We start from the raw sequence: 57,671 nt of genomic DNA on the forward strand, positions 1-57,671 counted from the left end.
AGATGAATGTAAACGGCCGATAATGATTGTGGCATAATGGATGTAGAATGCCCGGTTTTACGAAATTGTGAATCCAATTCTCGCCCTGAAAAACACCAACGGTGTTTTGACCTCCACCTAGGGATGGCTCACCAAGGAAGCAGGGTGGTGAGTCAACCCTAGGTAATGCCCCGTTCCCCATCAACTCCAACGGAGTTGTGGCACGTAGTGAACACGGTATCCATGCTTTGGCCTCAACTCCGTTGGAGTTGATACGCCCCTAACCCCTAACCTAGGGTAGCCCCGTGAGATTATCTCTGACGCGGTGAGGGTCTAGTCCATGTTCTGGTGACCTGCCCTGGGTTCGTTTTGTTTTTCGGTGATTATCTCACGGGGCAACCCTAGGCTGAAGGCCACAACACCTTCGGTGTATGCCAAAACGCATCACGGCACGCGCCGAGGAGGCTCAAATCCATGGGTGTATCTCGGAATTCCAATTCCCACCCTAAAAACGCCAAAGGTGTTTTGTCCTTCAGCCTAGGGTTGACTCACCAGGGAAACAGGGTGGTGAGTCAACCCTAGCTGCTACTCAGTTCTTGCCAATGCGCCAAGCCGCCATTCGTGTCGGCTAATGACATCGCACAACCCGTCTGAGCCTGCCGTTAGTCTCCGCGAAGGACCTGCTTTTGGGGCTCAATGGCGGCGCAGGTCTTCATGAAATCACTGTCAATGAAGTCCTTCAGGGCTGGCAGAAACTGTTCAAGCAGCTTGGGAACGCCCTCCAATTGTTGCTTGAATGACGAACGGGCCGGTTTCAAAAGCTGTTGGCGAAAGTGTTCGAGTTTTTCAAGCAGAGCCAGGTCAGAAGCAGAAAGCAGCCGTTTGCCCTTGAGGCTTCCGGGAAGACGCTCTTTAATGATGTTTGTAATTTCCTCGTTTGCCTGCCGCAGCAACGCAACCTGTTCTTCAAACCGGCCATGCGCCTCCAAATCGTCCGTTTCAACGCGACTGCCGGTTAGGATTGAAACGCACTGGGCAAGCAATCCCTCCAGAATCTGGCACCCTCGGTAAAAAATCCCCATGCGCAGCGTTGGGGGTTGCGCCTTCAGTGGTTCCCATGCCTTCAACTTGGATTTTGCCCACTTTTGAATCTCCGCCAGCGATTCACCGGCGGGAAGTGTGGAAGTGCGTGGCGGCATTTTCTCCTGCGGCAGCATGGCCGCAAGGGTCTTGGGGTCTAGGACATGGGGATCAAAACCTGCCTTTCTGCCTTCTTCCACGTCAATGTAATAGCCGCGTTTTTTCGTGTCATAAAAGATCGGCCAGTTGAGGGAATCCCGAAGGCATTGAAGGTCCCTGAACACCGTTCGCCGATCATGCCTGAATTCCCGAACATCCAGCTCATCCACCAGTTTATCCATGGACGGGTATTTCATGCTTTTGACCAAGTCCAGGACAGCAACGATGCGAACGAGCATCGCTCTAGTGTTGATGGCCTGCGGTTTCGTTAGGCTCTTTTTCATGTAGTCTTGATGTTGGTCGGCTACCCGATGTCAGCAGTTATCTTGCCAGAAATATTCACGCCGCCGCAACCAGGTGTAAAAAGCTGGAAGATCTTCGTGCGCCAACTCCGCGCCATTCACTGTAATCCGGCTGGCTTGGACCCTTTGCGTCCCCAGGCGCACGCGCAACCCAAAGCCCGGCGCCAAAGCGATCGTCCAAGCCTCAGACGGAGACTGCACCGCGCACTCGATCAAAAAACGAATGTCGGAAATTTCAGGCAAGTGATGGAGGCGCAGATTGATTCCAGTAAATTCAAATCCCACCAATTGGCTGCATTTTTCCAGGCAAAGCTGGTGCGTGGGGTCCCAGAGCGCCCGGCAGATGGACTTCCGTTTACCGCGTCCGGTGGAATAAACCAGCCGCTCGATGGTCCTTACCAGCCCGCAAATAATTTTGCCATGGTTTACCTGCGCTGTTTCAGCTATCGGATTTAGTTTGCGCCGTGCGGCAATTGCAGCGTGCTCGCCGGAGCAGGTGTGCCACCGGCGGCAGGCTTTAGTTCGGCGTGGTGGGGTTACCCATCCAGGCAGCGGCATACCGTGCCGCATAAAATCCCAAATTTGCCACACCGTGCCAGCACAACTTGTGGGAACGTGTCCTGTGGCCACCGCGCTCTCAATAATCAACCACAGGCTGCGAAGTTCAGCATGGGATTGCCACGGCTTCGTTTCGATCCTCGCCCGGCCTGCATAGACTTCGCCAGTCATGCCGTCAATGGTCAGCCAATCCCCTTCATGCACTGGCTCAAACCCTCGAATCCGCAACCGCCGTTCCTCCACCTCGAACGTTGCGTTTCGCCAACCAGCAACGCAGGGTGTGCCGTCAGCTTGGCAACGCAGCGCTCCGTGGCTGGCAAAATTCCCGGCCAATTCCAGCACCCCGGCGCACGCCCGGGAAACCTGCTCGTGGACTTTGTGGTGATAGTAGTCAACGACCAGAATTTTGGGAAATCGGGACGCTTTCAACCTTGCAGGTGAAGTGGTCGCAAACACCACTTTGCCAGAAATCGCCCCGCCGCTCCCGGCCACACCTGTTCCGAGCAACGTCAGGTTCGTTTTATCAGTGATCTCCGGGCGCAAAAGAGCGGCGACTTCCACACATCGCGTCCGTTCTAAAAATTCCTCGGGCGTGATGATCCCTTCCGTCAATAATTGTAGCCGTGTCCGGATACTTGCCTGGAACGAAATGAATGCCGGTCTGACACTGTCGACAAAGAGCACCCCGTTCACAATCGTGAACTCAATATCAGCCACATCCCGCAGATGGTGTTCTGCGATTTCACCCACCTGCACCAAGTCCCGGTAAACCGACGGCCAATGTGACTGGAGCGACATAAATCGCCAGCCAGCCTAACCAAGTCGCTGCAATTTTCAAGCGAAACCAACCCGCAGATTTGTACGCCGCATAGTCTTGTCAGTTAAAAGCGTTGCCTGGCTTGGCGCTTCCAAACTCGGCAAATCGCAGCCACCGCTATTTTGGACCGCTCAGTCCCTGCACTGCAATGAATGAGTACCGGCTTAGGCAAGCTTGCGAACGCGGTCTTTACCCTGTCAAGCAGCACATGGCTGGGCACGGCGACACCCAGGTCTTCCTGAGCCACCTGGCGCACCGCCAAGCCAGCATCGGTATAGTAGTGAGCAAGCGGCTGGCCAAGCTGGCGGTAATACACGGTCATTTCATCGTCGGACAGCAGGTTGATGACGGAGCGAATGCGCTGCCGTCGGACCTCCTCCAGCCAGCGGTCAACGGCGGTTGGTTTGACCGTAATTCCGGGGTAGCCGGGCCGCTCGCTGGTGGCCAGCACACCAGGGATAATCCAGTGTATCTCCCCTTCGCTCTTGTCGTGATCGCGCTTCATATTCTGCGGTCAGGGTATCTCCTGCCAGTGACAACGCCGATCATCGTGCCAACGATCGGTCACAAAAGCAATCCACGTAATTTTGCGGGAGTGACAGCGTTTGTCATGGGGACTGTGTTATGCTGCACTCATATGAAAAATTTTGATATTGATCTGGATGAACTGTTGGTAGAACTCGAAGAAGAAATGACAAAACCGACGGCACGGCAGGTCCTCACCGTGCCGGAATGCGACTGTTCGCGGGAACTTGATAGCTTCCTGGACGAGCTGACCACGGCGTTGGCGGCGGTCCCACCCGCCCTGACCCTGAGGTTTGTCGGGGTCCATAACATGAATCCCGACCCCGCGCTGGCGGTCTATGACCTGCTCAGTCGCAAACCGCCCGGCACCAAGCTCATTACGGAGGCTGTCTCGCCCCTGATCTGCGGCAGCGTGCTGGTTTGGCTGGCGGGTGACTGCCGACGCATACGCTCCACCGCGTGGATTTATTTGCGACACCCCGATGCCCGGCGCCACCGCTTCCCGCCTTGGGAAATGGGGGAAGAATGGCAGGCTGACCGTGAGGCGGAGCCGGACTTGCCGTTGCGGGATTACCGGACGGTGTTGCGGTTAATCGGCGGCTATTTCCCAGTCAAAGATTTTGTCGGCAAACAGGTTGCCGCCGCTTGCTTGGACGAGTTTTGCCTGCTGGAGGAAAATGTCTCCCCGGAGCCAGCGGCCCTAACCGCCAAACCGAGCCGCCAGCACAAGCGCGCTTCTGGAAAACCCAACCCCAAGCGGTTTTGGTTCATCGAACGGGGTGCGCAAGGCGGTTATACACTCAAAGGCGGTTGGCCAATCAAACTGCTGAAAAAAGACCCCACCCTGCGCCAGACGGACCTGGGCCACAACTTCGCAACCAAAGAGGAACTGTTAAAGCACTTGGACACCCTCAATTTTTGCCAGGAAAACAATGCGGTCATTGTGGATGGGGAAGAGATTGTGCGCCGGTAAGCCGCTCGCCCCACTTTTTGCTGCTTTTTGCATTGCTAATGTCGTACGGACTGCGGCAGCATCATTACCATGACCTTAGAACATCTATTTTATGCCCGGTCAAGTTGCCATTAAAAACGCCAAACCCGATGCGCTCGCGGTATTTACCGACCGGACCGAGCAACAACAAGTGCTCCGGAAAGTCCTTGGTCCCGCACCCGGATCAGTGCTTGGCAAATCCTGGCTGGTCACCCAGTTTTACGGCGTGGGCGGGGTGGGCAAATCTACACTTTGTCGGCGGGCGTGTGAAATCGCGGCCACCGAGTTCAAGGAGGATGTGGTCGTGGCGGTCACCAGCTTTGATGACGACCGTTGGCGGGAAGGATCGGTTTTCACCGAAGTTTGCGCTGAATTATGCCGCTGCCTTGTGGAACGAAAGGTCATGCCACAGTTGACGGTGGGGATCTTAATGCTGCACGGCCAGCAGACTGGCCGGAATGGCGATCCGGCTGGCGGATTGGACGCGGGCTGGGCCAGGGCGTTTGTTGCCATGGACCGGGGCGTCAATGCGGCCAATATCCCCGGTTTGAGCCTGGTGGTGGATGGGCTCAAGTGGTGGCGTGAACACTCTCACCGGCAGACCTTGCAGGAGCGGCTCAAATCTCTCGGCCTCTGGCCGGAGGAACAATACGGCAAACTGAACATCCCTGACCTTGAAAAAAAACTCTCGCAGGCGCTGTATTATGATGTCATTGACTGGCTCAAGGATAATCCGAAGTTTCATTTGCGGCTGATTCTCGACGGTTTCGAGCGCTTGCAAAGCCGTGAACGGCGTGAAGACAGCCAAAAACGGATTCAGGAGTTTATCGGCTATTTTGCCGGCACCCTCGAACCCGAAGCTTGCGGGCGGTTCCGCGCGCTGCTGTTCGGACGCGAAAAACTGCGCTGGGACGAACTCTACCAGGACCCCGGCTGGAATGACTATTGGACCCAGCATTTGCTCGGCGGCTTGGCGGAAAAAGATGCCAAAGATTTTCTTGGGAAGACCCAGACCTGGTTGCGCTCGCACGGTCAGGGGCCGCTCGCGGATGCCCTGGCCCGCAATGAGAGAGAAATCCTCGACGCCTCGGACGAGAATGTGCATGGCCAGCGGGTTTTCTACCCGTTTTACCTGAATCTCGCCGTGGAACTGGTCGAGCGCGCCCGGCAGCAGGGCAACGATCCAGACCTTGGCCGCGCCCCGGCGGAACTGCAGGACCGGTTTTTCCGTTACTTGGATAAGCGTGAATTGCGGGCGCTAAAAATCCTCGCTCTATCAGAAGTGTTTGACGAATCGCTCTATGACTGGCTGGCCAAGGAGCGCTTGATAGATTATCCAGTCCACAGTTTTCACACCGACCTGCGCCAGGAACACTCCTATTTTCAGCAAGTGGAAGGCCGTCCCGGAGACTGGCGATTTCATCGGTTGTTCGAAGACGCATTGCACGCCCACTGGCAAAGCAACGAAGCAGAGCGGGTGGAGGGAAGGCAGGTGATAACCAGTCTTTTGGATTACTACGGCACTCCACTGAAACAAAAGCCCGAGCGTGACTGGACAGAAGCGGTCGCGGAATCATGGCGGCGTGGGATGGAAATTATTGTCACACAGGGGCCGGAACTGGGATTGCTACAGCTTGAAGAATGGAAAACCCTGTTGCGAGCAGAGCCGTGGTCGATTGAGCACTTCTGCGATTTGGAGATGCGGGAGAATTTCACACGAAGAATCCTCAACGAGAGCAAGCGCATTCTTGGCAATAAGCACCCGTTTACCTTGAATGTCATAGGTACTCTTGCATGGTTGCTCAATGAAAATGCTAAATACGATGAAGCGGAGGAACAGTTTCGGCAACACCTGGAGGGTTGGGAACAACTTGTTGGCCCCGATCATCAGGTAACACTTAATTGTGCGAGTCACCTTGGTTTATTTCTTCACTACAAAAAGGCCGATTACAATGGTGCAGAGCCATTGCTTTGTCGTGTTGTGCTAGGGCGCAAGAAACTTTTAGGCCTAGAACATCTGGACACCTTAGACAGTATCAAAAACCTTGCGTCACTGCTAAGAGACAAAGCAGACTATGCAGGGGCAGTAGCACTGTATCAGCAAGTTATTGAGAGCCAGGAGAAAACGCTTGGTTCAGAGCATCCGGAAACGCGCAAGAGCTGCCGCGATCTTGGGCTTACATATAAAATGATGGGAGATTGCAAGAAAGCAGAAGCGCTTTATCGGCGAGCTGGGAAAACCATGCAAGACATCTGGCAACGTGATTTGGAAGATGCAGAAAAAACTCTCGGGCCATACCATCCAAGCGCTCTTTACAGTGCACATCTACTTGGACTCTTTCTTTATGGAAATGGAGATAATGAGGGTGCTGGAAGGTTACTTCGCCGAGCTTTGGTCGGCTTCGAGAAAACCCTCGGCCCAGAGCATCCATCGACGCTTGGCGTTGCGCAGAGTGTTGGCGTTCTATTACACACAATGGGGGACAATGAAGCTGCCGAGGTGCTGCTTCGTCGATCTTTAGCTGGGTTCGACAAAATCCTTGGCTTTGAACATCCTGACAGTTTAAGGAGTGTCGAGCATCTCGCATCATTGCTTGAAGACAAAACTGATTACAACGGTGCCGAGGTGCTGCGCCGACGGGCACTAGCAGACTCGGATAAAGCCTTTGGTCCGGAGCATCCGGATACACTTAACAGAGTCACAAACCTGGCGCATGTGCTCAGTGATAAAGGCGACTACGAAGGTGCGGAAGCACTGTTTCGCCGAGCATTGGCCGGATACGAAAGAGTCCTTGGTCATGAGCACCCGGACACGCTCTATGGTTGTTGTTTCCTGGGAAAACTGCTATCTGTAAACTGCGACTACACAGGAGCAGAATATCTGTATCGCCAGGCTTTGTTGGGAAGAGAGAAGACTTTAGGGCCAGAGGATCCGGTCACACTCAAGACCGTCATCTGTCTGGGTATAGTGTTACACAATCAGGGAAACCATGATGCTGCCGAACCACTTTATCGGCGGGCTTTGGTAAGCTATGAGAAACTGCTTGGTCCTGAGCACTCGGACACGCTAGCGTGTGTTGATGGCTTGGCATACGTTTTGAAGGCAAAAGGTAACTTTCAAAGCGGATTGGCATTATTGAAAAGATATTCTGCTTCAGAACAAGGCCGAACGGTATTGCGTTATACCACCGCCTGCTTAGAAGCATTAATCGGCAATATGGAGGGAGCCAAGTGCTTGATTGCCGAGGAAATCGCCGCCAGGCCCGCCGCCCACGAGCAGGCTCTGAAAGACGACGACCTGAAACCCATTCATGATTTCATTCAAAAAACGCTACCAACTTAAAATAGTGATTCCCTCACAAAATAGAAAGAATAATTATGAACGAGATAAAAGAAGTTCAAAACAAATTCGATGCAGTATTTGACAGCGTCATGAGCCTTGCTAGGCAAAAAGTTTTGACTGGCGATGCGCTCAGCGAACTCCAAACCCGACTTGGTACGCTCCAGCAGGCAATCAACGACCTGAAGAAAACCTGCCAGGCACCATCCGTGTCGCATAAAACTTGATTGAAATAGCAAGTTTATGAGTGATGAATTCGTTTTCACCGATAAAAAGGGCCGTTTAATCCGCATCGAGTGTTGTGATCCGACGATTTACGCCTACCACGGTATGGTGAAGATCGGGGAGTTGGATTTTCAAGACTTCGACGACGATGGCCTTATTATGTCCTTCATTGAGGTCAAAGACGGATATAGACGTGCAGGAATCGCTGTCGAGATGATAAGGTTCGCTAAAGAGCGTGTGGGTGACTTTATTCTTCCTGGGTTGGGTTGGAACGCAAGAAGGGACGATCAGCTTCACACGACACAAGACGGACGGGCCTTGCTGAATTACTGCTTTAAGCACGGCATCCTCTCGCCAAAGGATTGCGCAGACTACAAGGAAAGGGCCGAAGACCAAGATTCTGGAGAACCACCCAACGAGGAAACCTTGACCAAATGACGCCGTCTGAATACACGAATAGCGTAGGGCAACGAGCCGAGCAGGCCGTGAAATCCTTTTTGGAAGGCGACGGTTACAAAGTTATTCCGTACGGAGTCGAATATACACTAAAGGATGTCGCTGCTCTAAGCACTGAAGCCTATTCAGCGCTTCATCTTTCCGATGTCATTACGAGCGCCCCGGACTTTTTCGTTTTGTCGCCATCGAAACAGGGCTGGTGGCTTTTGGAGGTGAAATACCGCAAGTGCTGGTGCGACCTTGCGCGAGACGGTTTGAAAAAGAAGCTGGAGATGCAGGCTCGGTGCTGGAAAAGAGTCGTTGTTCTGATCGCAGTCAAACATCCCGTCGGCCCAGACAAGTTGTCGACCAGTTACATTCGCGCGTGCCAGTTGTGCATGGACAGTGGCAGATTGATGGCCTATAGAACGAACTCAACCGAAGGCAGGGAATGGGATGCTATCGAGTGGGATTTTCTTGATCCAATCGAGGCAGTATTTGGCGCTTGCTGTCAAAATATGGCAGGAATGAAGCGCCTGAATAAACTCGTCGAAACCATCAAAAAAATGCCGGAAGACTCAAGCGACAAGAATATGATTGATAAGAATTTGCTGCGAAAAGCTTGAGATAAAACACATCCGAGCAAACCAACTCCTGAACACCAATGAATCTTTTTGCCGATTGCCGACCGCAAGAGTTTGATCGGGACGATGTGATGGTGTACCATGAACTGGGCCATATGGTCACATGGTTTAGTTACGGGAGGGAAATTGGCGCGATAAGCTTTAAGCGTTCACGAGAAGGCCGTCTGTCGGAGGCAAAAGCGGCAAACGTCAATCCACCGAGTCTGGCATGCAAACAAGATGCCGAGCAATTTGCTGAGCGCATACTCGCCGGTGAATCAGCCGCCCGCCGCAAATTAGGCAATATTACACGCGATCAGATTTCGACGATGGAAATCGAGATTACACCCAACACTAATATCCTCGCCCTCGTGCATGTTGCGCACACAAAAGAAAGAGCGGCACAGTTAATTTTTGAGGAATATTCTAAAGGAAAACAAGATTGGTGCAACTCAGCACGCTTTCGGCTCGGAGGAGACATTCCACCAATAAAGCTCGAAATTACTGCCAAGACCGAAATTCCTGCGCTCCTGCTTGTGGGGCACAAAGATGACGATACAATGCGGGCCATTTGGGTAGCATACGAGACGGCGAAGCCGAAATGCTATGAGAGGTTGCTTGTTCGACTGGGGGCGAAACCGAGGTGGTATAAATGGTTGCGAGTTCGACTGAATCGAGCCATCGCTGTTATTGATACGCATTGGGACGCGATTGAAAACATCGCAAAAGAACTAATAACACGACTTCCGGCACAAGGCCGCACGGAAATCTTCTCGAAAGATGAACTCATTTTACTGCTTGAAAGGGAAATGAAGAAAAAGGCGGAGCGACAGTAAAATGAACAGAAAGAAAAACTATGAGTGAACCTAAAAAAGAAAAATGTGATTGCTGTGGACGTAAGATCGTACTGGTCAAGTCCGGCTGGAAATTCGGCGAATGCGAACTGTGCGGCTACACGACTTGTGAGGAGTGTCTCCCCGAATACAGCGGCGGGCGGACCTGCTGCCAATGTCCACACTGTGGCCATTTCACGGGATTTGCTCAAAAAAGCAAATATTGAGCTATGCCTGATTCGTTGGATGCCCACAATCCGCCGGGGGGCAGGCCCGTGAGCAAGGCACCGGCAGGATTGCCACATGAACTTTTTTCCGAAGGGGATCTGGCGGATTTCCTGCTTGACCGTTGGAAACTTGCCTCGGCGGAGTTGCATGCCGCCAGGCTGGCTGGCACAACGAACAAAGAAAAATTGAACGACACTGCGATCATTGATCGGTACCGTTTGGCAACACCTTCGCTTTTGACTGGATTTAAAATCATCAAGCATGGCTGGGAGGAGACCCCGTCCGCAGACCTGGCCCCGTCCAGGCCGGGACCTCAGGAAGATTTTGACAGCCACGAAGATTTTCTCCAGGCACAAATTGATTACTTGGAAGCCCGCCTGAAACGCGCCTCTTTGCGTCGAAGTTACATCATTGTCAGTATTCCGTTCGAGGGAGACGGCGATCTCCTGCGCTTTCGCCCGCCTGAATGTCCCGGAGTGCCTCCCCAGGGTGTGGTTAGCGGACCAGCCATTCAGATGAAGTTCGAGAGGGCTGAGCCAGAGGACGCAGCTTGGAAAGATGCGTTTCGGGAGGACTTGCAAATGATTGATCGCTTTCTCACGGCCACCCGCGCAGCGGTTCACGGATTTAACCTTCAACTCGCCAGCTTATGAACCCCATCGAAATATACGCCAACGGCCAGAAGGTTTCCACGCTGGCACTGGAGGCGACCATCGGACGCGCGCATTTATCCCGCGCGCATGCCGACGCCAGGTTCTTTGCCAACGAACAATTCAGGCTCAAGCCGACGGCGAGTGGCTGGACTATTTCACCCGTGCCCGGCACGGTCAACCCCACACTCCTGAACAATGCGCTGCTGCTCGGACCTCAGCCTGTTGCCAGTGGCATGACCGTAAAAGTTCGTGGTGCGAATGGCTTGGTATTGGAACTCCGTATCCCAAGTACACCAGCAACCCATTCCGCCCCTGTTCCGGCTTCCCCCGTCTCGTTCCCAACTCCTGCCGCCCGGATTCCGGATGCCCCGCCGAGACCAGCCGTTATGCCACATGGCAATTTAGCCTCCACAATTTTTACCCTGCAAGACATCCTGAACCGGATTGAGGCCAACAGCGGCCAGGCCCAGCAGCACAGGTCAAACGCCACCTTAGCCAATGCGGGTGCGGCGATCACCTATCTCCTGACCAGCGGTTCCAAGAGAAGAACGGTCCGGACCGTGGGCGGGATAGCCGCACTCGGGGGAGTGCTTTACGGCAGCAGCCAAAGTAACCAGGCGGCCAACTTGGATGCGCAGAATAACACGCTCATGGATTCCGGATTGAGCGTCATTGAACTGGAAGGGCTTTCAAACCTGAGGTCGGAAACAAATCCTGATGCGGTGCATAGATTTCTGGAACTGGTGCTCCGGCTTGGCGCTCAAGTGGATGACGTGATCAAACGCCAAGGCAGCCGGATGAAAAACATGAGCTTGCTCGGGCGCAGCAAACAGCAACTGCTCCTGGACGCGTTGCATATTGATATTATCGCCAACAAACTCCGATTGCATCGGATTTACAACCAGATCGATAGGACAAAGACTTTTCCCGATTATGCCGGCGAGTTTACGCGAAAAGTTTCCGGCATTAACGCCGCGAAACTCCAAAAAGAGGGGCTTTATGCCAGGATAATCATTGGTGTCCTTGTTGTCCTTGGAATTATCCTGACGAATGCGAGCCCAGCCGCCGCCGCACTCCTTTTGGTCGGCTTGGGATTTTGGGGATTTAACCACTTTTTCCCGGTTTTCCCGGAGACAAAAAAACTTAGAAACGCCCTGAACACCCTGATTGACGGCTTGCAAAATCAACCGACCATCCACTCGTTGACCGTCACCTGACCCAACGCGCAGGTCTTTTCATCACCAGTATATGTTGCCATGAATACGGTTGAAATTTTTGAAAACGGCCAGAAGCTGATGGTCCGGCATCACCACAACCGAGGGTGGCAGGATGGCGGTGCCTGCAAGTGCTGTCCATCGGTGTCTGGTGTGCAGATTAATTTGGGTTTTGGAGAGAAAAGGAGCTTGCTTTATGGCGGTTTCTTGTGGAGTTTCATTCAGTTGCACAAGTTTGATTTGATAGTTTTAAATAAAAACGAATTATGGCAGACAATAAAATCAAAGGCGTAGTGGACATCGTTGTCCTCCTCGATGTCACCGGCAGCATGCAGGAATGCATTGATGCCGTGAAAAACAGCATCTCCACCTTCATTAGCGGTCTCGCCGTTAAAGATGCCAACAACGAAGCGCCGATCAAGGACTGGCGCATGAAAATCTGCGGCTTCCGTGACCACCAGGCAAACGAAAGCAATTGGTTCGTGGATAATCCGTTCGTTCGCGACGTGGCGGCGGTTCAAACCCAGCTAGCCGCTCCAACCATGCAGGCTTCCGGCGGTGGAGACGAACCCGAATCTCTTCTCGATGCCCTTTTTAAGTTGGCCAAAATGGAGCAGGCTGGTGTTCAGGATGCCGAAGACCCCAACAAGTGGCGGGCGCGAGGAACCGCTGCTCGTGCCATCATCTTCTTTACCGATGCAACGTTCAAAACCCCGATGACGATTCCCGAGGCCGCGGGCGGCGGCGTGCCGGATGTTATCACAGCCATTATTGCCAACCGCATCATTCTCTGCGGATTCTGTCCGGAATGGCAAGGGTATCTCGACCTCGCCTCGGCGGACCGTGCTGAGTTCGAGTTTGTCGCCACCGTCGCTGATACCCCTGCCTTGGCCGGTCTCGGCAAGCCCGGCGATGAAGGGCATGCGGCAATGGTGGCCGCTGTCAATGCGCTCAAGGCCAAGGCGTCCAACAGTGCCGCCTTTACCAAGGTAATGCAGCAACTGGCTAAAACGATTTCAAAATCTGTCGCAGTTGAAGTGGCAGCTTGCTGATGCTTTGCCCTATGTCCACAGAATATAGCAGTGGCGTTAAATTCAAAGAGGGCGATAAAATAAAAGGGTATCAAATCGTCAAAGCCTTCGATCCGGGAGGGTTTGCCTTTGCCGGAAAAGCCAGGGCGCCAACCGGACGTTCGGTGTTCTTCAAAAAATATAAACGTCCAGGGGGATCCTCGCCTTGGTTAACGGGTTTTATCGCCTACCAGACTGAGCTTAAGCGTCGAATTCAAGCCGATCCAGCCGCAAAGGCACTTTGCTACGAGTTCATTGAGTTCTTCGAGATGAACAAGCCGGGTGGGACAGTTCCTCTGCGGGCCTTCTATCAGGTCTTTGAATGGGTGGAAGGTGGAAAAGACCTCAGCAAAGTTCTGGAGGAAATCAAAACCAATCCTGCCAGTTACGATTGGAACCAGCGCGTGATCTTCGCACGGGTCATGATGGCTGGCATCAATGCCATCCACAAAGCAGGGGTCATCCATACGGACATCAAACCCGAAAACTTCTACCTCCTGCCGGAGCCAGCTATTGCCGCCAAATACAAACTTCGGGTCATTGATATGGATTTCTCGCTGTTGGACGGCAAGCAAGCGCCTTGGCATGGACATGAGGGTTATGTTGGGACACCCGGGTACCTTTCCCCCGAGCATCTCGCGGGAAAGGTTCCACTTAAGGCGTCCGACGTTTTCACACTCGGCCTGATAATCGGCCAAGTGCTGGGGGGAGGACATCCAGCCGCACCGGCACTCGATACCTATGAGGATCAGGTGAACAATGGCCGGCTGAAACCAGTCACTGTCCAAAAAACGATTGAGAATGTTGCCGACTTGGATTTCCTGAACCATGTAATCAACGGCTGTTTACGCCAAGAGGCGAACAAACGGCCCACGGCGGAGCAAGTGCTTATGGCGTTGAATGGTCGGCTCGCGGAATGGGATGGCAAGCGGCCAAACACTGCCACCCCAGCGATTATTCCTTCGATTCCGCGTCCAACATCCGCACCAACTGTCAAGCCCACGCCGAAACCACCGGTTCCAGTACCGGCGGTGTCACCGATGCCGCCGCCATCAGCTCCAGCGCCGGTGTTGCCACCTCGTCCCTCCCCACCAGCGCCTACACCCGCAACTTCATCCCCGGCAGCATCCGCTGGCGTCGAATTGATTGGCCCTGCTGGCCAGAAACTCAAGGCGAACATTCCAACAAAATTCGGGCGTGATGCGTTTAAAGCCTGGGGCGAGGATTATCAAAAATTCATCAGTCCGGAACAGTTTCGGCTGTACAAGGACGCCTCTGGTCAATGGCTTTTGGAGCATTGTACCGAGGCAAAGAACGCTACCAACGCCAATGGCTGTTTAGTCGCTGCCCCAGTTTCGGTGCAACCAGGGATGATCATTACGCTGGGTAAGACTGGAAAGTGTCCAATAACGTTGAATTTGGGTTAACCCTATGCCTTGGAAATGCCCACAGTGCGGAAATGACAACGCCGATTCGGCAGTAACCTGCGTATTCGGCTGCGGTTATGTGAAGTTTCCACCCGGCGTGGTTTTTGTTTCCGACGTCACTGGCAAGGAAATCCAGGCGCGTATCCCCACGACCTTCGGCGCAACCGCCCTTAAAACACTGGGAGACTCCGAAATCAAATACGTATCCAGCGAGCAGTTCAAGTTGGAAAAGCGCATAGACCAGGGCGGTTGGGCTATCATAAATACTTCCTGGGCAACGAATCCACTTTTTCTAAACGGATCTCCTATCCCGCCCGAGGGAATCATCCTGAAACATGGCGATAAACTGTCCATCAAGGACAAGTTCTTTCGGCTAACCATTCGCTTGATCAGCTAATCACCGATACTGCGAAACCCATGAGCAACGAAATGCCAAAATCCGCGTTCCTCAACGAACTTGGAGTTAAAATTGGCCAGGTAATTTTCGGCACTGATACACAAGTGGATGATTTAAAACATGTTCCGGAATCAAATAAAATGGATGTTGCTATCCCTGCAAGCGAAGTTAAGAAAAATCAAGCTGAGCTCTTAGCACCTCCCGCCAACGCAGTCCCCGCTGACTACATTTCTGCTACCGATGCCCTAAAACGTATCCGGGCAGGAATGGCGGCTATCTTCCAACGCGCTGCTGCCAAGGTTGATTCTGGCGAATTCCCACTTATAGGCTGGGGATTAGCCCTCCCCCGAGTGCAAAAGCTGGATCCTGAACAGGCAGGTAAGCCATGGTTTTTTATCGGGGACATCCACGGAGATTTTCTTGCTTGGCATCGGTTGTTTGAGCGGGTGCGTCAAGAAAAGGATTTTCGCCTGTGTTTCCTGGGCGACCTTGTGGATCGCGGGCCACTGGATATTGAATGCCTTGCCGCTTTGTTGGAGGCAGTGGAAAAGCATCCCAACCAGATCCTTTGGATTCTTGGTAACCATGACGAGGGGTTGCGGTTCAACCCGAAAGCGGAGAAACGGTTTTCGTCCAGTGTAGAGCCTGCTGAGTTTGCGGATTATCTGAATGAAGCCCATGCAGGTATCGCACCCCAACAGTTGGAGGAATGGGGCAGGCTTTTCATCAACATTTGCCGGCGACTGCCAAGAGCGATGCTTTTCCCTGATGGGCTGCTGGCTACCCATGGCGGAGTGCCGCTTCAGGACCGATGGGAAACGCTCAAGACCTTGGAGGCGTTCCACCATGAAAGGGTCTTGGGTGATTTTACCTGGACGCGAGCGACAAACTATCCGACGAAACAAGGTTGGAAATATGATCCTGCCAAACGTGCAACTTCCTCGGCGTTTGAGTTCGGCTACAAAGACCTTGAAGGCTTCTGCAAGGCCGTCGAAACAGTGTTTCCGGTAAAACGGGTTGTGCGCGGGCATGACCATGTGGAGAACGGCTTTGAAGTGCCAGATAAATACAAGAGTATCCCTTTGCTGACCCTCAACGGTTTTGGATTCAACTGCCTTAACAGTTCCGTAGCCGACTATCGCCCCAAACTGGTGCTGGGCGTGGGCGTCCCTGGCGAATTGCCCCGGGTCGAAGAAGTTTCCCATCTTCCTGAAGAGCATGCGGGGGTCTATCTCCTTGCCATAAAATGAAACCACAAAATGTTGACCTCGTATTGCTGGTGGATTCCAGCGAGAGTATGCGTCCGTGCTTCAACCAATTGCGTGAGCACCTGAAAGACCTGCTCTACCCATTACAACAAGCGAACTTCAGAGTGCGCTGCGGTGTGGTGGCCTATGCCGCCGCGCCTGGTCCCGCTGGCCCGATCTACGACCATACGTTCATAGGCGGCAGTGGGCCTGATATGATTCAGAAGCTCTACAGGCCACAGGTCAGCGCCAACGACTTTTTCACCAGCGATCCTGCCGTGATAGCCAGGGTGTTGAGTGGTTTGGAAGCCCAAGGCAACGAAGACACCCTCCTCGCCTTGGACATTGCCGCAGATTTCCCGTTCGGCCCTCCGGATTCCACTCGTCGCGTAATTGCCGTTTTCACCGACGAACCACTGGAAGCAGGAGTGTCGGAGGCTCAGCCGGTGGCGAAAATTCCTGAACTAATCCAGAAGCTGATGTCGCGCCGTATCCAGTTGTTCGTCTCCGCCCCCTTCAGTGGGGCCTTGGAACAACTAGGTTCATTGGACCGTGCGGAAATCGAGGCGGTGGACGGTGGCGATGGATTGAAGTCGGTTGACTTCAAGAAACTGCTGGCGCAAATGGGCAAGAGCATCAGCGTTTCGTCAATGCAGATGGGAGCCGAGCCAGCGTGGAAAAAAGCTATCTTCGGGCAGGACCGCTGGACGGCCAATCGTGCCATTACAGACGCCAATCGGCGCGTGGTCCTGTCTGTGGGCGAATCGGCCCGGCTCAACACCTCGCGCCCCATCACCAAGATCAATGTACGTTTGCAGTGGACAGCATCCGTGGACTTGGATTTGCACGCGTTTTGCCGGACAAGGGGCGGGCAGGATGAGCATGTGTATTTCGCGAATGATTCTGAGTCTGACATTAGTTTGGATAACGATGCGGGTATAGGTGACAGGGGAGGGCAAAACGAAGAAAATATTACCATCACCTCCCTAGACGGTTTTGAGGAAATTCTCTTCGCCACCAAGATTTTCACCAAGGGCGGAAGTTATGCGGATTATGACGGGCGGGTGGCTGTTCAAACCAACAATGGCGATGACATCGTCGTGCCATTGACCTCGCGTGAGCGAGCAGACTGGTGTGTCATTACCAAGATCACCAATGGGGCAAACGGACCTTCGGTTACTAACGTAAACCGAGTGACCGATGACAAACCAACTGTCGATCGTTTCTGAGCGGACTTAGCGCGCTCGCCACTGGTTCTTGCTTGTGTCACCGTTCCCAGAAGCAGCACTGATTGAAGCGGGGTTTCTCCGGCAGCGCTGTCGTGAGCCAATCGAGTATTATTGCCCGGATTGTGGTACTCCGATTTCGGATTCAGATGCCACTGGGCCTTCTTCTTTAGTGGATCTAAATTCAGCAAGTCTTGGGGAGCTTAAAGGCTTGCCTCGTGTTGGGGATGTGCTGGCGGTTCGAATTACCATTCATCGTCCTTACAAGTCCGTCGAGGATTTGAGAAATATCAAGGGCATTACAGAGTTGTTATTCAATAAATTGCAGCCACTGGTTACAGTGCGAGGCAAGGGTGAAAGCGAAGCAATGTTATGCCCGGCTTGCATGAAGCCTGTTGTTTCACCTTGCTTAAAATGTAAACTTTGCAAGGAATCCCTGCCTGTCCGAACTGGGAGTGGAGAGCGTGATTGCCTGTCGGCTGAGGCCTATCGGCGCGGCGATTGTGCCCCGTCTTTCGCGCCAGAGGAACCACTTTGGGCCTTCAAGAAGGGGGAATCAAGTCCGCTGGAAGTGGCAGCCGAATCGGAGTTGCGACGACAATTTGCATCGAGTGAATTGGACGGTTCTGCACTGGTTCGAGGAGCATTTCAGAACGATTTTATTAATGCGGATGCGTGTCCGGAATTTCGGGATGTTGCCAAACCACGTCCCGAGCCAGAACCCATTGATCCCTTATGGGAGTTCAAGAAATTCTCAAGCTCGGTGACGCAGACAGCCAAGCAAAGCGAATTGATTCAGCAGTTTTTGGATGGGCGTCTGGATGCGGAGACTTTGGTGCGGAAAAGTAGGCGAGGCAGATTCGTCCCGGCGGGCCAGCACACCCTGTTCGCCTCCATTGCGAGGCCAAGGGCGGTTCCGCCGCCTCTCCCTTCAGCGCCACGCCCGACAGCCGCCCCACCACCAACGCTAGCTCCGATCCCTTTGCCAGAACCCACTCCCGCACCGCCACGAGCAGAAAGCTTCATGTGGCGTCCTGCAGCTGTTGGCGTGGGCAGCTTCCCTGTGTCCTGCCTGGTCGGTGTGGCTTTGGACCAAATTAAATTTCTGGGATCTAAAGTGGACAACATGGCGGCGACTTTCATTTCTGCAGCACTTATTTCGTTCTTTTTCTATTGTTTGGTGAGCGGTGCCTGTGGAAGGTCTCGAATGTTTGTGCGGGCCGCTGTTGTGGGGGGGCTGTTGTGGCTAGCCGTTGGTAGCCCTATGGTTAGCCTGGTAATTGATCCAAGCATGCACTCAAAGGTCTTGGTTCATATCTTTCCTTTGAATTGGTGCGCTGGGCTGCCGGAGGATGACTGGAAAACCCTGCTGATGGGAAGCATACTGGTCATGCCGTTTATCGCGGGGTTTGTCGGAAGCAGCTTGGCGGCATTCGGTGCGCGTTATCCAAGGACTGCAAGGTCACTGTTAACACTTTACTTGGCTGCGATAATCACGGGCTTCGCAATTGCGATCCTGTGCTGGAAGACCGGTTTCGCCGTTTCAGGAGATCACACTCCTGGTTTGGCACAGTTGCGTCAGCGTACCATTCCTGCTGGGCATCGCCAGTCAATCAAGACAATCGCCATTAGTCCTCAAGGAAACACGCTTCTATCGGCTAGCGGAGACGGAACGATTAACCTTGGAATAGAAAATTGGAGCAGGGAGGCATTCATATTATTGGGATAAGCTTAAAATAGGTATTGTGAAAATAAATGGAGCGTATTACCATACTGGAGTGACAACGATATCGCTCAAATTACCGAAGCACCTACTGGCACGGCTGGAGAAAGAAACACAGACGAGACATACCACCAAATCGGCGCTGGTTCGTGATTGCCTCGAACGCGGTTTAGACACGCCCGTCTCCGCTGGCGAGAGTTCATGCTACGATTTGGCGCGTGATCTCGCTGGATCAATCAAAGGTCTGCCTAAAGATTTGGCTGTTAATCCGAAATACCTGGAAGGCTTTGGCCAATGAATGGACCGGTGTTATTGGATACCGGACCGCTGGTAACTTTCCTTGCCGACGGACTATCGCACCATGACTGGGCATGCGAACATTGGAAGCGGCTCCGACCACCCCTGCTAACGTGTGAACCGGTATTGACTGAGGCGGCTTTTCTACTCAAACGAGAGGACCATGAAGCCGATGCTATCTTTGCCTTGCTTGAGCGAGGCGTCTTGCGGGTGGCTTTGCGCATGGATGAACATCAAGCGGATCTTCGGAATTTGATGCATCGTTACCGTGATCGTCCCATGTCCCTGGCGGATGCTTGTCTGGTTCGTATGGCGGAATTACACTCCCACAGTGTCATCTTTACTTTGGATAACGACTTCCGGATTTACCGACGCCATGGAAATAAAATGCTATCCCTGCTTATTCCGGACCGATAGTTGATAGGAATTTGTTTTTCAGCACTGTTCGTACTTTCACTTGTCGCGTTGCGGTAAATATACCGCCTCATCCAGCAATCCGTGACCACTCACCCCTACCGTTAAACCCGAAATCCGAGGTTGGAACAGATGGGGTTGCGAAGAGGTTGGATGGCCAAGGCTTTGCGCCGACGCCGCCGTTATCAGAACCCGATACCGGCAAGGAGGCTCAAAGCCTTGGGCGCCAACCCGCTGAAACAAGACCGCCGTGAGCTACTTCGGATTTCGGGTTAAATCCTCCCTTCCTCCTGGCCGCCCTATTCTCTGCGTCTCTTCTACGGCGATTCTTTCCCCATTTTTCTGCCATCCAATTTTTCTGCAAAATCCGCCTTCCCGGCATTCTTATCCTGGTTCGCTATTTGCCTGGTCGTCACCCATCCCGCACGCTGCTTTGAATTCATCCATTCCCATCTTTTCAATCAGGCTCCCCAGCCTTTCCCTGGCCTTGCCCTTGGCGGCATAGACACGGACAATTCGCTCAACCAGCGCGATCACCTGCGCTTCATCGAGTTGGTCCATGAGCTTTTGGGCGATGCGCGGTTTCGCGCCCGCCGCGCCTCCCACATACACCGAGTAACCGCCGGGAGTGGCCACGATCCCGATATCCTTGACCAAAGGCTCCGCGCAATTCCGTCCGCATCCCGACACGGCAATGATCAGTTTGGACGGCGTGGGTTTGTTGGAAAAAAGCCGGTCCAATTTCAAACCCAGGGCAAACGAGTCCTGCAGATTGTTTTCGCAAAGGTAGCCCCCGGAGCAGATCTTGACTGGCCGTATCGAGGCCCCGGAAACACTATAGGTCGGCAGCCCCATGAGATTCCGGCCTGCCTCATTCCGCTCCGGGTCGGTTATGCCGCCAATGACCAGGTCGCCGCTGAGCTTGAGCCTGGCTTCGGGATACTTCTCGCAAAGGTCCGCCATCTTCCGGAGGGCATCCGGGGTCATGACCCCACCGGGAAAGTGGGGGGCGATCATCGTCGTAACTGGTTTATTCATATTGTGACAGTGCGCTGGTACTGTAGCGGCCAAGTCCCGGCAAGTATTTGACTTGAATCAAGCTTCTTGCGGTTCAACGATGCGTGTCCACTGCCCATATGCTGGACCAGCTATCTCCATTGTGGGAACGTCCCTCTCCATTCTCCCAAACCCCTGTCAAATATTTTTTGCAAAAAAATATGTCGCGTATTGTCATGGTGTGGCGCGAATAGTGTATTCATTGTCCAATATAAATACGCGCCCAGAGCAAACCGGCAGTGTCGCCAAAAAATCCGGGTGTATAGGTAGCGGTGCAAAAAACGATGCACGACATGGATACCAATAGTCAGACTGGAACCAGAACTGGGGAAGGCGGCAGCCCCGACCGGCGATATCAACGCCGGTCAGGTAATCCCATGCTGGTGCCAGGAATTGCACCGTTTCTGCCTCGTTTTTGCGCCATGCCTCCAGATTGCAGCCGCACGCGTCAAAACCAGGGTGACAAAAAGTGCAAAACTCCCTCCGCATCCCTCCCGGCGGTAGCTTTTCCCTCATTTTTATGCCCGTCAATTTTTCTGCAAAATTTGAGGTCTGCATGCGGTCAGAAATCGGTCAACAACGTACCGATTCCGTTCAGTTTTGTTCAGAAACGTACCGGTTTTGTACCGATTTTAATCCCAAAAATTCTCCACCGTAGGACCTCGCTCATCTCCCGAAAATATCCTCAAACCAGGCTTGAAGCTGCTGATTGTAAGCAAGTTAAAGCATATCCTGAATCGCTAAAGCCGCGCTTGAATCGCCCGGTTCCAGAACACCGTTCGGTCAAAAACGAAAACCGTACCGATTTTGTTCAGTTTTGTACTAATGTTATCCCCGCACCAACCTCACCCGGCAATGTTTCTGCATGGTTGGTTTTTCATTTTTATGCCAATAAATATTTTTGCCATGTTCCTGTTCTCAATTTTTCTACAAAATTTTCATTTCCGGTGTTCTCTGGTGCTCGCGGGTGCTTTCCAGTGCTTTGCCGCCCGCCGGGTGGCGGTGATAACCGCCCACCAAAACTTGAAGTTTCATCACCCTGGGAACGTCAAAAACACACGAACATGAATAAGCTCACCGCCCTTGCGTTGGCCGCCCTGTTGCTCCTTATTCCCGCAGGAGGCGTCGCCGCCAATCTCACCATCACTCCGGATCATGCCGATGGTTGCTACGCGGTGAGTGAGTCTGTGACTTGGACTGTTACGGGTGGCACGGCCGAGACCGCTCTTCCCTATACTGTTCGAGCAGGCGGACTCACCGAGGTTGCCAAGGGGACACTAAGCTTTACCGACGGCAAGACGAAGGTGACCGCCAAGCTCGACCGGCCAGGCGCGCTCCTGTTGACGGTGGCTCTGGATGAGAAAAAGAAGGTTCGCGGTGGCGCGGCCGTCGCCTGGCCGGAGATCAAACCATCCGCGCCGGAACCGGCCGACTTTGACTCATTCTGGAAAGAGAAATTAAAGGAACTTGCCGCCATACCGACGAACCCGCTCCTCGAGGAGGTGGATTCGGGTGTGCCTGAGATCCGACTCTGGAAAATCACTATGGACAACATCCGGGGCACCAAAATCCACGGTTATCTGGCGCGGTCGAAGGGAGAATCTCCGCTCCCGGCGATGCTGCAGGTGCAATACGCCGGGGTATATGCGCTGCAGAAGGATTGGGTGCTCGGCCCGGCAAAGAACGGATGGCTGGCCCTGAACATCATGGCTCATGATCTTCCGGTGGATCGCGAAAAATCGTTTTATGAAGCGCAGAGTAATGGCCCGTTGAAGGATTATACGACCCAGGGTGCCGATGATCGGGATAAGAGCTATTTTCTGCGCATGTATCTGTCCTGTTATCGGGCGGTGGATTATCTGGCTGGCCGCAGCGATTGGAACAAGTCCACCCTGGTGGTTCAGGGGGGCAGCCAGGGAGGAATGCAGGGCTTGATCACCGCTGGCCTCCAACCGGCTGTGACTGTCGTGACGGTGGATGTCCCGGCGGGCTGCGATCAGACCGGAGGGCTCGTCGGGCGGGCCATTGGATTTCCCTGGTGGACTGGCAATGCGGCGAGGACCAAAACCTCCGGCTATTATGATCCGGTTAACTTTGCCAAGCGAATCCGTTGCCCGGCGCTGGTTGGCATGGGGCTGTGCGACACCATCTGTCCCCCGGAAGGCGTGTTTGCGATGTATAATCAGATCACCGCGCCCAAGCGCCTGGTGATCATGCCGGCGGCGGAGCACGTGGGCTGGCATGCCGCCTATGACACCGTCAGAAACTCGTGGTGGAAGGCGGCCGCCTCGGGCACATCTTTGCCGATGAAATAGAAAACCTGAATCATTAAGCCATTTTGTGAAATTAACTCTCACACTCGTTCTTGCCCTGCTGCTCCTTGTGCCCGGAGTGGGCTTTGCCGCCGATGCCCCCAAGCCCTTGGACTCGTTGCCAGCGTTCCAAGCGAAGCTGCAGACGACCTTGAGTCGGCATCTGAACCTGTTGCTTGGCGATGATGGCTCGGTCGCCATGCTCAAAGGGAAATCACTCCAATGAAATACATTCTCGCCCTAACCGCTCTGTTACTGGCTTCGCTGGCCGGGCTTAATGCCGCCAGTACGCTGGTGGTCGAAAAACTCGATGGGCCGGTCACCGCCACGGAGATTCAGGCGTTTAAGAATTACCTGCGCGAAGTGCCGGTGCCGACGAATAACCTTCACAACGCGATGGTCTATGGTAGTGGCGGGACCACCGCTGAAGCCCTGGGCCGCATGTTTGAGATTTGCGGCGATCAGGAATTGCTCGATCGGATGCTCACGTTCACGGACCGGATGCTGGCCGCGCGCAACCACCCAAAGCAGGGCGCGGTCATCTGGACTGGGCAACGGGAACTGGTCTGGCCCAACACCGAGGTCACCGACGGCAAACCCGTTTACTCCGCAGCGGAGAACGGTGACGTAGTGGGCCATGTCGCCAATGCTGCCAGGCTCATCTTGCAGCGCCAGAACCTTTGGGAGTTGAAAGTCCCCGATGGTGACCCCTTTGGCTTTGGTGCAACCTATCGCAAACGCGCTCTGCACTACGTGCGTGAGCTGGACCGGACCATTGACAGTTTTATCCTCAAATGGCTCGTGCACCCTGGCTCATTGCGTTTTCACTTTCCTGACTCGCCACTTTACGAAGCGGTCACCAAATCCGGCACCGCTGGACGTCCGGTACCCTGGAATCAGCAGATGATGCTCAATCACGGTTTTCAGCGTCTTGCCGAATGTCACGCCTTGCTGGGCGATGATGCTGACCGTGTGACGCGATACGATGCAATTGTGAAGGCCTCGGTGGACTGGTTCTTCTCCCAGGTGCAACGCGTCACCGTCAAAGGCCACCTCTGCTATAAATGGGCTTATGTCGCCGAAGAACCGCTGCGCCACATCGAAGATGCTGGCCACGGCGGGGAAGACATCGCCGGACTCTACCGCGCCTACCTCAGCCGCCGTTACGGCATCACCGCCGCCATGATGGAACCGTTCGCCAACACTGTTCTTTACGTGATGCGACAGCCCGATGGGAAGTTCATCCCGCGCGTGGACGGCACCCTCACTCCAGGCAGCCATCCCCCCGGCGGTCTGCGCAGTCCATGGCTGGATCTCTGCGAGTTTGCCCCCGAGTTGTTCCCCATGCTCCACGAGCTCAATCGCGGTCGGATCAAATCCAGTCCCGATCTCACGGCGAGCCTTCTCTGGCACAAACACCGTCGTTTAACGCTGCCCAAGAGCCAAGTTGCGCCATGAAATTCGCCCTTACTCTCGCTGTCCCGTTGCTCCTCGCGTCCGGAACGGGGTTTGCCACCGATTCCGATTTGCGCAATCCCGTCCGGATTGAGTGGGGACTGGTGGAAGGCGTGGCCAATCAGGAAGATAATGTGGTTATTTTCAAAGGCATTCCCTATGCCGCACCACCGGTGGGCAACCTGCGCTGGCGGGAACCCCAACCACCCGCCAAGTGGGAGGGAATACGCAAAGCCGACCAGTTTGGCGCGCAATGTCCCCAGCCGAAAGGCAACGCCGACACGCTGCCGTGGAGCATAAAAACTCCAAAAAACTCAGTACCACGGTCATTCAGCGAAGATTGTCTGTACCTGAATGTCTGGACCCCCGCAAAATCAGCGGCGGATAAACTGGCCGTCCTGTTTTATATTGCTCCCGGATCTTTTCCCGGGGAAGGGTTGGCGAAGAAGGGTATCCTGGTGGTCACGCTCAATCACCGCCTGGGAATTATCGGCGGGATGGGCCATCCGGAACTGACCAAAGAATCGCCACTTCATCTCTCCGGCAATTATGGCATGTTGGACATGATCGCCGCGTTGCGGTGGGTGCATGATAACATTGCCGCCTTTGGCGGTGATCCGGATAAAGTGACCTTGGCCGGCTACTCGGTCGGCAGTACGACCGTGCATTATCTGACCACCAGCCCGGTGGCCAAAGGATTGTTTCGCGGGGCGATCTGCATGAGTTTTCCGTACGATTACTTGATGGCGCCGCATAAAGTCGGCGGCGTATGGCAAAAGGAACAGGAAGGGCTGAAGTTTGCGGCCGTCAAAAAGGCCAAAACCATCGCCGAGCTGCGCCAGATGCCCGCCGGGGATCTCATCGCCAATGATCCTGCGGTAAACGGTTTCACCCGGGCGGTGCTGGGAAGCGCCTTCTGTCTGGATGGCTGGGCTTTGCCATCAGAGTATCCCGTGGCACTGGATAAAGGACTGGCCAGCGATGTGCCAACTTTGACCGGCCTGACGGCGGATGATTCCCCGGGATGTCCGCCGGTCAATTACTTAAAAACCACCGTAGCTACTTTTCCTAGAGAATTGGTCAACGTATTCGGGGAGAAACGCGAGGCGTTTACCACCAAGCAAGCTGCCTATCTGGCCTTTTGTCCCTTGTCCACTGACCAGGAGGCGCGTGAACTGGTCAAGCGGGCGCAGCTTGAATACCGGATGTCCACCGTGTTTTATTGGGCTACACGGAGAGCCCGGAAAAACCAGGCTCCGGTTTACACCTATCTCTTTGAACAAGCCATTCCGTGCAAAGAGCATCCTGAGTTTGGCGCATTTCATACCTCGGATCTGGTTTACGAATTCAATAACCTGAATACGCTGGATCATCCCTGGACCGAGGCGGATCGCCGGGTGGCGGATCAGGTATCCTCCTATTGGGTAAACTTTGTAAAAACCGGGAATCCCAACGGCGAAAACCTGCCGGCGTGGAAGGCCTTTGACCCCAACCAGCCTGCCACCATGGCGCTCGGCGCAAAACCCGGTCCCCGCCCGATCGCCGGAAAAGAAAGGTTGGGGTTCTATCGGGACTTGCTTGAGCGATAGACGGCAGACCATGGCGTCACGACAGGTAAACGTGTCATCCATAAACAGGTTAGGCCTTGCGCGACGCAACTTGTGTGGCACGTTATCGCGCGTCAGGAACATCAATAAAATCAGATTATGAATGACGATACCAAATCTTCGCCAGGAGCGGTGGAATCACCGTTGCATTTAAACAAATTTGCGCACCGATCAGCGGGTGAAACCGATCCGGTGGTACCGGGAAGCGAAAGCCAGACCATCTTCATTAAGAAAACCGCGGAGGAATCGGCGGCACACCTGCCGCAAGCCGCTCCGGGAGAGGATGACGCGTTTGGACTCCCCATCAAAGACATGCTGGGAGTAATCACGTACTGCTACGTCCGGGGCGTTTTCAGCTCGAAGGAGATCGCCGAAAAACTGAAACAGGACCCGGAGTTGCGCAAAAGCTTCGGCAAACACTTGCCGGACGAAGCGGATATCAAGGCCTTTCGCCGGAGTTATGCGGCGGAGATCGAGGACCTGCTTGAAACCGTATTCCGGGCTTTCCCGCCCAACGCCTCGAAAACAGACGGAGCGCAAGGCGTTGGCCAAACCGAAATCGTGCATCGCGAGGCGGTTGATCGGTTGCACGACGCCAACTGGGAAGACTCCATGCGCCGACATTTGCACTGATGAGCCTGAAAAGCCCCGCCCGCCAGACGGGGCATTTAATTTGGCGGGTTGCGGCAAACCAGTGCCAAGGTTTTAGCCTCGAATTACACGGTGGCGCGCGTTTAATTCGCAACGAACTGCATGATCCGCATGGCGTGGCCGGCGCTCTTGGTTTCGCCAGCCATGCGCAGGGTCAACGTATGTTTGCCACCGGTCAACTCGGAACCGAGCAGCACCGTGCGCGGATAATGCAAGCCTTTGCTATAGGCATGGAACAGATCCACCGGACGGAACGGCCCGCCATCAACGCTCGCTTCCGCAATTCCCGCATCCGGTCCGGCGACGATGAATGCGCCGATGGCCGTACCTTCAAACTCAAGTGATAATTCGGCTCCCGCCACGGTGGCGCAAAGCATGGGGATGGTTTTAAAGCGCGCGCGTTTTCCACCCGCGAGCGAATTCCAGTCAGGGATGCCCGTGGACCATCCATTTTTGATTTTGGCGAGTTTCGGGTCAATAAAGCGACCCGCACTGTAGTTGAGGGGATCAAGCGGCTGGGGCAACGGATGCGCGACGAGGGCGGCGGTTTTGGTGAGCGGCTCTTGCCACGCGCGGTTGAAGGCTTCATCAATCATCCGGGCGCAGATGGCGTTTCCAAACGGCGCGGGGTGTACGCCCCCGTATTGTTTCCAGGTCAACATGCCAGCGGTGATTTCCTCAGCGGCCTCCTTGGCAAGGTTGATGGTGGTGATGGCATAGTGTTTCGCGACAGCCTCGTGCGCCTCGATGGTGAGCGGCGTAACGCCCGACTGGAGGGCCTTGAGCATGCCTTCGTTCACGAAGAACGTGATGATAATGTCCGTGTTCGGGTTATTCTGCCTGGCATGACGAATGATCCCTTCGAGCCCACGGATGCACTCGGCACGCGTATGATGTCCATCCTGGTCGTCGTTCACCGCAAACTCGATGAAGAACAAATCCACGGGCCCGCCGCCAAGCACGTCCCGATCCAGACGAAACGCGCCGCTGGTCGAGCACGTGGAGGAGATCCCGGCATCAATAAAGGTGAACTCCGTTTCTGGGAATCGCTTTTTCAAAGCGTCGCACACCATGGGACGGTAGCCATCCATCTCGGTAATCGAGCCGCCCATGAAGGCGACGCGCCCTTTCTTGTGAACGGTAAATTGGAGACGCGCGTTATTGAGGCTGCCGCGGAATTGGACATTTTCGCCAAAAGGCGGCTTCGTCTCGGCAGCGCGCGTGTCAGACGATTGGGCGAGGCCCATGAGAGTCAAAAGCAGAGTGGTGGCAAGCAACGGTTTCATAAAACAGATGGCGGTTAAAATCGGTAAACAAAATTCATCATATCGCCGCCAACCATAGCGAGGTCCGGCACAACGACCAACGAAAAAATAGCACCCAGTGCTTTAACTCGGTCAACACATGCAGCCAAAACTTGGCCCCCTCACTCGCAGCGGCCCACATCCCCAGCACCTCCTTCTGCCCGGTGATCGTGATCCCCAGCGCGAGGTAAACAGCCACCTTCGTCACCTGGCCATTGTCCCGCACTTTGCCCCACAGCGCGTCAAAATACACGATCGGGTACACTTCCTCCAACGGTCGGTTCTGCCAGACCAGCACTTCCGCGCACACGGCGTCGGTCACTTGCGAGACTAACGACGGCGACACTTCCACCCCGTAAATCGGGGGTGAACTTGGTTTTGTGGGTGGTGGTATGTGATCTTCACAGTCAAGGAACCGGCAGCGAAGAACTGAAGTGCGGGAACGGGCGCGTATTAAACGTTATCCGTACTTGACCTTCAGTGAAGCCGGTGCCATATTACACGTGCAAACTCTGAGTGTGGGGGCGTACTGGTTTCGACCTGAGATACACGCCGGAGGTGGCATGCCGAGGATGATCCGTGGGCCTCGTAAATCATCGGGTCAAAAAATAACAGCCAACACTGAATTGGCCCTCGCAGCCTAGTGCTGCGGCGTTCACTGCCGAACACCTGCTACGGTGGATGAACGATGCAGCAGGTATGGGTGATGCCGGAGACAGCGCGGCAAAAGCCCGAGAAAAATTCATGCTGACTATGCGCACGGATTCTTGCCGAAAGGTTATCCGGACGTAGAAACTCTCTTTCGGCTAAGCATGTAGTCACGGCCGGTTTGCTTGTCAGGGACGGGGGTTCAACTCCCCCCGCCTCCACCATCCGCTGAGTCTCGATACCTCACCTACTCATGCCGACTCTGGTATGACGCCAATAAACCCCAATGCACCGGAATGGGTGCCCATCCAAAGGAAGGGTTTTGCCGTTCTATTCCAAATGCACCCGGATGGCACCGTTGGAAGTTCGAATTTCAGACACCCCGCCGGAATCCGTCAGCACGATCTGCTTTTGTTCCTTTTCGCCGGTAACGGAAATCGGTTTGCGCGGTCCATCCACCTGGATGTTGCCGAAGGAGGTCGCGGCTTTGATGGTGCCCTTGGCGCTCGATGGCAAATAGACCGTCACCGCGCCAAAGGTGGCCGTCAACTGGAAGGTATTCTCATTGCCTTTGGCGGGCGCGTACGTGAGCGTGCCATTGAGGCTGGAAAGATCGGCGGCACCCGTGACCTCCCGGGCCTCGACAGAACCAAAGGAGGTGCTGGCCGTGACGTCGCCGCGGATTTTCTCGATTTTGATCGCGCCGTTCGAGTTGCGAACGGCCGTTTTGCCGGCCACATCCCGGATCGTCACCGTGCCAAACGCCGTGGTCGCTTGCACCGCATCGCCCGCCTTGACCACTTCGATGCCGCCATTGCTGGTGGTGGCGTCCACCTTGCCCTCCACGTCGCGCGCCGTGATATGCCCAAACGAGGTGTTGGCTTTGACAGAGCCCGCGATCTGCTCGGCGGAAATCGCGCCATTGGAAGAACGCAGGGTGACCGGACCGCGCTGCTTCCTCACGGTCACGCTCCCAAAGCTGGTTTCGGCATCCACCGCGCCGCCCAGGCCCTGCAAATGAATCGCGCCGTTGGAGGTTCTGGCTTTGATCCCTTTGGCCTCCGGCACGCGCACCTCGAACGAGCAACCGGCACCGAAGCGCGAGAGCTTCGGGGCTTCCATCCAGATGGCCAGCACCTGTTCGGAACGACGCTCGGTTTTGACCAGAACGCGCGACAGGTTGGTTTTGGCTTCTTCCAAAGTCTCCCCGCCAGCATTGATTTTGGCGATGATCTCCACGTTCGTCACGCCGGAATCGGCCACCACCGAGATGCCACCGAAGGCCGTCCGCACCTCCAAACCGCTGCCCGCCACCGGCGGCACACTCAGGCGCCGATCCTCGCTGGCTTGTTGGAAATTTACGTTAAGGCGGCAATTGATTACCCCCAGCGCCCACAACAACCCCAAGCCGACAAGTAAAAGACAGGTACGAAGTGTCATAGTCAACAGGTGTGGAAGGTTGTTAACGGCGTTCCCTCATCACGGCACCCAGCGCAGCCGATAAAATTGACGCGATTGGATATCACCATCCGGCACCACAATATCCACCGTGCCGGATTCGTTGTTCACCCCCGACAGGTTCACCCAGTCAATGAGGTTGGTGCTGCCATCCAGGTAATACGTACAACCGGGAATGCCCGTCAGGGTGAATTGGATCCCGGTGGCGGGATCATGAGCGGTGACATCCAAACGCGGCGGCGCGGGCGGAGTGATGACTTTGAGTGCCGTGACTGCACTGGTGCTGCTCACCGCGTTGTTGACCACCAGGGAATACTTTCCGCTATTGTCGGGTGTCACATTGCTCAACAAGAAAGTATAGGCGGTCGCACCGGGAATATCCAGCCCGTTGAATTGCCATTGGATGACGGGGGCGTCACCCGCGATGCCGGCAGTCAGGAGCACATTGGTGCCCTGGACCACCATCTGGTTGGTGGTAATGCTGGTGATGCTCAACGGCACCAGCACGGTCAGCGGCGCGGTGGCGCTGGTAAAATCACCCATCGGACCCGTGACATAGACCGAGTAATTGCCGCTATCCGGCGGCATAACGCCCGTCAGGGTCAAGGTGCCACTGGTGGCCCCCGAGATGCGTCCACCATCAACCAGGCTGATGCCGCCCTTGCGCCATTGGTAACTGAACGGCCCGGAGCCGCCAGCCGTCACCGACAAGGTCACCACGCTTCCGGCCGCCACAACCGGGCGCGCGGGCAGGACCGAGACATGGTTAAAGGAATCCAGGCCAAACACCTCCACCCGCCCATTGTTTGGTGCGGCGACAAATAGGCGGCCATACCCATCCAAGGCCACGGAGGTGGGCGTGGCGAGCTGCCCAACGCCATCGCCCAGCGCGCCGATTTTGGAAAGATACACGCCCTGCGAATCAAATACGCGCACAATGCTTTGAAAGGAATCCGCCACATAGAGACGGCCTTGGGCATCGCCCGTGATGCCCTGCGACCTGCCGCCGGCCGCGCCCAACCCCATGCCCCCGAGCGGTGTCACCAGGGAAAAGGCCCGCAGTAATCCGCCATTGCGATCAAAGACCTGCACCTGATCATTGTTCTGATCCACGACAAACAGTTCCCCAATGGCACTCACAAACACGCCCGTCGGAAAATCAAATACTGCGGCATTGGTCCCCTGCCCGCCCAATTGGAAGACGAACTTGCCATCGCGATATGCCTTGATGGCATTTGCCGGACTGTCCGCCACATACAGGATATCGCCGCCAGGTGCCGCGTCTATGGCAAGATGATTGGGCATGGCAAATTCAGTGTCACCAACCCCCACTTTATAGAGCAGATTCCACTGGGCATCAAAAACGCTGACGCTGCCGGTCTGCATTTCGCCCACGAAAATGCGCCCATTGCCATCCACGGCAATGCCCAGCGGTTTCTGAAAACCCGATTTGACCGCCGTGACCTGACCAAACCCATTAAACACAACCACCCGCCCAGCTTTACTATCGGTGACATACAGGTTGCCAGCGGCATCCACCGCCAACCGCGTGGGCACCACCACTTGCTCGGTGTACGCACCCAGCGCAGTCGCGACGGGTGAAGCGGCTTGGGCCAAGGTCACGGACAAGCCACATACGATGGCCAGCACAGCGATATTTGTAGCCGTCGAGGTAAGGAGACGGAACGCGGCGATTGCGGATTGCGGATTGCGGATTGCGGAATGGTCTATCTCCTTACAACGGACAGGCAAATCAAGCCCGCCGTGAAACATGCGGGCGGATTGCGCCAAGCGAATGACACATTGATACAATGCTTTCATGTTATTGCTCCTGCGTTAAGGGGGATTGAACTGATGACCGCCAGTTCCGGAGACATCGGATGTTTCATCGCTGCTGCCGGTGTTTCGGCCATCCCTGAAGGGTGTCCCAACCCGGCCATTTGATCGCGCAGATACGAATGTTCCATCAGCAGTTTCATGAGGGTTTTCATGAACTCCTGCTTCCATGGCGGCATGGTATGCATACGCCGCATCTTGTTCTGGTAAAACTCGCGGAACCCGCTGAAAAGCTGCTCGCGCACTTCATCAAGGGTCATGGCGACCGGCTTAATCACGGGTTCCACCAGGTTGTATTTCCGGTAATCCCGCACGGCGATATGATCTTTGACGTCGTTATACAGATCGGCATAGGGCCACGGTGTGATGGCGAGAAAAAACGCCATATCCGGATCAAAGAACTTGGCGAGTTCCACCGTGCGCTGCATGTCCGCCGTGGTTTCATCCGGCATGCCCATGACAAAGGAAGTTTCCGAAATCATCTCGTGCTGGTTGATCAACTCGATGGCGCGCTTGCCCTGCTCGACCTTGGCGTCCTTCTTGAACAGGTCCAGCGTAGCCTGGTTGACGGATTCCACGCCCACATAGATATGCTCGATGCCTGCCTTGCGATAGCGCGGCAACAGGTCGGCGTCGCGCAGAATATCGTCCACCCGGGTTTCCAACAGCAGCGCCGTGCCCAGGTTGCGCTCAATCAGCAGGTCCAGGATTTTGCTCCAGCGCACCGGGTCCAGGGAGGGGATTTCATCGGCGAGCATGACCACATCCACACCGTGCGTATCGCGCAGCATCTCCAATTGGTTGACGAACCGTTCCGCGGAAACCGCCCGCCAGGATTCCTTCCAGAAAAGGCGCTGGGAACAAAACGAACAATGCTGCTTGCAGCCGCGCGAGGAGGAAACGACGGCAAGCGTGCTGCCGGGTTTGGGCCGATAACTGTATTCCTTCCACGGCACGAGATTCCAGGATGGTTCGAGCGCATCCAGATCGGTGATAAAGAGGCGGGGGGGAGTCGTCACAATCCGGTCGCCCTCCCGATAAGCAATGCCTGGCACGCGACTGAGGCTGGCATCCGCCTGCCAGGCCCGCATCAGGTCCACCGAGGTCTCCTCGCCTTCCGCCCGCACCACTACATCCACCTCCGGATGTTCGCGCAGGATTTCCTCATACATGAAGTGGGGATGGGTATTACCCAGCACGGTCAGTACTTGCGGCAATTCTTCCTTGGCGACGCGGCAAACTTCCATGCCATCCACCACCGTGGCGGTGATGCAGGAAACAAACACGGCATTCGGCTGTTCACGGCGGATCGTTTCGCGCACTTGTTCCAACGTGTCGAACCGGGTCATGGCATCATACAGCGCCACGCCAAAACCCGCGCGTTGAAGCGCCCCGCCCACATACAGCAGCCCCAACGGCAGCCACGACCCAGCCGACTCCACCACTCCCGAGTGGTAGGGCGGCGTCACTAGCAAAATTTCAGGGCGTGGTTTCATCATTGGAAATAGGCCGAATGCATGGACGGAAAAACAAATGGGAAAATCAACACGGTCAGCACCGAAAGCACAAAGCACGAAATCGTACCCCAGGCCAGCGTGGCCGGTTTCAGGCGGAAAAACAATCGGGCATGCAACAAAATGGCGTAGGCCAGCCAGGTCACCAGCGACCAGGTTTCAATCGGGTCCCATCCCCAGTAGCGCCCCCAACTCTGGTTGGCCCAGATGGCGCCGGCACCAATCGTAGTTGTCCAGAAAACAAAGCCGAAACCGATGAATCGTACCGTGTACGCCTCGACGACATCCGGCGCGGGCAGACGATCCAGCCAGCGGCCTGAAGCGCCCTTGAGTTTCCTTAATAGCACAATGGCGGAAGCCATGGAGAGAATGAACGCCCCTACCGCCAGTTTGTTAAAAATGACATGGAACACGAGCCACAGCGAGCGCAGCGTGGGCGGCAGGTTGCGCGCCTCTGGATTGGTGAATAGGCCCAAGCCCACCATCAGGATGGAGACCGGCAAGGCCAGCAGGGCGAGCGGAGCCCAATTGGGTTTGCGCCAGACAAACAGGAGCAACATCACAATCGTGATCCAGGCATTGGAGGAGAGCACCTCGTACTTGAGCATGTACGGGCCATGGCCCACATGGATATAGCGCAGAACCAGCGCCACCGAATGCATCGCCAAGCCGGCCACGGTCACCCAAAGCGCCCCCTGAATTGCGGATTGCGGATTGCGGATTGCAGAATCAGGCTCTGGATTTGAGGATGTCGAACTGACTATTTGTTTCGGCAGACCGCCGAAAAACAGGGCGTACGCAAACCCGACGGTTGCGGCAATGTACAACGCCACAGCCGACCAATGACAGACAGTTTCCCACGCAAACGGGCTCATGGTTTGGCTCCCTCCTTTGCGTTGGTTGGTCCCGCCATGCCATGCAGGGCGGCGCGATCCGCAATCCAAGGGGTCTGCTTGCGGCTAACCTGCGGCGGGGTGGTGAACTTGATCTCGTCCACCATCCAAGCCTTATCAATTTTCTTAAAAATATACAGCATCTCGTAGTTATCCAGGGAAGCTTCACCCACTTGTTGCCCGCTGCCAATTTTTAAATCGCGATAATGCCATCGCTCTTTGGTGCGGACACGCAGTTCATCCTTCGCCTTGGACACCTCGATCACTTCCAGCGCCAACAGACGGGAATCCAGCGTGATGCCCAAATCCAGCCGAACGCCGATCAAGCCGGTTAGCTTCTTGCCTTCATTGGGTCCCACCACCGGGTCCACCAGCTTGATGTCGCCCCGGCGATAGGCCTCGGAGACTACTTGATTGTAGCGTTCCACTAGTTGGCGCGCCTCGGCCAGATCATGGTTCTGGCAACCGGTCTGGCCAAACAAACAGAGCGCCAGCAAAAGCCAGCCGGCTAATCCGCATTTCTCACCCACCTTCGTAGCCGTCGAAGCAAGGAGACCGGAAATTGCGGATTGCGGATTGCGGATTGCGGAATGTTCCGTCTCCTTACCTCGACGGCTACATGGAACCGGCGATTCAAGCTGAGGATGAGCAATGGCTGGCTGTGGGAGAGAACCACCATTCTCCCGCACCAATTGTTCAAAACGTTCCCGGAATAGCGGAGCGAAACGCTGTGGCTTCAAGGCGATGAATACCCGCTCCCGCTCACCCACGGGAGTGATCATCACACAACCATCTACTTTGATGATCATGAATATCATGGCGGCACCCGCCATAACCAGGACAAAGCCGGCATAGGCCAGCCACAACGCCGCGTCATGACTGCCGCGCAACCGCGCCCAAAGAGGTGTGCCGTGCAATACCAGTTTTACGCCGTCTGCAAGCACGCAGGTTTGGCCTACGCGGGCATCTCCGAGATAAAGTAGTGCTTGATCACGCATCACCCGCACTTCCAGCACCGATGACGGATGACCGGCGTCATCCATCTGTCCGCGCAAATGGGCACAGAGGCCATTGGGACCCGCAACCGACGCGACAAAACCGCTGTTTCCCTGTTCCGTCAGCAATACACTCTGAAAAATTGGATCATGGCCTTGGTTTCGCCATTCCAGCAAGGCAGCAGGCCCAAAATCCGCCGCCAAAAAAAGCCGTTCCCCTGAGAGATGCAAATCCTGATTGACCGCCACCTCCACAGATTGGGTTCGGCCACCCCCTGGCATATCCAGAATCACTTTAAGTTCGCGTAAATCGCCATCTTCGTAGCGTCTTGCCTTGACCGTCTTCAGGATGATCGGCTGATCCAGGCAGACGGGCTTTCCCCAGACGCCGGGCCATTGGGCCGCCCAGGCCGAAGCCTGCGGTGCCAAGGTTTCGCCTTCCATCAAATCCACCACCGCGTCCGCCCCAAATAAAGCACGCCAGGCACCAGCGGTGATGACCAGCAATAGGCCCAGATGAAACACTGCGGAACCTGCCAACCCCAGACGCTTTTCGCTCCAAATATGAAGGCGAGTGATGGTTTCCCGTGTAGATGAGACCACCGGTCTTTCAAATTCCGCGACGAATGGCGCGGATTGAAAATGGGCCGGACTCAAGCGCAACGACCATTGCGCCCATAATCGTTGAACTTGTTCCACCACGATGATCAATAGGGAACCCGAGAGCAACCCTGTCAGAACCAGAAACCAGACACTTCGGAAAATATGATCAAGCGCAAAAGTTTGCACCAGAGCCAGAACGAACGGCCCGCTTTCATGCAGACGAGCCAACTCTGCCGCAGTCGCGGTGCCCGCTTGTGGCAATACCGCGCCAATCACCCCAGCAAAGGCAATTCCCACCATCTCACCGAGGATGACTCTCGGCGATCTTAGGAGCTGTTTAACGGCGTTTGGCACAAGCGTGTTGTAGCGACGATATTGGAATCTACCAAGTCTCGTTGCCGGATCCACCAGAATGATGGCTACAGGTAGTTTTACAGTATCCGCTTTCCGGGTAAGAATAGGAGGATTTTCTGAACTGCGTTATGTTTACATAACTGAGGTTATTGCTAAACGCATACCTGGCAGGCATGGAAGTAGTAGCGATGAGGCGCGACACTTTGCCGCCGTGCGGAATAACAATGTGACAGGAGTAACACCCGGCAACCGCGCCTTGATGGTTTCCATGACCACTAAAGCTGGTTCTGTCGTTGTGACAATTTGCACACCAACTTGAGGTGAAAGTGGTAGTATTGGGCCAGATACCGGGCCCGCGCAGCATGAACTGGGTCGCTGACCCATGCGGACCTTGAGCCGCAGTAGTAGCGCCATCGGTATTATGACAATCCGAGCACATCATGGTTTGCTGGCCAACATTATTGGTCCAAGGCGGCTTCATGGCTTGTATTTGCAGCCCTCTTTTCGATGGAGTACCCACCGGAATTGAATTTGAAAAATAGTCCAACCCAGCCACAACCGGATGCCCTGACATGTTGTAAGGACTAAATTCCTGCGCCAAATCGGTTCCCCCGGACATGGCATATCCCTGACCTGAGACGGTGGCACCCGCGTAAGGCGGGGTGATGGACAGACTGGTGGTACTGGCCACATTCGTAATGCGATAGGCGGCAGCAGGGTTATTGGTGAGATAAATCCAAAGTCCCACCATGCCCGCGCCGTTCGTAGTACCCGTTCGCCACGTGGTTCCCGATCCAGTAACCAGAGTACTATTGGTCGTAAAGCTCACCGTGCCAATAGTGTACAATGGGGTAATGCCAGCGGGTGGCGTCGAGCCAAACGCATACGCGGTATGGCACTTGAAACAAATTTGATACTCGTTGGTCGCTCCAAAAGTCGTACTGCTGCCCTTGGAGACGAATGCGTAGTTCGCCTGATTGGTCGCCTGCCAATTATTCGTCTTGGTAGAGTAATTATAATACACCCCGGAAACGCCTTTTAACGGATTACTCACCTGATTACGCGCGGACGTCGCGATGTTGGTATAGACATGCGCTCCAACTTGGGCGAGATGCGGGTTATGGCAATCCTCGCACTCGACCGAGCGATTCGCACGTCGCCATGGATCGGCATCGCCAACGGGATGATGCACCTTATCGCCAAAATCGGTTTTGACATTCTTATTGGCCGGGCCATCGGTGTCGTGGCACGTGAAGCATACATTTTCTTCCACATCCACCAGAAGCTTGGGATAATGCGTTGCGGTATTCGTGGCGTTGGGCCAGCCATGCGGGGCATGACAATTCACGCAACTGGCCCGGTCGGCCGCGTTGCTGCGAGCCGGAAACGTACTGCCGTATTGCCCACCGGGCCAAAGCAAGGCGGTGTTGGTCGTGACAAAGTGCGCATCGGGAGTAATCGTATCGGCCAGTTGATGGCATTCCAGGCACATCGTGGTGCTGTTGGTAATTCGCAATAAATCCCCGTCATTGGCCTGAGCCAAATGCATCATATGGCAGGTGAGACAACGGACGTTGCTAGTGGTCTTTTCCAGTGGCAAATTGGTGGTATATTTGTAATAGGCATTGGTCACGCCCTTCAATCCCACCGGATGCGAGCCCGAAACCGAGTTGGTAACGTTGCGAACGGCATGACAATCCACGCACATTTGTTCCGTGTTATTCGCGATGCGCATGAAATGCCGGCCCGCCCCCGTATTCGTCCCAGCATAAGCGGGTGCCTTGGGATCAAACGGTGCGTTGGTCTGGCTGTGAACATCATGACATACCGAACAATGCACCAACCCGTTGCTCATCCGCATCCACAGCGCCGCATTGGTGGGATGCCGTAGATCAGCGCGCACAAACAGGTACCACTTATCGCTTACCTGAAACGAGGTGCCCGTACCATTAGTACACAAAAGGCCCACCCCTTCATTCAAATAATTGCTCGCAGCCACCACCACGTTGGAAGCCCCCAAGCCACCCGGCGTGGTGGTCCAATTAAACCTGGCCGCACCCACATTGCCGTTAGTGACAATGGTAATCGTATAGGTCTTGGCGTAGGCGCCCGTGTAGAGTCCGCTGGGCAGCAACTGTCCGGTGGAAGCCGTGACCGCCCCGCGCATAAACTGGAGACGCCCGGCTGCGCCGGAATCCCAGCGGTGCGAATCACCAGTCACGATGATATTGGTATCGGCAGGCAACCCGGGCCAAACCACCGCCTGATCGCTCGCGACCAGCACTTTATTAGAGGCGCTTCCCCCGTTGATATGGCAACTGGCGCAGAGGTTAAAAATGCCGGCATTTTTTAAGATGGCGCCATTCGGACTGCCATGGGAAATGTGGCAACCGGCGCAGTTGGTGCTGGTCAGATGCGGCGGGTCCGTCGCAAAAATTTCGGATGGCAGCAGCAGAACCAGCGCGAACAGGATGGCAAACGACATCCGGGAGAGCATTCTCCAAAATAAAATGCCGCCCCTGGCCCCCTCGAACCATGGATATATGCGCCGACTGACGGCGGCGGCTACGAGCTTCATGGATAACCTCCGTTTATAATCAAGATAATCATGTTCATGCTATGGCAGCGCCAGTCAACTTCGCAAAACCAAGCCGCCATCCGCAAACAAGGCGGCAAATAGGGGCAAATAACGGCGAGCACGCATAAAATATAACCTTGCCTGACGGCGCGGCAGAGCAGGTCGAACTCGTCTCATTTGACAACTATTCAAAAACATATCGGCGCAACGTAAAAACTTTTCGTCAACGTGCTGACCCAATATACAAACTTTTCAGGAACATGCCAGCACAAATTCCATTTCAGCGTCATTTGAAAGCACGTTTCGCGCCAAAGAGTCAATTATCGGGAATGGATGCGTAAAATCGTGCCATGCCATTTATGATAAGTATTATTTATATGTACTATTATTGGAAAACCCAGCCACGCACTGTCTAAACGTGAGTCAGGAGACGGTATTCCAATCCACATACCAACCATCAGTATGGTCAGAACTCGTTGTTAATAAGCAGTATTCGAAAGTGTTCAGGGTTAGAGAAACGCATGAAACGGAGTTTGATACCTGGCACGGCGATTGCTTTTCGCAATATTAGTTTTGCGTGATATAGGCAAACTTAGCCGGTTGGTTCTGAGGCAGCAGGAGCCGGGTTGTTGACACGCAACCGGAGATGAATGAAATTGAACCCATTGAAATAACGATGAATGGAATTAAAAAAACACGGCAAAACAACGACAGATTACAAAAAATGATGTCATTATCATTTTTATTGTTGCCGATTAAATATTGTCATGCTATTTCTCGTGTATGCTAAGTTTGTCACAGAGTACCGGCTATGCCATTCATGCCCTCAGTTGCATGAAGCATGACGGCGTGTGCCTGATCCAGGATATCTCCCGGCGCACAGGCATTCAGAAGCCGTATCTGGCCAAGCTCGTCCACAAACTTTCAGGCCTGAACCTGATTCTCAGCAAACGCGGTCGCCAGGGCGGAATCATGCTGGCTAGGCCGCTCGATGAAATCACCGTGCTGCAAGTGGTAGAGGCGGTGGAAGGGCGCGCTTGGATGGGACAGTGCCTGCTGGGATTGCACGCCTGCAACGCGCAGCATATTTGCCCCTCCCACAAATTGTGGACGAAGATGAAAGAGCAGATTTGCAAGTCGCTGCAAAAAATCACGCTGGCGGATGTGTCGGCGGAGAAGTTACGAAATCAGGGCAACTGCATGCCGGACCGCTGCCAGGCGTCCGGGCGACGGCGGCCAAGCGGCAGGCCGACGCAAACAAAGGACGCAAATCAAATTTTCGGTGACGGTGACAGACCAACCGACGCCAAAACTGTGGTGCAAGGAGCAAGGAAGCCCCACTGAAGTAACAATAACATAAGTAAAACGGTAAACAAAGCAAAAAACGACAGTACAACAACCTACAACAAACAAAACCCATGAATGCAGTAAAATACCTATTCAAACTCGCCGCCGCAGTTGCTATTGTGGCCAGCTCCATATTGGCCACTGCGGTCACTGCCAACGGCGCGACCACCATCAAAGGCAGCAAACATGATTTGACCCTTCAAACTTGGGGGACCAATCAAATCTGCATCTATTGCCACGCCTCACACAATGCGCTATCCACCTTGGTGCCATTGTGGAACCACGGAACCACGGTACAGGCCGCCTATACCCTGTATGGCAACCCGAACGGCACGATGCAGGCGGTAACGGCCCAGCCCTCCGGCACTTCCAAGGCCTGTTTGAGCTGCCATGACGGAACGGTGGCCAACGACACCTTCGGCGGGGCAACGGGCAGCCACAGCATCTCTGGCCTCTCAAATCTGGGCACCGACCTCAGCAAAACACATCCCATATCATTCACCTATGACGCCGCGCTAGCCATCGCGGACAAAGCGCTGGTCTCCCCGGCCTCCGCCGCCAAAGTGGACGCGGCAGGCAACATTCCGCTCTTCCTCGGAAAAGTGGAGTGCGGTTCCTGCCATGCCGTGCATGATAGCACCTATACTCCCTTCTTGCGGATGAACAACAACGGCAGCGCGATGTGTCTGACCTGCCATATTAAGTAAACAGGGACTGCCACGGCTCGTGGCGCACACGCCACCTGAACAACTGACGTCGGCATAGCCGGCGTGCAAAGGAAAATCAGGGTTTTGCGCGGGCATCCTGCCAACTGACGGCAGGATGCCCTTATAATGAAGCAACAAGGGTCCTAAACGAACTGGATATACGGAACGGATATTATGCAATCCATTGGTCAGAAGATGAAGCGGTTGCCCTTGCAAGCTGGGTCAATTGGCTGGCTGGTCGGCGCAAGCGCGTGCTTTTGGGTAGCGATCACCTTGCCCCTCATAGCAGCGGCTCCAAAAGAGGCCGCCGCCGGCGCGAATAAACGATTTATCTTTTATCCCCCCCGCCCTGCCCCGCCGCGCATTCAGTACTTGTTCAGTTGCGGCAACAACGAAGATTGGGGCGTTCGCCCCAGTACCTTCACGCAATTTTTAGTGGGCAAAGAACCGCCCAAGACATTTCTCAAGCCGTACGGCGTGGCCATCCGGGACAATCAAATTTTTGTCGCCGACACCGGCGCCAGAAATATCACGATTCTGGATTTGAACAAAAAGTCCATGCGCTATTTTGCGCCAAGCGGAGAAGGCCGACTGGGGACCCCCATCAATATTTCGGTGGACGCGGACGGCACCCGCTACATTGCCGACACCGGACGCGGGCAGGTGTTGATTTTTGGCAAGGACGAATCGTTCCTGGGTGCCATTGGCAACAAAGAGGAGACGCGGCCCACCGATGTGAAAATATTTAAAGACGCGTTGTATGTGGTGGATGTGAAAAAACGCTGCATCCGGGTTTATGACAAAGCCAGCCACAATTTAACGCGCACCTTTCCGGACCAAGCCAAGGCGGAAATTACGCAATTAATTTCCCCCACCAACCTGGCCTTGGATACTCAAGGGCGGTGTTACGTGGCTGACTTGATGGGGAAAGTGCTGTGCTTTGGAGCCGACGGCCAATATTTGCGGGCCATTGGCAATATCGGAGATTCGCCGGGCGAATTTGTCCGGCCAAAGGGAATGGCGGTGGATCGCGAGGATCGGTTGTATGTGGTGGATGCCGCCAGTCAAGTGGTGCAAGTTTTTGATTCCGCCGGCCGGTTGTTAATGTATTTTGGTGACGCGATCTTAAACCTTCCGGCGGGCATCGCGATTGACTATGAGCATAACAACCATTTCCAAAAATACGTAGCCCCCGACTTCAAGCTGGAATTCCTGATTCTGGTCATCAGCCAAGTGGGTGAAGAAAAACTCAGTGTCTTTGGTTTTGGCCATAAACTTTGATCCCGAGCGTGCGCGCCTCACCCCAACATCGTTCCCGTCCAAGAGCAGAAGCACGCCTGTTTTGGTGTTGTCTGGTCGTGGGCATGGGCCTCGGGCTTTTGCTGGTCAGCGGCTGTGCGACCCAAACGAAACACGCTTGGTTGACGTTTTTCTTTGATGGCGTACCGCCGGTGACAACGAAGGGTGTCAGCGCCATGCCAGCCACCGTGGTTGGGACCACCAACGCCCCCGTAAACCCTGATGTCAGCAGGGGAATTCAATGAACGCCTGGCCGATCAAGAACAGTGCGCCGGTATGGCTACTCCTGCTGGGACTGGTTGGCGTTGGCAGCCCCCTGATGGCCCAGTATCGGAATGAGGACCAGTCACCACAATTTCAATGGCTGCGCGCCAAAGTAACCGAGGTGGGGGTAACCTTGGAAGTCGAGAGCGAGAATGAAACCCGGCAAAGTCCTAACTCCGACGTCTCAAAACGCAGCTACACGTACATCGCCCCCCTGGTCAACCTGGGCATCCAAGGTTCGATCTATCACCCCAACTTGATGGAGTTCAAACTGAGCGGACAGGATGGGGTCAGTTGGCAGCAACAAACGCTCAACCAGCAGGCGGGACGCAACCAACCCGGCAGCGAATCCGCGTTTCGCTTTTTGCAGCGGTACCATGGTGACTTAAACATTCTCAAAGAAAAGCCGTTTTCGCTCAATTTTTTCGCGGACAAGGACCATAATTTCCGGCAGTTCGATTTTTTCAATCGCTCCACGGTGGATAGCCAACGGTATGGCGGACGCGCCGGTTACCAGGAAGGTCCACTGCCCTTCAATCTGGGCGTGACGCATTTGGACGAGCAAGTTTCAGCGACAATTCGTCCGACCACCTTGGATGAAACCACTGCCTCCTTTGATATTCGCCATGATCGCTCGCGCACCTCCAACACCCGGTTGAGCTACAGCTATGATCAATTTGACCGCCGGGAGTCGGGTGTTCCCGTCCAACAAGGCACGTATCACGCGGTGAATCTGCTGGATGATGAGGCGTGGGGCAAGGACGACCGGTACAAATTATCGTCCAGCCTGTTTTACAACAAACTGGAGAACCAGATGCTGCCCACGACCAGCCTGCTGATCCAGGAACATGGCATTGCGGAACACACCAAGGAACTGCAGAGCAATTTGGAGTATGGGTTTGATAACAACACGGCGGGAACCACGCAGAGCCAGGGCCAAAACGGCCAGATCGCCTTGCGCCATCAATTATACGAGAGCCTATCCTCGGTCTTGGAAACGCATCTCCACACCCTCGACTCTTCCAGTCCGACCGCCAGCACGGAGAATCTGCGGTACGGGGTTGGTCTGAGCGAGTCCTATACGAAACATGTGGGAAGTTGGGGAATTCTGACTTTGGGCTACAACGGCCGGTATGATATCGAACAACGCCAAAACACCGGAACCATCATTCTGATCGTGGGTGAGCCACACACCATGAAAAAAGGGATCATTGTTTATTTAAACCAACCACGCGTCATTAAAGTCATTCGCATCACGGACATGACTGGCAAAGCGTATGTGGAAAATCTCGACTACCGACTCGTCCCGCACGGGGATTTGATGCAGATTGATTGGGAGACCCTGCCCGCCACCACGATCAAGGATGGCGATGGCATCCTGGTGGACTATCAAGTCGCCGTCCAACCGTCGGCCACCTTCACCACGATCGCCAACCAGTTGTACTTCCGCCTGGACATCCTAAAAGGTCTGGTGGGCATCTATGGACGCTGGAATGCGGTCAATAACCACGGCGGGCGGGACGTCATTTTGCAGAATATTTCGGACAAAGTCATCGGCACTGATTTTTCCTGGCGCTGGTTCCGGGCCGGGGCGGAATACGAACTCTACGATTCCAACCTGGCCCCGTATAATTCCAAACGGCTGTTCGAGGCGTTCAATTTTGAACCCGACGCGAACTCCGTGCTGGGTATTGATCTGGACCAGACGTGGTTCACATTTACGGATAGCAACCGGCGGCGGGCCAGCTATAGTTTTATCTCGCGCTACAACACCCGCTTTACCACCCATCTTGCCTGGTCGGCGGAGGGCGGGGTACGCATGGATCGCGGCGTTGGGTTTGACCAAACCATGGTGGTGGCCAAGACCGGCCTCGAATACACCCGCAACCTGCTTTCGTTAAAAATGGGCTACGATTACTCGGATCAGGATTACCTGGGTGAATTGCGAACGCGCCACTTCTTTTTCCTGCACATCAAGCGATCCTTCTAAATGCGTTCAATCCTCACATATCCATGGTTGAAAAAGCCGGATACGACCCAGGCTGGGGAAAAGCATCTGGTGGGGTGGGATGTAAATACGGTTCCGTATGCCATCCTCACCCTGGCGCTCAGCACGTTTTTGTTCAGTGGTTGCAGCTTGGTAAAGGCCCCGCACGTTGCGGACAAGCCGGTGTATCGCGTCTGGCCGGAGCCCCCTGCTCCGCCGCGTCTGGCGTATGTTCAGAGCGTGTATGAACCGGCCGATCTGGGAGTCCGCTGGAACGGCAGGCAACGATTCTCACGCTGGCTGTTTGGCACGGAACCTGGCCAGGGCAAACTGATCAAACCTTTCGGCGTGGCGTTGGACGAAACGGATAACCTTTGCCTCACGGATACCGGGTCCAGGGTGGTATGCTATTTCGACCGCACCCGGAAAACCTGGCAGAGCTGGAATAAGATCGGGCGAATCCAATTGGTCTCTCCCGTCGCGGTGGCCAAATATCAAAACCGGTTGTTTGTCGCGGACTCGGGCTTGGGCAAAGTGCTGGCATTCGACCCGCAGGGAAAATTCCTGTTCGAGTTGAATCATCCACTGGAGCGTCCAGCGGGCCTGGTGATCGCCAATGGCAAACTGTATGTGGCGGATGCGGGCGCGCATCAGGTTTTGGCGTTTGATCTGCACGGCAACTTTCTGTCCGCCATGGGCACCCGCGGCACCGGACCCGGCGAATTGAATTACCCGACCCACCTGGCAACCGATGGGCAAGGCCGGGTGCTGGTTACCGACTCGATGAACTGCCGGGTGCAAATCTTCGATACCGAGGGACGTTATGTGCAAACCATTGGCAGCCAGGGCGACAGTTCGGGCAACCTCAGCCGCCCCAAGGGAGTGGGCGTGGACAGCGACCGCAATGTGTATGTATTGGACGCCCTGTTCGACAATGTACAAGTATTTGATCAGGAAGGGCGTTTTCTATTAGGGGTGGGTGGCCCCGGGCCGGGGGCGGGAGAGTTTTGGATGCCTGCCGGACTGGCGATTGGTCGGGACAACCAGATATTTGTGGCGGATACGTATAACCGCCGGATTCAAATTTTCAAATACCTCCATCAGCCATGAACGCGAACCCAATATCAGTCCGAATACGCGGCACCGCGCGCAAGCCAAACGGTCCGTTTTGGCGAGGCTGGATTCTCGTAGCGCTGTTGCCATTCGCAAGCGTGGCGGACCCGATCGGGCAAGGCATTCGCAGTTCCAAACACAACCTCTCGGCATCCAGTCCGGGCACCGTCAAGTCGGTGACGGAAACCGAAATCTGCATTACCTGCCATACCCCGCACACCGTGAAACGACAGGCGCCACTCTGGAACCACCAAGATTCCGGTGCGGTGTACACCCCCTACACTAGCTCGACCAAAAAAGCTACGATCGGACAGCCCACCGGCGCATCCAAGCTTTGCCTGAGTTGCCATGACGGTACCATCGCCATGGGCATGGTGCAAAAAACACGTCTCAATAAAAGCGCGCAGCCGGAGATCCGGACCCTGGCCTCTGGGGCAATCAAAATCGGCCCGGACTTATCCGATGATCATCCGATTTCGTTCACCTACGACTCCGCCCTGGTCATGGCCAACGGCCAACTCCGCGATCCAGCCAGCCTGACCGGACCGGTTCACCTGGACGCAAACAAGCAGGTGCAATGCACCTCGTGCCATTCCGCGCACGACAACAAGAATGGCAAATTCCTGGTACAAAACAACTACGGTTCCACCCTGTGCATGGCCTGCCACAACCTGGCCCGGTGGGACCTATCAGTGCATAAACTTTCCACCAAAACGTGGAATGGCGTCCCCCCCAACCCCTGGTCGCATACCAAGGAAACGACGGTGCTCGCCAACGGTTGTGAGAATTGCCACCGGCCGCACTCGGCCGGCACCAAAGCCCGGTTGCTTAATTATCCCGGGGACGAATCCAACTGTTACCCGTGCCATAATGGCAATGTGACGGCGAACAGCATCCAGAAGGAATTCAACAAAACCTCGGTCCACCCCATCACGTTCACCACCGGCGTGCATGATCCCATGGAAGATGCGGTGAATGCCACCCGGCATGTCACCTGCGTGGATTGCCATAATCCGCACGCGGTCAACGCGCAAACCGCCAAGGCCCCGCTGGTTTCCGGCTCCCTGGCCGGCGTCAAGGGTGTCACTGCCACCGGGGCCCGCATCACCCCGATCTCCCGTGAATACGAGTTGTGTTTCCGTTGTCACGCAGACAGTCCGGGGCGCGGGGCACCCTCCGTGCAACGCCAATTTCCGCAAACAAACACCCGGTTGGAATTTGGTTCCGCCAGCGGTTCCTATCACCCGGTGGTCAATCTCGGCAAAAACCCGAATGTCCCCAGCCTGATTTCACCATGGACCACCAGCAGCCTGATGTATTGCACGGACTGCCACAATAATAACACCGGACCGGGGGCGGGTGGGAATGGGGCCAAAGGGCCGCATGGCTCGACCTATGCGCCGATCCTGGAACGCCGCCTGGAGTTGACCGATAATCAAATCGAAAACTCCGCCTCATACGCGCTTTGCTACAAATGCCACAGTCGCGCCAGCATCCTAAGTGATCAGAGCTTCAAAACGCACAATAAACACATCACCACCGCGCGAACCGCTTGTACCACGTGTCACGATTCGCACGGGGTGGCGGCCGCCAACCATTTGATTAACTTCAACACCTTGTACGTGACCAAATCCTCCGGCGGACGTTTGGAGTTTGTTGACAATGGCACGTATCGCGGAACCTGTTACCTCACCTGCCATGGAAAGGATCACAACCCTTTGTCGTACTAGCGTCGGGGACCGCCTCACATGAAATACCGGGAACTCATCCAGTTTGAACCCCTCACGGGAGCGGTTCGGCTTCAAGACGCCAATCGCAAGGACGCGGCGAAGCGGCTGGTGTCCGACTTCCTGATTTCCGGGGAGATGGCCGCCCGACTGACGGGACAGATTTTCCCCCATCTGCAACTCGAACGCGCGGGCGAAGGCAAGGCGCTGCTGGTGACCGGCAACGGCGGACGCGGCAAAACCCATTTAATTGCCGCAGTATCCGCCCTCGCGGAATACGCGGAGTTGGCGGAAGCCGTCACCAACCCTAAGGCGGTCCAGGCAGAGGCCACCAACCGCAAAGGCAACGCCGGAATCGAAGCCATTGCCGGCCGCTTTAAAGTCATTCGCATTGAGCTTGGCGCATCCTCCAAGACGCTGCGGGATCTCCTCACCCGCCGCTTCACCACCTACCTGGCTTCCCAGGGAGTTGCGTACACCTTCCCGCCTTTCACCAGGGGTAAAGTCCACAAATCGGGATTCGAGGGAATGATGGCGGCGTTCCATCAGCAGTTTCCCGACCACGGGTTATTGGTGGTGGCGGATGGTTTGCAAGCGCATCTGGAGCCACGCAAAGGTCAGGAATTGGCCGAGGATTTGCAGTTCCTGCGCGAACTGGGCGAGGCGTGCCAGCACTTGAAGTTCCGCTTCCTGGCCAGCTCCCGGGACGCGCTTTTCGACCATGCCCAGGACAAACCCACCACCGACATTCTCCACCGGGTCAAGGAGCAATTTCACACGGTGGCGCTCAACACCCGAGATGCCGCCTATATCGTGGCCGAACGCCTGACCCGCAAGACGCCCGAACAAAAGGCGCAGGTGCAGTCGCATTTGGCCAGGTTTGCCAAATACTATGGCAACCTGAAGGATCGGATGTCGGAGTTCGTGGCCTTGTTCCCGCTTCACCCCGACTTCCTGACCGTCTGCGAAAAGATCAACTTCGCCGAAGGCCAGTGCCTGCTGCGCGCAGTCTCAGACCTCATCAAGCAGCGGTTGGACGAACCGCTTCCCCAAGACGATCCCGGCCTGATTGCCTATGACCATTACTGGGACATCATCCATACCCGGTCAGCCTGGCAATCCATACCTGAAATCGAGGCTGTCACCGAGCGTTACATCACCTTAAATGCCAAACTGGGGAAAGTCCTGGCGTGCTCCGATCAACAAGATCTGGCCCGGCGCCTTCTGAATGCCTTGTGCGTGTACCGCCTAGCCACCAGCGATATTTATTGCCAGACGGGTGCCACCGCCCCGGAATTTCGGGATCTGCTCTGCCTGTGCCGACCCGGCTTGGAGACCGACGGCGTGCAACCGGCGGAAAAGCTATTGGCTGAGGTGAAAGAGGTGCTCACCGCGCTGCACCAGGCGACGGGCAACCAGATCCTCTCCTTTAACCCGGAGAACCAGCAGTACTATCTGAATTTCCAAAAGTTCCGGCGCTTCGTCCGTCCGGAGTTGGTGCTGCACTGGGTCAACGCCGTTCCGTTCGTCCTCTTGATGCTCACCGGCGGCATTATGGCGGCAGCGCGATTCTTCCAGATGAACCGCGAATGGATGTCCATGGTGGTGCTGGTACACAAGGTCTTTGCCATTTTCTGGATCACTGCCCTGCCCCTCGTGGTGTTGCTGCGGCCCAAGGTCCACTGGGCGCACATCCGCATCGTGTTGAGCTGGGGCAAAAAGGACCTGCTCTGGATGGTGCAATCGGTGCGCAGCCTGTACGACAAAAAAGCCGTCATCGCCGCCGTGGGCCGCTTCAACACCGGCCAGAAGATCAACGCCTCCCTGGTGATGGTGTATTTCATTGGCTTTGGGTTGACCGGCCTGCTCATGCTGTTCAAGGGCACCATTCTGGTGCCATGGTATCTGCATGCGGCGTTGTTCTTCGCCACCACGGGCTCGGTGGGCGGTCACCTATTCCTGGCACTGCTCAATCCCAGCACGCGCATTGCGCTGATGGGCATCTTTCACGGCTGGTCGCCCATGGAATACGTCGAGCATCATCACACCCTCAGCTTGCCGCCCTCAATGCGTTCGCACGCCGAACCGGCCAGCAACAAAACCATCATGGAGGAAATTTTTGTTTCCAAGGTGGAAGTTGTCATCCTCGCGGTGGCGGTGATCATGGCCATCCTTGGCGCCATCGTATTCAGCCAGGCTCCACTGGCCTCGGCAAAACAGCAATTCTCCAAGCATTTCTCGGCCACCATCACCCCAAATCAATTATCCACCAAGCATCGCCTTGGACCGGCGGCGGAATCCTGCACCAAGTGCCATGCCTACGCGGGCGAAATCCCCGACGCCAAATGCGTGGAGTGTCATAAGGACGTTCAGGCGCGACGCGTCAGCCTGGCCGGGTACCACGGCACCCTGAAAGGTTCCTGCATCAGTTGCCACAAGGAACACTTGGCCATGGGCAAATCCATTGTGCCGCTGGTCAAAGAGAAATTTGATCACAACCTGGCCAGCTTCAAGAAAGAGGGCAAACACATCAAAGTGAATTGCGATGAATGCCATAAGAAAACCCGCACCAAGGATACCCCCGGCATTTATTACATCGGCATCAAGTACCAGCAATGCACCGATTGCCATCGCGATCAGCACAATCAGCAGTTCGCCGCCAACACCTGCGAGAAATGCCATACCGTTAATGGCTGGACCGGAAAGGATCTGAAGTTTGCGCACGACAAGGACTCCACATACAAGTTGACGGACAAACACGCCTCCGTGGAATGCTACAAGTGTCACAAACCCAAAGCGCCCGCCACTGCACTGGGCACCGCCGTATTCAAAGGGCTCTCGCAGGAATGCGTGGCCTGCCACGAAGATCCCCACCGCAAACAATTCGCCGCCCAATGCACCACCTGCCATACCCCCAAGGGCTGGAACAAGGAATTATTGACGTTCGAGCATAACAAGGATTCCAAGTTCAAACTGACGGAAAAACATACCGCGGTGGCCTGCGACAAATGCCACAAACCCGAGCTCGGGAAAAAGCTCGCTTCCGCGCTCTTCCGTGGTCTGAAATCTGAGTGCGTGGAATGCCACAAGGACCCGCACAACAGACAGTTTCAGCAAACCTGCGCCAAGTGCCATGCTGCCACCGGTTGGAAGAAGGAACTGTTGGCGTTCGATCACAATAAAGACAGCAAGTTCAAACTGACGGACAAACATGCCGCTGCCGCCTGCGACAAATGCCATAAGCCGACCGACCCGGAGAAGAAACTGGCCTCCGCACAGTTCCGTGGCTTGAAGTCCGAGTGCGTGGATTGCCATAAGGACCCGCACAATGGACAATTCCAGCAGGCCTGCACCAAGTGTCACACCGCCCCCACCACCTGGACGATCAAGCAACTCGCGTTTGACCATACCAAGGACACCAAGTTCACATTGACGGGCAGGCATATCCCGTTGGAGTGCGTGAAGTGTCACAAGCCGACCGATGCGGACAAAAAACTCGCCTCCGCCAAGTTCAAGGGGCTCGACACCACCTGCGACAAGTGTCATACCGTCAAACACCCGGAACAGTACGGTTCGCTCTGCGTCTCCTGCCACTCCACCGCCAATCCATTCATCAAGAAAGACCCGGGCACCACGCATATTCTGCGTTATACCTGCTTTGGCGAAGCCCTCACCGGCAAGCATTTGAAAGCCAAATGCAACACCTGCCATGAACCCGCGAAAATCGCCCTTCTGGGGCAATTAACCCCGGCGGATCAGACGTGCCTGCGCTGCCACCAGAAGGATGACGCGCACAAGGGCATGCTGGATGCCAACTGCACCAAGTGTCACGGCATGGAAGGTTGGAAGGGCGAACATCTCCAGTTCGACCACAACACCATGTCAAGCTACCGGCTCAACCAGGACCACAAGAATGTGGCGTGTGCGAAATGCCATAAGGATGGCAAATGGAAACCGGTGAGCACCGCCTGTGAAAGCTGCCATCCAAAATTCTTCGAGGGCGGGGCCAAGAAACCGTAGCGGTGCCCAGCCTGATTGATGCATACATATCCGCTTGGCACACCCTGAAATGATAGACGGCACGATCACGGGCAGCTAAGTACTCTGTGGCGTAAATTCGGTGACGTATTCCCAACTCAAGCCGCCAGCGTCGCACAGTTACGTTGATTGATTTTGGCGATCAGCACCAGCAAGTCTGTCCGCGTGAATTTCCAAGCAAACGGCTGCGCGATCTGTTCGTAGTAAGTTTGAAATGCCAGCAGGCGTTCGGCCACTTCTTCAACGACGTAAAATCATTGGGCGTGAGGACTTTTCGCTGCACGATCGAAACGTAAATTTCCACTTGGTTTAGCCAACTGGCATGGACTGGCAAATGAACCAAAACCAAATTGGGGTAAGCCGTTTGTAGCCGTCGGATGGCGGCGGCACCGCGATGGGAGGATCCATTGTCCACGATCCAAAAGACCCGCTTGGCGTGGCGGTAGGGTTCCTGGGCCATGACTTGCTGGACTACTCCAGTTTGACCAATCAGGCCGCGTGGTTTGGAAATGGCATGACCCCATGCTTTGCCGGCAGCATCCCGGCGTGATCATTCTGGATGACCTTGATCCCGCAGTGCTTAACGATGATGTGACCTCGGTGCCAGGGCCGATGCGATAGAATTCCGGTTGGCCGGATCAGGGTTGCGGCGCCGGTTTGGGGCCTTTGGAGGCGCCACCGGTGGTGGCATTCGGACGGCCCTTGGAAAGGTCACCATCGTTACGCCGGGTCATGCGTGGCTTGGCGAGTTCTTCAAATTGTTTCTGCTGTTCCGGGGTCAATACGGCTTTGATTTCCTGACGGACTTTGGCGGTTTCCTCCTGCAACAGCGGCCCAATCAATTCCCAAAGCGGTTCGATGCGCTGATTGCTTTGACGCAGGATGACGGCCACCTTATCCGCCTGTTCGGAAGTCAGTCGCAATTCCGTTTTGAGGCGTTGCAGGAACTCCGGACGCTGCATCATCCAATTGCGGCCCACGCCCTCGGGTTGACGGGGAATAGGGGACTTGACCGCCGTCATAAGCCGGTGCGCAACCGTCGCACCGGTGACGATTCCGGCAACAAAAATGACCAGCGTCGCAAGAATGAGTTTCCAAGTCTTCACCAGCCGTTGTCCACCTGGTTCAGACCAGCCACGACGGTCGTTTCCAAATCCTCGGCCAAGCTGTCCGTGGCGGTTGGAACGAGCATGGACAACGCGCACAGGCACAGCATGGCCGCCACACTGGTGACTGCCGCCCGCCAGAGCGCCTGCGTCCACAGCGCCACCGTATCCACCGCGCGGGTGGCTTTGAGGCGCGCCAGGATGCGCTGCTCGAAGGCATACGGCACATGATCGGAAGGCGCATTGTTGCGCGCCACTCGAATCAGATTCTGTTGTAGTTTATCCAAATCCATAACGGTTCCAAATTTTTAGACGGTCATCATGCCGCACAGGTTACAAATACTTATTTTGGGAAATTTTGGCCAGAACTTTACGCATTTCCGCGCGCGCCCGAAACGCGCGCACCTTGACCAGCGGCACCGACCAGCCGGTTAATTCCGCAATTTCTTTGACGCTTTTTTCCTCAATTTCCAAGAGTGTGATGACCAGGCGCGCCGATGGAGAAAGTTGTGCCAACACACGTTCCACCAACTGTTTGGCCGCATTCGAGTCGTCCGACGACGGTTCGGGTTGGGCGGCAAACCGTTCGAGCCAGTCATGTTCTTCGTCACTGATTTCCGTGAGCGTAATTTCGCGATTGCGCTGGTGCCCGCGCAGAAAGTCGTAGCAGACATGCACGGTGAGCCGCATGAGCCAGTGTTCAAACGGGGCTTCGCCGCGAAACGTGCCGAGCCGCTGAAAAGCCCGCAGCCAGACTTCCTGGACAATATCCTCCACCTCGCTCTCCCGGCGGGCATAACGGCGCGCGGTCGCAAACACGCGGGGCGAATACTTTTTTACCAGGGGCTCAAAACTGACGGTATCCCCTTGCAGAACAGCGGCAATGAGTTCGGCATCGGTGCGCTCCATGGAAATCATCCCGCCCAGATAATCAGGCGCTCGGCGAGCTGCACCGCCAGACGCGCGGCCCCAGCCAGCTTGTTTTGATCCCGCTCAGTTTGATAGGCCAGCCAGAGGAAACGCGGCTGGTTGGGAAAGCGCGCGGCCAATTCCTGGAACAAGGCGGAATCGCGCGATTTTACGGGCTGCAAATAGGCGCGCTCGGCCAGACGCTGGGCGAGGCTCTCATTATCCGGTGAGGCTCGCCAAGCGGACAGCAGTGCTTCCAGCGGCGGTAAATCTTCTTCGTTCTGTGCGATGGGAAAACGCGCTTGCAGCCGCTTGCGAACCTGGGAACCCGCCCAGAACACCTCCGCTTGGCGAATGGTATCGGCATACTGTCTCAGCTCGTACAAAGCCTGAATCTGCACCAGTCGGACATTCAGATTATTGGATGGCAAGGGGAGCAGGTTGAGCGCGGCTTCCGGCATTTTGATGCGCAGAAACTTTTTGGCCAATTCCAAGCGATCTTCCCGGCCCACCAACATTTGATATGCTTGAGCCGCCTGAGTATTCAAGCCGCGTTCCGCCGCAAAGTCACCCAGCACTTTCAGGGTACCCGGGGTATCCGGGGTTAGGGACCAAAGGACTGACGGACGAGAATCACCCAGCCAGGCGATTTCCAAGGCGGGCCGCAGCAGGTCCGGTTTGGTTAGGTCCAACCGGCGCAGAAACTCCATGGAGGTCAAGGGATCGCGCCGGGCGAAATGGCGGGCGAAACGCAGGCAAATGCGCGTTTCCAACGGGTTGAGTCGAACCACCTCAAAGGCCTCCTGACGCGCCCGCACCGCATTGGTGGAAAATGCCAAGTCCAACCAAGTCCGCTCCAGCCGGAGTTCCCAGTTCATCGGGTCCAAGCACAAGGCATGATTCAGTCTCTCTCTGGATGCGCCCGCACTCGCCCGCTGGACGGAACGATTTTGCGAGGCAAACAGTTCCACCTCGCCGCGTGCCAAGCCAACCTCCCGGCGGCTATCCAAAGGCCACCACTCGCGAGCTTTTCTGGCCTCAGCGACGAAAGCGGCTGGCGCGCGCACCTGCTGCGCGCTCTGCCAGTGCCAGAACGCCACCCCCTGCAACACCGCAACCAGGGTCAGGACACCCGCCCAGGCAAAATTGACCGCGACCCGCCAATTCGCCGGCGGCAAGGGTAATGCCGGACGGCACGGCTGATCCCGCATTCCCACCAGCACACCAAGCAACACGGCAGCCAGGATGGCATTGGCCGGAATTTGGAACACAAACTCGAACAAGGCATGAAAGGCGAAGACGGTCAAACCCGCCAAGGCGCCGAAACATAATTCCGGTTCCGGCATGGTCTCCTTTAATGCAAAACCAATCACGCGCCAAAGCAGCCAGCCCAGGCAAACCCCAAAGAAAAGCCCCCCCACAGCCCCGGTTTCAACCAACAGTTGCAACCAGTCGTTTTCCACGTGCCAAATCATCCGTTCCCCCTCCATCTGCTTGTAATGGCTGAACACCGAAACGAAGCTGCCCAGTCCGGTGCCAAACAGGGGAAAATGTGCCGTCATTTGCACTGCCTGTTTCCAAATTTCCACCTTGAAAGGGAATTGGGAGCGGACGGTGGCCAACCGGTCAAACAGCAAGCTGCTGGCCGATACCAATGCCAACACCAGCAAGAACAAGGATATCCCCACCCCAAGCCAGCGTTTATGGCTGTGCGAACGCAACGACAGAAAGGCACCCCACACGACCAGGCCCACGCCAAAAGCAATAAAACCACCGCGCGACCCACTCAACGCCGCCATCGCCAGCCCAAATATCAGGGTTCCAAAAATCGTCACAAACCGGAGCGGTGAACGTTTCTTTCCGCCATACAATATGGTGCGGGCCGCATGCAGCGGTTGGGCATTCCGAATCAACCAGCCAAACAGGAACAGGCTGGCCATATAGATGTAGTTGGCAAAATGATTACGATTGGCAAAGGTGCCGGCGGCGTAGGCGCATTGAACCTCCCAGATTCCCATGATGCTTTTCCCGCCATGATACCGCAGCCAGACATCGCTGAGCGCCAAAACGGCAACGGTGCCCGTAAGCACTCCAGCGAGATGCAAAGGAAACGCCGGGCGTGCCATGCCCAAACGCGCCAGGCAAAAAAAGGTGGCCACCAAACTCAATTCCCACAGCCGTTGTAACGCACCGCCAACGCACAAACCGAACGAAAGCCAGGTCGAAGGGTGTCCTGATTCGATCGGAAACGACTGCGCCAACAAGGCACGCTCCGGGCACAACGCGCCCACCACCCCTGCCGGTAGCGGCACCAACGGGAGCAGGATGATTCCCAGCGCCAGCAACTTGCACCAGCCCGGGAACAGGCGCACCGACCACGCGCCCCATTCAGCGGACAATAGCGCGACACTCAACGCCAGCAAAAGCCCCACCATCACCTGCCCTTCGGCAGTGATGGAACCGTAAAGCAATGGGGATAGAAACAACGCCACCAACCATGGATAATGCCGCCACATTATTGAATGTTAAAACGCCCCAATCGCATGAAAAAACACGCCAAATCCGCCCTATTCGACACCGGATGAACCAGCTCGACGGACGCAGTCACTGGAATCTCATGTGAGTTCGGTCTCAACCTTTGGTTCAGATATTACCTTCAGTTTTAACTTCCGTGTTCGCGGCAGAACCCCCCTTGGCGGACGGCGATGCCGCGTCGTCCGTCCGGGTTGGATGGTCGTCGTCGTCGGAAACCGCACGGCCCTTGCGATAATAACCATGATAGTAATGGTTATAGTAATAGTAGGGATTATCGGCGGTGATACCATTCAAAACAATACCAAATATTTGCCCCCCGCGCTGATGCACGGCGGCCAGGGCGTTTTTGGCAAAACGCAGCGAGGTTTGTCCAGCGCGGATCACGAACAGAATTCCATCCGCAGCGGGAACCAAGGCAAACGCGTCGTCAATGGCGGTCAACGGCGGACAGTCAAACACGATGTAATCAAACTCATTGCGCACTTCCTCAATAAAGGGGGTGGTGAGCGGGCCAATCAGCAATTCTCCGGGATTTTTCGGCAGGCTGCCGGTGGTTAGGAGAAACAGCGTTGGAACCTGTGTGGTTCTTATTGCCTCACGCCAATCCGTCTTGCCACTTAAAACGTCAGCCAACCCCAAAGTACGCTCCAACTTGAAATAGTTGTGGGTATTGCCGCGACGCATATCCGCATCCACCAACAACACTTTGTTGCCAGCCGCCGCAAGCGTGACGGCAAAATTGACGGTAAACGTGGTCTTGCCATCACCCGGAATGGCGCTGGTGACAATCAGCACCTGCTTGCGTTCGGCTTCCACACCCAACATGACCGCCGAGCGCACCACCCGGATGGATTCTGCAAACATGCTATGCTCGTCCATGTCCGAAATCAGGATGCTGCCTGCTCCCGACTTGCGCTTGATCAACGGTACTTGGCCCAACACCGGTTCCTCCAGCTCGGTTTCAATGTCTTCCGCCAGTTCCAGCCGGTCATCCAGGCGATCAAGGAGATAGATGATACCCATTCCCAGCGCGAGCCCGACCAACAAGCCGCTGAGAATGATTTTCTGCCGGTCTGGACTTACCGGTGCAGGTGTACCGATGCCTTCCTCGAGGATTGTGAGCATGTTGTCCCGGTTATTGTTGGCTTCCAACGAGCGAACCGTCTTGCGCAGATCCTCCAAATCCGCTTTGACATCATTCTCATCCGACTTTAAGCGTTCAAACTCGTTCTGGACGCCGCGTGATTCAAATACTTGATTGCGCAGATTATCAATCAGGGGCTTATAACTCTCCTCATCGCGGCGCAGGGACTCAATGCGGGCTTTGCGCTTTTCCTCAATCATCTCCAACTGGTACTGCAAATCCCGCCGCAGCCGGTCCAAGTCCGTGGTCAAACTAACCATGTACGGATGCTTGGGCTTCAAAGTTTTGAGCCAATGATTGTAATCCGACTCGCGGTTGCGCAGTTGCAGATCCACGTCGCCAAACTTCGTTTCCCCCAGAAAGCGATCCAATGGGTCAATGGTATCATTACGGGCATTGCCAGTCTTATCTGGGTTGGCGGACTTCTCAGGAGTTTTACGGGTTTGCATGAGCCCACCCCGGGCAAGG

General features: G+C 55.3%; 47 protein-coding genes, 1 other RNA gene and 2 pseudogenes (1 of these 50 running past the window's edge). 30 read left to right on the forward strand and 20 right to left on the reverse strand.

What is annotated here, in order from left to right; translation table 11 throughout:
- Positions 1-641: 641 nt before the first annotated feature.
- The 3 genes from WCO56_00885 to WCO56_00895 form a co-directional block, all read right to left on the reverse strand.
- The gene (locus tag WCO56_00885; protein MEI7728097.1) at positions 642-1,502 is read right to left on the reverse strand and encodes a hypothetical protein; all 861 of its coding nucleotides are present in this window, start codon (positions 1,500-1,502) and stop codon (positions 642-644) included.
- A gap of 30 nt (positions 1,503-1,532) precedes the next feature.
- On the reverse strand, positions 1,533-2,876 hold the full coding sequence (locus tag WCO56_00890) for a PEP-utilizing enzyme (protein MEI7728098.1): 1,344 nt from the start codon (positions 2,874-2,876) through the stop codon (positions 1,533-1,535).
- 83 nt (positions 2,877-2,959) lie between these two features.
- Positions 2,960-3,400: a hypothetical protein gene (locus tag WCO56_00895; protein MEI7728099.1), complete on the reverse strand. Its 441-nt coding sequence runs from the start codon at positions 3,398-3,400 to the stop codon at positions 2,960-2,962.
- 132 nt (positions 3,401-3,532) lie between these two features.
- Between WCO56_00895 and WCO56_00900 the strand changes: the two genes are divergently transcribed.
- The 17 genes from WCO56_00900 to WCO56_00980 all read left to right on the forward strand — a co-directional run bounded on the left by WCO56_00900 (position 3,533) and on the right by WCO56_00980 (position 19,766).
- On the forward strand, positions 3,533-4,393 hold the full coding sequence (locus WCO56_00900) for a hypothetical protein (protein ID MEI7728100.1): 861 nt from the start codon (positions 3,533-3,535) through the stop codon (positions 4,391-4,393).
- Positions 4,394-4,484: 91 nt separating this feature from the next.
- A complete protein-coding gene (locus tag WCO56_00905) occupies positions 4,485-7,754 on the forward strand; it encodes a tetratricopeptide repeat protein (GenBank protein ID MEI7728101.1) in 3,270 nt (1,089 codons plus the stop codon).
- A 35-nt stretch (positions 7,755-7,789) separates the two neighbouring features.
- Entirely contained in the window at positions 7,790-7,978 is a 189-nt protein-coding gene (locus tag WCO56_00910) for a hypothetical protein (protein ID MEI7728102.1), read from the forward strand.
- Between the two features lie 16 nt (positions 7,979-7,994).
- Complete coding sequence (locus WCO56_00915) at positions 7,995-8,414, forward strand: hypothetical protein (GenBank protein MEI7728103.1); 420 nt, start codon at positions 7,995-7,997, stop codon at positions 8,412-8,414.
- On the forward strand, positions 8,411-9,037 hold the full coding sequence (locus WCO56_00920) for a hypothetical protein (GenBank protein ID MEI7728104.1): 627 nt from the start codon (positions 8,411-8,413) through the stop codon (positions 9,035-9,037). The genes WCO56_00915 and WCO56_00920 overlap by 4 nt, the downstream gene beginning before the upstream one ends.
- Before the next feature lie 38 nt (positions 9,038-9,075).
- The gene (locus tag WCO56_00925) at positions 9,076-9,870 is read left to right on the forward strand and encodes a hypothetical protein (protein ID MEI7728105.1); all 795 of its coding nucleotides are present in this window, start codon (positions 9,076-9,078) and stop codon (positions 9,868-9,870) included.
- Positions 9,871-10,097: 227 nt separating this feature from the next.
- Positions 10,098-10,748, forward strand: coding sequence for a hypothetical protein (locus WCO56_00930; GenBank protein ID MEI7728106.1), 651 nt, complete (start codon positions 10,098-10,100; stop codon positions 10,746-10,748).
- Positions 10,745-11,965, forward strand: a complete 1,221-nt coding sequence (locus WCO56_00935) for a hypothetical protein (protein MEI7728107.1) — start codon at positions 10,745-10,747, stop codon at positions 11,963-11,965. Before WCO56_00930 ends, WCO56_00935 begins: the two co-directional genes overlap by 4 nt.
- A 39-nt stretch (positions 11,966-12,004) precedes the next feature.
- A complete protein-coding gene (locus tag WCO56_00940; protein MEI7728108.1) occupies positions 12,005-12,256 on the forward strand; it encodes a hypothetical protein in 252 nt (83 codons plus the stop codon).
- Positions 12,229-13,014, forward strand: coding sequence for a hypothetical protein (locus WCO56_00945; GenBank protein ID MEI7728109.1), 786 nt, complete (start codon positions 12,229-12,231; stop codon positions 13,012-13,014). Before WCO56_00940 ends, WCO56_00945 begins: the two co-directional genes overlap by 28 nt.
- Positions 13,015-13,025: 11 nt before the next feature.
- Positions 13,026-14,459, forward strand: coding sequence for a protein kinase (locus WCO56_00950; GenBank protein MEI7728110.1), 1,434 nt, complete (start codon positions 13,026-13,028; stop codon positions 14,457-14,459).
- 4 nt (positions 14,460-14,463) lie between these two features.
- Positions 14,464-14,856 (forward strand): FHA domain-containing protein, encoded by a 393-nt coding sequence (locus WCO56_00955; protein ID MEI7728111.1) that lies wholly within the window; start codon positions 14,464-14,466, stop codon positions 14,854-14,856.
- A 20-nt stretch (positions 14,857-14,876) separates the two neighbouring features.
- Positions 14,877-16,106 (forward strand): metallophosphoesterase family protein, encoded by a 1,230-nt coding sequence (locus WCO56_00960; protein MEI7728112.1) that lies wholly within the window; start codon positions 14,877-14,879, stop codon positions 16,104-16,106.
- Positions 16,103-17,332, forward strand: coding sequence for a VWA domain-containing protein (locus WCO56_00965; protein ID MEI7728113.1), 1,230 nt, complete (start codon positions 16,103-16,105; stop codon positions 17,330-17,332). The genes WCO56_00960 and WCO56_00965 overlap by 4 nt, the downstream gene beginning before the upstream one ends.
- Positions 17,333-17,366: 34 nt before the next feature.
- On the forward strand, positions 17,367-19,058 hold the full coding sequence (locus tag WCO56_00970; protein MEI7728114.1) for a helix-hairpin-helix domain-containing protein: 1,692 nt from the start codon (positions 17,367-17,369) through the stop codon (positions 19,056-19,058).
- Positions 19,059-19,074: 16 nt separating this feature from the next.
- The gene (locus WCO56_00975; GenBank protein ID MEI7728115.1) at positions 19,075-19,350 is read left to right on the forward strand and encodes a ribbon-helix-helix domain-containing protein; all 276 of its coding nucleotides are present in this window, start codon (positions 19,075-19,077) and stop codon (positions 19,348-19,350) included.
- Positions 19,347-19,766 carry a PIN domain-containing protein gene (locus tag WCO56_00980; GenBank protein MEI7728116.1) on the forward strand — a complete coding sequence of 140 codons (420 nt, stop codon included), beginning with the start codon at positions 19,347-19,349 and terminating at the stop codon, positions 19,764-19,766. Before WCO56_00975 ends, WCO56_00980 begins: the two co-directional genes overlap by 4 nt.
- 381 nt (positions 19,767-20,147) lie before the next feature.
- Here the strand turns inward: WCO56_00980 and WCO56_00985 are convergent, their stop codons facing one another.
- Complete coding sequence (locus tag WCO56_00985) at positions 20,148-20,801, reverse strand: NAD(P)/FAD-dependent oxidoreductase (GenBank protein ID MEI7728117.1); 654 nt, start codon at positions 20,799-20,801, stop codon at positions 20,148-20,150.
- 192 nt (positions 20,802-20,993) lie between these two features.
- Entirely contained in the window at positions 20,994-21,377 is a 384-nt protein-coding gene (locus WCO56_00990; protein ID MEI7728118.1) for a hypothetical protein, read from the reverse strand.
- Positions 21,378-21,883: 506 nt separating this feature from the next.
- Between WCO56_00990 and WCO56_00995 the strand changes: the two genes are divergently transcribed.
- From WCO56_00995 to WCO56_01015, 5 genes are all read left to right on the forward strand, one after another.
- Positions 21,884-23,134, forward strand: coding sequence for an acetylxylan esterase (locus WCO56_00995; protein MEI7728119.1), 1,251 nt, complete (start codon positions 21,884-21,886; stop codon positions 23,132-23,134).
- A 25-nt stretch (positions 23,135-23,159) separates the two neighbouring features.
- Positions 23,160-23,357 carry a hypothetical protein gene (locus WCO56_01000; protein MEI7728120.1) on the forward strand — a complete coding sequence of 66 codons (198 nt, stop codon included), beginning with the start codon at positions 23,160-23,162 and terminating at the stop codon, positions 23,355-23,357.
- The gene (locus WCO56_01005) at positions 23,354-24,589 is read left to right on the forward strand and encodes a hypothetical protein (protein ID MEI7728121.1); all 1,236 of its coding nucleotides are present in this window, start codon (positions 23,354-23,356) and stop codon (positions 24,587-24,589) included. The genes WCO56_01000 and WCO56_01005 overlap by 4 nt, the downstream gene beginning before the upstream one ends.
- On the forward strand, positions 24,586-26,175 hold the full coding sequence (locus WCO56_01010; protein MEI7728122.1) for a carboxylesterase family protein: 1,590 nt from the start codon (positions 24,586-24,588) through the stop codon (positions 26,173-26,175). The genes WCO56_01005 and WCO56_01010 overlap by 4 nt, the downstream gene beginning before the upstream one ends.
- 117 nt (positions 26,176-26,292) lie before the next feature.
- The gene (locus WCO56_01015) at positions 26,293-26,826 is read left to right on the forward strand and encodes a transposase (protein MEI7728123.1); all 534 of its coding nucleotides are present in this window, start codon (positions 26,293-26,295) and stop codon (positions 26,824-26,826) included.
- Between the two features lie 101 nt (positions 26,827-26,927).
- Here the strand turns inward: WCO56_01015 and WCO56_01020 are convergent, their stop codons facing one another.
- Together WCO56_01020 and WCO56_01025 are read right to left on the reverse strand one after the other, a co-directional pair.
- Complete coding sequence (locus WCO56_01020; protein ID MEI7728124.1) at positions 26,928-28,130, reverse strand: GDSL-type esterase/lipase family protein; 1,203 nt, start codon at positions 28,128-28,130, stop codon at positions 26,928-26,930.
- 97 nt (positions 28,131-28,227) lie between these two features.
- Positions 28,228-28,509, reverse strand: a pseudogene (locus tag WCO56_01025) (transposase).
- Positions 28,510-28,668: 159 nt separating this feature from the next.
- Here WCO56_01025 and ssrA point away from each other — a divergent pair.
- Positions 28,669-29,020: a transfer-messenger RNA gene (gene ssrA / locus WCO56_01030) on the forward strand.
- A 106-nt stretch (positions 29,021-29,126) separates the two neighbouring features.
- Here the strand turns inward: ssrA and WCO56_01035 are convergent.
- The 6 genes from WCO56_01035 to WCO56_01060 are packed head-to-tail and all read right to left on the reverse strand — an operon-like array spanning position 29,127 to position 39,027.
- A complete protein-coding gene (locus tag WCO56_01035; protein ID MEI7728125.1) occupies positions 29,127-30,236 on the reverse strand; it encodes a DUF4097 family beta strand repeat-containing protein in 1,110 nt (369 codons plus the stop codon).
- A 39-nt stretch (positions 30,237-30,275) separates the two neighbouring features.
- Entirely contained in the window at positions 30,276-32,075 is a 1,800-nt protein-coding gene (locus tag WCO56_01040) for an immunoglobulin domain-containing protein (GenBank protein ID MEI7728126.1), read from the reverse strand.
- Positions 32,072-33,589 (reverse strand): radical SAM protein, encoded by a 1,518-nt coding sequence (locus WCO56_01045; protein ID MEI7728127.1) that lies wholly within the window; start codon positions 33,587-33,589, stop codon positions 32,072-32,074. Before WCO56_01045 ends, WCO56_01040 begins: the two co-directional genes overlap by 4 nt.
- Entirely contained in the window at positions 33,586-34,479 is an 894-nt protein-coding gene (ccsA, locus tag WCO56_01050) for a cytochrome c biogenesis protein CcsA (protein MEI7728128.1), read from the reverse strand. The genes WCO56_01045 and ccsA overlap by 4 nt, the downstream gene beginning before the upstream one ends.
- On the reverse strand, positions 34,476-36,449 hold the full coding sequence (locus WCO56_01055) for a cytochrome c biogenesis protein ResB (protein MEI7728129.1): 1,974 nt from the start codon (positions 36,447-36,449) through the stop codon (positions 34,476-34,478). The genes ccsA and WCO56_01055 overlap by 4 nt, the downstream gene beginning before the upstream one ends.
- A 28-nt stretch (positions 36,450-36,477) precedes the next feature.
- On the reverse strand, positions 36,478-39,027 hold the full coding sequence (locus tag WCO56_01060; protein ID MEI7728130.1) for a cytochrome c3 family protein: 2,550 nt from the start codon (positions 39,025-39,027) through the stop codon (positions 36,478-36,480).
- A 783-nt stretch (positions 39,028-39,810) separates the two neighbouring features.
- Between WCO56_01060 and WCO56_01065 the strand changes: the two genes are divergently transcribed.
- The 7 genes from WCO56_01065 (at position 39,811) to WCO56_01095 (ending at position 51,491) form a co-directional block, all read left to right on the forward strand.
- A complete protein-coding gene (locus WCO56_01065; protein MEI7728131.1) occupies positions 39,811-40,371 on the forward strand; it encodes an Rrf2 family transcriptional regulator in 561 nt (186 codons plus the stop codon).
- A 74-nt stretch (positions 40,372-40,445) separates the two neighbouring features.
- Positions 40,446-41,081, forward strand: coding sequence for a cytochrome c3 family protein (locus WCO56_01070; protein ID MEI7728132.1), 636 nt, complete (start codon positions 40,446-40,448; stop codon positions 41,079-41,081).
- A gap of 174 nt (positions 41,082-41,255) precedes the next feature.
- Positions 41,256-42,362, forward strand: a complete 1,107-nt coding sequence (locus WCO56_01075) for a 6-bladed beta-propeller (protein MEI7728133.1) — start codon at positions 41,256-41,258, stop codon at positions 42,360-42,362.
- Between the two features lie 259 nt (positions 42,363-42,621).
- Complete coding sequence (locus WCO56_01080) at positions 42,622-44,634, forward strand: hypothetical protein (protein MEI7728134.1); 2,013 nt, start codon at positions 42,622-42,624, stop codon at positions 44,632-44,634.
- Positions 44,635-45,741 carry a 6-bladed beta-propeller gene (locus WCO56_01085; protein MEI7728135.1) on the forward strand — a complete coding sequence of 369 codons (1,107 nt, stop codon included), beginning with the start codon at positions 44,635-44,637 and terminating at the stop codon, positions 45,739-45,741.
- Complete coding sequence (locus tag WCO56_01090; GenBank protein ID MEI7728136.1) at positions 45,738-47,474, forward strand: cytochrome c3 family protein; 1,737 nt, start codon at positions 45,738-45,740, stop codon at positions 47,472-47,474. Before WCO56_01085 ends, WCO56_01090 begins: the two co-directional genes overlap by 4 nt.
- Before the next feature lie 18 nt (positions 47,475-47,492).
- Positions 47,493-51,491 (forward strand): DUF6079 family protein, encoded by a 3,999-nt coding sequence (locus WCO56_01095; GenBank protein MEI7728137.1) that lies wholly within the window; start codon positions 47,493-47,495, stop codon positions 51,489-51,491.
- Between the two features lie 116 nt (positions 51,492-51,607).
- Here WCO56_01095 and WCO56_01100 read toward each other — a convergent pair whose 3' ends face one another.
- From WCO56_01100 to WCO56_01130, 7 genes and pseudogenes are all read right to left on the reverse strand, one after another.
- Positions 51,608-51,745 (reverse strand): hypothetical protein, encoded by a 138-nt coding sequence (locus tag WCO56_01100; GenBank protein MEI7728138.1) that lies wholly within the window; start codon positions 51,743-51,745, stop codon positions 51,608-51,610.
- A gap of 68 nt (positions 51,746-51,813) precedes the next feature.
- Positions 51,814-51,969: pseudogene (locus tag WCO56_01105) on the reverse strand (IS630 family transposase).
- A 178-nt stretch (positions 51,970-52,147) separates the two neighbouring features.
- The gene (locus WCO56_01110) at positions 52,148-52,615 is read right to left on the reverse strand and encodes a hypothetical protein (GenBank protein MEI7728139.1); all 468 of its coding nucleotides are present in this window, start codon (positions 52,613-52,615) and stop codon (positions 52,148-52,150) included.
- Complete coding sequence (locus WCO56_01115; protein ID MEI7728140.1) at positions 52,612-52,902, reverse strand: hypothetical protein; 291 nt, start codon at positions 52,900-52,902, stop codon at positions 52,612-52,614. Before WCO56_01115 ends, WCO56_01110 begins: the two co-directional genes overlap by 4 nt.
- A gap of 46 nt (positions 52,903-52,948) precedes the next feature.
- Positions 52,949-53,533 carry a sigma-70 family RNA polymerase sigma factor gene (locus tag WCO56_01120; protein ID MEI7728141.1) on the reverse strand — a complete coding sequence of 195 codons (585 nt, stop codon included), beginning with the start codon at positions 53,531-53,533 and terminating at the stop codon, positions 52,949-52,951.
- Positions 53,530-56,040 carry an O-antigen ligase family protein gene (locus tag WCO56_01125; GenBank protein MEI7728142.1) on the reverse strand — a complete coding sequence of 837 codons (2,511 nt, stop codon included), beginning with the start codon at positions 56,038-56,040 and terminating at the stop codon, positions 53,530-53,532. The genes WCO56_01120 and WCO56_01125 overlap by 4 nt, the downstream gene beginning before the upstream one ends.
- A 127-nt stretch (positions 56,041-56,167) precedes the next feature.
- Positions 56,168-57,671: the 3' portion of a polysaccharide biosynthesis tyrosine autokinase gene (locus tag WCO56_01130; GenBank protein ID MEI7728143.1), read on the reverse strand. 737 nt of this gene lie beyond the right edge of the window; 1,504 of the gene's 2,241 nt are visible here — the last part of the coding sequence; the start codon falls outside the window, past its right edge; it ends in the stop codon at positions 56,168-56,170.

The sequence above is a fragment of the Verrucomicrobiota bacterium genome (assembly GCA_037139415.1).
In the GTDB taxonomy this organism is placed as follows: domain Bacteria; phylum Verrucomicrobiota; class Verrucomicrobiia; order Limisphaerales; family Fontisphaeraceae; genus JBAXGN01.

What these genes read in the sequence shown, in the direction of transcription:
- WCO56_00885 (MEI7728097.1), bottom strand. Translation starts at nt 1,502, where the DNA reads ATGAAAAAGAGCCTAACGAAACCGCAGGCCATCAACACTAGAGCGATG.
- WCO56_00890 (MEI7728098.1), bottom strand. Translation starts at nt 2,876, where the DNA reads ATGTCGCTCCAGTCACATTGGCCGTCGGTTTACCGGGACTTGGTGCAG.
- WCO56_00895 (MEI7728099.1), bottom strand. Translation starts at nt 3,400, where the DNA reads ATGAAGCGCGATCACGACAAGAGCGAAGGGGAGATACACTGGATTATC.
- WCO56_00900 (MEI7728100.1), top strand. Translation starts at nt 3,533, where the DNA reads ATGAAAAATTTTGATATTGATCTGGATGAACTGTTGGTAGAACTCGAA.
- WCO56_00905 (MEI7728101.1), top strand. Translation starts at nt 4,485, where the DNA reads ATGCCCGGTCAAGTTGCCATTAAAAACGCCAAACCCGATGCGCTCGCG.
- WCO56_00910 (MEI7728102.1), top strand. Translation starts at nt 7,790, where the DNA reads ATGAACGAGATAAAAGAAGTTCAAAACAAATTCGATGCAGTATTTGAC.
- WCO56_00915 (MEI7728103.1), top strand. Translation starts at nt 7,995, where the DNA reads ATGAGTGATGAATTCGTTTTCACCGATAAAAAGGGCCGTTTAATCCGC.
- WCO56_00920 (MEI7728104.1), top strand. Translation starts at nt 8,411, where the DNA reads ATGACGCCGTCTGAATACACGAATAGCGTAGGGCAACGAGCCGAGCAG.
- WCO56_00925 (MEI7728105.1), top strand. Translation starts at nt 9,076, where the DNA reads ATGAATCTTTTTGCCGATTGCCGACCGCAAGAGTTTGATCGGGACGAT.
- WCO56_00930 (MEI7728106.1), top strand. Translation starts at nt 10,098, where the DNA reads ATGCCTGATTCGTTGGATGCCCACAATCCGCCGGGGGGCAGGCCCGTG.
- WCO56_00935 (MEI7728107.1), top strand. Translation starts at nt 10,745, where the DNA reads ATGAACCCCATCGAAATATACGCCAACGGCCAGAAGGTTTCCACGCTG.
- WCO56_00940 (MEI7728108.1), top strand. Translation starts at nt 12,005, where the DNA reads ATGAATACGGTTGAAATTTTTGAAAACGGCCAGAAGCTGATGGTCCGG.
- WCO56_00945 (MEI7728109.1), top strand. Translation starts at nt 12,229, where the DNA reads ATGGCAGACAATAAAATCAAAGGCGTAGTGGACATCGTTGTCCTCCTC.
- WCO56_00950 (MEI7728110.1), top strand. Translation starts at nt 13,026, where the DNA reads ATGTCCACAGAATATAGCAGTGGCGTTAAATTCAAAGAGGGCGATAAA.
- WCO56_00955 (MEI7728111.1), top strand. Translation starts at nt 14,464, where the DNA reads ATGCCTTGGAAATGCCCACAGTGCGGAAATGACAACGCCGATTCGGCA.
- WCO56_00960 (MEI7728112.1), top strand. Translation starts at nt 14,877, where the DNA reads ATGAGCAACGAAATGCCAAAATCCGCGTTCCTCAACGAACTTGGAGTT.
- WCO56_00965 (MEI7728113.1), top strand. Translation starts at nt 16,103, where the DNA reads ATGAAACCACAAAATGTTGACCTCGTATTGCTGGTGGATTCCAGCGAG.
- WCO56_00980 (MEI7728116.1), top strand. Translation starts at nt 19,347, where the DNA reads ATGAATGGACCGGTGTTATTGGATACCGGACCGCTGGTAACTTTCCTT.
- WCO56_00985 (MEI7728117.1), bottom strand. Translation starts at nt 20,801, where the DNA reads ATGAATAAACCAGTTACGACGATGATCGCCCCCCACTTTCCCGGTGGG.
- WCO56_00990 (MEI7728118.1), bottom strand. Translation starts at nt 21,377, where the DNA reads ATGCAGACCTCAAATTTTGCAGAAAAATTGACGGGCATAAAAATGAGG.
- WCO56_00995 (MEI7728119.1), top strand. Translation starts at nt 21,884, where the DNA reads ATGAATAAGCTCACCGCCCTTGCGTTGGCCGCCCTGTTGCTCCTTATT.
- WCO56_01005 (MEI7728121.1), top strand. Translation starts at nt 23,354, where the DNA reads ATGAAATACATTCTCGCCCTAACCGCTCTGTTACTGGCTTCGCTGGCC.
- WCO56_01010 (MEI7728122.1), top strand. Translation starts at nt 24,586, where the DNA reads ATGAAATTCGCCCTTACTCTCGCTGTCCCGTTGCTCCTCGCGTCCGGA.
- WCO56_01015 (MEI7728123.1), top strand. Translation starts at nt 26,293, where the DNA reads ATGAATGACGATACCAAATCTTCGCCAGGAGCGGTGGAATCACCGTTG.
- WCO56_01020 (MEI7728124.1), bottom strand. Translation starts at nt 28,130, where the DNA reads ATGAAACCGTTGCTTGCCACCACTCTGCTTTTGACTCTCATGGGCCTC.
- WCO56_01035 (MEI7728125.1), bottom strand. Translation starts at nt 30,236, where the DNA reads ATGACACTTCGTACCTGTCTTTTACTTGTCGGCTTGGGGTTGTTGTGG.
- WCO56_01040 (MEI7728126.1), bottom strand. Translation starts at nt 32,075, where the DNA reads ATGAAAGCATTGTATCAATGTGTCATTCGCTTGGCGCAATCCGCCCGC.
- WCO56_01045 (MEI7728127.1), bottom strand. Translation starts at nt 33,589, where the DNA reads ATGATGAAACCACGCCCTGAAATTTTGCTAGTGACGCCGCCCTACCAC.
- ccsA (MEI7728128.1), bottom strand. Translation starts at nt 34,479, where the DNA reads ATGAGCCCGTTTGCGTGGGAAACTGTCTGTCATTGGTCGGCTGTGGCG.
- WCO56_01060 (MEI7728130.1), bottom strand. Translation starts at nt 39,027, where the DNA reads ATGAAGCTCGTAGCCGCCGCCGTCAGTCGGCGCATATATCCATGGTTC.
- WCO56_01065 (MEI7728131.1), top strand. Translation starts at nt 39,811, where the DNA reads ATGCTAAGTTTGTCACAGAGTACCGGCTATGCCATTCATGCCCTCAGT.
- WCO56_01070 (MEI7728132.1), top strand. Translation starts at nt 40,446, where the DNA reads ATGAATGCAGTAAAATACCTATTCAAACTCGCCGCCGCAGTTGCTATT.
- WCO56_01075 (MEI7728133.1), top strand. Translation starts at nt 41,256, where the DNA reads ATGCAATCCATTGGTCAGAAGATGAAGCGGTTGCCCTTGCAAGCTGGG.
- WCO56_01080 (MEI7728134.1), top strand. Translation starts at nt 42,622, where the DNA reads ATGAACGCCTGGCCGATCAAGAACAGTGCGCCGGTATGGCTACTCCTG.
- WCO56_01085 (MEI7728135.1), top strand. Translation starts at nt 44,635, where the DNA reads ATGCGTTCAATCCTCACATATCCATGGTTGAAAAAGCCGGATACGACC.
- WCO56_01090 (MEI7728136.1), top strand. Translation starts at nt 45,738, where the DNA reads ATGAACGCGAACCCAATATCAGTCCGAATACGCGGCACCGCGCGCAAG.
- WCO56_01095 (MEI7728137.1), top strand. Translation starts at nt 47,493, where the DNA reads ATGAAATACCGGGAACTCATCCAGTTTGAACCCCTCACGGGAGCGGTT.
- WCO56_01120 (MEI7728141.1), bottom strand. Translation starts at nt 53,533, where the DNA reads ATGATTTCCATGGAGCGCACCGATGCCGAACTCATTGCCGCTGTTCTG.
- WCO56_01125 (MEI7728142.1), bottom strand. Translation starts at nt 56,040, where the DNA reads ATGTGGCGGCATTATCCATGGTTGGTGGCGTTGTTTCTATCCCCATTG.